Annotated in this window: 49 protein-coding genes and 4 tRNA genes (1 of these 53 only partly in view); 26 read left to right on the top strand and 27 right to left on the bottom strand. The window is 68.0% G+C overall.

What is annotated here, in order from left to right:
* A protein-coding gene (gene phoU, locus LQV16_RS04655) for a phosphate signaling complex protein PhoU (RefSeq protein WP_229992762.1) crosses the window boundary here: on the top strand, nt 1-450 show its 3' portion. The gene continues 213 nt to the left of window position 1, outside the view; the window shows 450 of its 663 coding nt (coding positions 214-663); the start codon falls outside the window, past its left edge; its stop codon occupies nt 448-450.
* 133 nt (nt 451-583) lie between these two features.
* Here phoU and LQV16_RS04650 read toward each other — a convergent pair whose 3' ends face one another.
* The gene (locus LQV16_RS04650) at nt 584-1,330 is read right to left on the bottom strand and encodes a phosphoglyceromutase (protein ID WP_229992761.1); all 747 of its coding nucleotides are present in this window, start codon (nt 1,328-1,330) and stop codon (nt 584-586) included.
* Between the two features lie 166 nt (nt 1,331-1,496).
* Here LQV16_RS04650 and LQV16_RS04645 point away from each other — a divergent pair, with 166 nt between their 5' ends.
* On the top strand, nt 1,497-2,345 hold the full coding sequence (locus LQV16_RS04645; protein ID WP_229992760.1) for a class I SAM-dependent methyltransferase: 849 nt from the start codon (nt 1,497-1,499) through the stop codon (nt 2,343-2,345).
* Nucleotides 2,346-2,449: 104 nt separating this feature from the next.
* On the opposite strand, the gene LQV16_RS04640 is transcribed toward LQV16_RS04645, so the two are convergent.
* Nucleotides 2,450-2,809: a DUF2516 family protein gene (locus LQV16_RS04640; protein WP_229992759.1), complete on the bottom strand. Its 360-nt coding sequence runs from the start codon at nt 2,807-2,809 to the stop codon at nt 2,450-2,452.
* Between the two features lie 9 nt (nt 2,810-2,818).
* Nucleotides 2,819-4,015 (bottom strand): PLP-dependent transferase, encoded by a 1,197-nt coding sequence (locus LQV16_RS04635; RefSeq protein ID WP_229992758.1) that lies wholly within the window; start codon nt 4,013-4,015, stop codon nt 2,819-2,821.
* 87 nt (nt 4,016-4,102) lie between these two features.
* Between LQV16_RS04635 and tmk the strand changes: the two genes are divergently transcribed.
* The 4 genes from tmk (at nt 4,103) to LQV16_RS04615 (ending at nt 7,752) form a co-directional block, all read left to right on the top strand.
* Nucleotides 4,103-4,783 (top strand): dTMP kinase, encoded by a 681-nt coding sequence (gene tmk / locus LQV16_RS04630; RefSeq protein ID WP_229992757.1) that lies wholly within the window; start codon nt 4,103-4,105, stop codon nt 4,781-4,783.
* Complete coding sequence (locus tag LQV16_RS04625; protein ID WP_229992756.1) at nt 4,780-5,922, top strand: DNA polymerase III subunit delta'; 1,143 nt, start codon at nt 4,780-4,782, stop codon at nt 5,920-5,922. The genes tmk and LQV16_RS04625 overlap by 4 nt, the downstream gene beginning before the upstream one ends.
* 59 nt (nt 5,923-5,981) lie before the next feature.
* Nucleotides 5,982-7,565 carry an alpha/beta hydrolase gene (locus tag LQV16_RS04620; RefSeq protein ID WP_229992755.1) on the top strand — a complete coding sequence of 528 codons (1,584 nt, stop codon included), beginning with the start codon at nt 5,982-5,984 and terminating at the stop codon, nt 7,563-7,565.
* Nucleotides 7,566-7,679: 114 nt separating this feature from the next.
* A tRNA-Thr gene (locus LQV16_RS04615) sits at nt 7,680-7,752 on the top strand.
* 385 nt (nt 7,753-8,137) lie between these two features.
* Here LQV16_RS04615 and LQV16_RS04610 read toward each other — a convergent pair.
* The 5 genes from LQV16_RS04610 to LQV16_RS04590 form a co-directional block, all read right to left on the bottom strand.
* Nucleotides 8,138-8,419: a hypothetical protein gene (locus tag LQV16_RS04610; RefSeq protein ID WP_229992754.1), complete on the bottom strand. Its 282-nt coding sequence runs from the start codon at nt 8,417-8,419 to the stop codon at nt 8,138-8,140.
* Nucleotides 8,420-8,846: 427 nt separating this feature from the next.
* Nucleotides 8,847-9,071 (bottom strand): helix-turn-helix transcriptional regulator, encoded by a 225-nt coding sequence (locus LQV16_RS04605; protein ID WP_229992753.1) that lies wholly within the window; start codon nt 9,069-9,071, stop codon nt 8,847-8,849.
* Nucleotides 9,071-9,709 (bottom strand): hypothetical protein, encoded by a 639-nt coding sequence (locus LQV16_RS04600; RefSeq protein ID WP_229992752.1) that lies wholly within the window; start codon nt 9,707-9,709, stop codon nt 9,071-9,073. The genes LQV16_RS04605 and LQV16_RS04600 overlap by 1 nt, the downstream gene beginning before the upstream one ends.
* 110 nt (nt 9,710-9,819) lie before the next feature.
* Nucleotides 9,820-10,188, bottom strand: coding sequence for a hypothetical protein (locus LQV16_RS04595; RefSeq protein ID WP_229992751.1), 369 nt, complete (start codon nt 10,186-10,188; stop codon nt 9,820-9,822).
* A gap of 238 nt (nt 10,189-10,426) precedes the next feature.
* Complete coding sequence (locus tag LQV16_RS04590; RefSeq protein WP_229992750.1) at nt 10,427-10,723, bottom strand: hypothetical protein; 297 nt, start codon at nt 10,721-10,723, stop codon at nt 10,427-10,429.
* A 359-nt stretch (nt 10,724-11,082) separates the two neighbouring features.
* Between LQV16_RS04590 and LQV16_RS04585 the strand changes: the two genes are divergently transcribed.
* Nucleotides 11,083-12,459, top strand: coding sequence for an MFS transporter (locus LQV16_RS04585; protein ID WP_229992749.1), 1,377 nt, complete (start codon nt 11,083-11,085; stop codon nt 12,457-12,459).
* Here LQV16_RS04585 and LQV16_RS04580 read toward each other — a convergent pair.
* On the bottom strand, nt 12,456-12,929 hold the full coding sequence (locus LQV16_RS04580; protein ID WP_229992748.1) for a DUF2231 domain-containing protein: 474 nt from the start codon (nt 12,927-12,929) through the stop codon (nt 12,456-12,458). The genes LQV16_RS04585 and LQV16_RS04580 overlap by 4 nt on opposite strands.
* A 93-nt stretch (nt 12,930-13,022) precedes the next feature.
* Here LQV16_RS04580 and LQV16_RS23540 point away from each other — a divergent pair, with 93 nt between their 5' ends.
* Together LQV16_RS23540 and LQV16_RS04570 are read left to right on the top strand one after the other, a co-directional pair.
* Complete coding sequence (locus tag LQV16_RS23540; RefSeq protein WP_290369327.1) at nt 13,023-14,045, top strand: hypothetical protein; 1,023 nt, start codon at nt 13,023-13,025, stop codon at nt 14,043-14,045.
* A 36-nt stretch (nt 14,046-14,081) separates the two neighbouring features.
* Nucleotides 14,082-14,315 (top strand): hypothetical protein, encoded by a 234-nt coding sequence (locus LQV16_RS04570; RefSeq protein ID WP_229992747.1) that lies wholly within the window; start codon nt 14,082-14,084, stop codon nt 14,313-14,315.
* 184 nt (nt 14,316-14,499) lie between these two features.
* Here LQV16_RS04570 and LQV16_RS04565 read toward each other — a convergent pair whose 3' ends face one another.
* The 7 genes from LQV16_RS04565 to LQV16_RS04535 form a co-directional block, all read right to left on the bottom strand.
* Nucleotides 14,500-15,345 (bottom strand): aldo/keto reductase, encoded by an 846-nt coding sequence (locus LQV16_RS04565; RefSeq protein ID WP_229992746.1) that lies wholly within the window; start codon nt 15,343-15,345, stop codon nt 14,500-14,502.
* A gap of 151 nt (nt 15,346-15,496) precedes the next feature.
* Nucleotides 15,497-15,964 carry a hypothetical protein gene (locus tag LQV16_RS04560; RefSeq protein ID WP_229992745.1) on the bottom strand — a complete coding sequence of 156 codons (468 nt, stop codon included), beginning with the start codon at nt 15,962-15,964 and terminating at the stop codon, nt 15,497-15,499.
* A gap of 7 nt (nt 15,965-15,971) precedes the next feature.
* A complete protein-coding gene (locus LQV16_RS04555; protein WP_229992744.1) occupies nt 15,972-16,643 on the bottom strand; it encodes a bacterial proteasome activator family protein in 672 nt (223 codons plus the stop codon).
* Nucleotides 16,644-16,791: 148 nt separating this feature from the next.
* Nucleotides 16,792-16,998: a YbdD/YjiX family protein gene (locus LQV16_RS04550; RefSeq protein ID WP_229992743.1), complete on the bottom strand. Its 207-nt coding sequence runs from the start codon at nt 16,996-16,998 to the stop codon at nt 16,792-16,794.
* Nucleotides 16,998-19,277 carry a carbon starvation CstA family protein gene (locus LQV16_RS04545; RefSeq protein WP_229992777.1) on the bottom strand — a complete coding sequence of 760 codons (2,280 nt, stop codon included), beginning with the start codon at nt 19,275-19,277 and terminating at the stop codon, nt 16,998-17,000. The genes LQV16_RS04550 and LQV16_RS04545 overlap by 1 nt, the downstream gene beginning before the upstream one ends.
* Nucleotides 19,278-19,458: 181 nt before the next feature.
* Nucleotides 19,459-19,995: a PadR family transcriptional regulator gene (locus LQV16_RS04540; protein WP_229992742.1), complete on the bottom strand. Its 537-nt coding sequence runs from the start codon at nt 19,993-19,995 to the stop codon at nt 19,459-19,461.
* A gap of 168 nt (nt 19,996-20,163) precedes the next feature.
* Nucleotides 20,164-21,147, bottom strand: coding sequence for an NAD(P)H-quinone oxidoreductase (locus tag LQV16_RS04535; protein WP_229992741.1), 984 nt, complete (start codon nt 21,145-21,147; stop codon nt 20,164-20,166).
* Nucleotides 21,148-21,310: 163 nt separating this feature from the next.
* On the opposite strand from LQV16_RS04535, the gene LQV16_RS04530 reads away from it, so the two are divergent.
* Nucleotides 21,311-21,398: transfer RNA gene (locus LQV16_RS04530), tRNA-Ser, on the top strand.
* A 253-nt stretch (nt 21,399-21,651) separates the two neighbouring features.
* Here the strand turns inward: LQV16_RS04530 and LQV16_RS23660 are convergent.
* Together LQV16_RS23660 and LQV16_RS04525 are read right to left on the bottom strand one after the other, a co-directional pair.
* Complete coding sequence (locus LQV16_RS23660) at nt 21,652-21,813, bottom strand: hypothetical protein (RefSeq protein ID WP_356815681.1); 162 nt, start codon at nt 21,811-21,813, stop codon at nt 21,652-21,654.
* A 19-nt stretch (nt 21,814-21,832) separates the two neighbouring features.
* Nucleotides 21,833-22,597 carry a hypothetical protein gene (locus tag LQV16_RS04525; RefSeq protein ID WP_229992740.1) on the bottom strand — a complete coding sequence of 255 codons (765 nt, stop codon included), beginning with the start codon at nt 22,595-22,597 and terminating at the stop codon, nt 21,833-21,835.
* Between the two features lie 323 nt (nt 22,598-22,920).
* On the opposite strand from LQV16_RS04525, the gene LQV16_RS04520 reads away from it, so the two are divergent.
* Both LQV16_RS04520 and LQV16_RS04515 read left to right on the top strand, forming a co-directional pair.
* Complete coding sequence (locus LQV16_RS04520) at nt 22,921-23,724, top strand: VOC family protein (protein WP_229992739.1); 804 nt, start codon at nt 22,921-22,923, stop codon at nt 23,722-23,724.
* A gap of 376 nt (nt 23,725-24,100) precedes the next feature.
* Nucleotides 24,101-28,657 (top strand): ExeM/NucH family extracellular endonuclease, encoded by a 4,557-nt coding sequence (locus tag LQV16_RS04515; protein WP_229992738.1) that lies wholly within the window; start codon nt 24,101-24,103, stop codon nt 28,655-28,657.
* Nucleotides 28,658-28,934: 277 nt separating this feature from the next.
* Here LQV16_RS04515 and LQV16_RS04510 read toward each other — a convergent pair whose 3' ends face one another.
* Nucleotides 28,935-31,142, bottom strand: a complete 2,208-nt coding sequence (locus LQV16_RS04510) for an FAD/NAD(P)-binding protein (RefSeq protein WP_229992737.1) — start codon at nt 31,140-31,142, stop codon at nt 28,935-28,937.
* Between the two features lie 84 nt (nt 31,143-31,226).
* Here LQV16_RS04510 and LQV16_RS04505 point away from each other — a divergent pair, with 84 nt between their 5' ends.
* The 4 genes from LQV16_RS04505 to LQV16_RS04490 all read left to right on the top strand — a co-directional run bounded on the left by LQV16_RS04505 (nt 31,227) and on the right by LQV16_RS04490 (nt 37,165).
* Nucleotides 31,227-33,506 (top strand): prolyl oligopeptidase family serine peptidase, encoded by a 2,280-nt coding sequence (locus LQV16_RS04505; RefSeq protein ID WP_229992736.1) that lies wholly within the window; start codon nt 31,227-31,229, stop codon nt 33,504-33,506.
* A gap of 157 nt (nt 33,507-33,663) precedes the next feature.
* Nucleotides 33,664-33,751: transfer RNA gene (locus tag LQV16_RS04500), tRNA-Ser, on the top strand.
* A 245-nt stretch (nt 33,752-33,996) separates the two neighbouring features.
* A complete protein-coding gene (locus tag LQV16_RS04495) occupies nt 33,997-35,658 on the top strand; it encodes an NAD(P)/FAD-dependent oxidoreductase (protein WP_229992735.1) in 1,662 nt (553 codons plus the stop codon).
* Nucleotides 35,659-35,680: 22 nt separating this feature from the next.
* Nucleotides 35,681-37,165: an MFS transporter gene (locus LQV16_RS04490; RefSeq protein ID WP_229992734.1), complete on the top strand. Its 1,485-nt coding sequence runs from the start codon at nt 35,681-35,683 to the stop codon at nt 37,163-37,165.
* Here LQV16_RS04490 and LQV16_RS04485 read toward each other — a convergent pair.
* Nucleotides 37,110-39,290, bottom strand: a complete 2,181-nt coding sequence (locus LQV16_RS04485) for a RecQ family ATP-dependent DNA helicase (protein ID WP_229992733.1) — start codon at nt 39,288-39,290, stop codon at nt 37,110-37,112. The two genes, LQV16_RS04490 and LQV16_RS04485, sit on opposite strands and share 56 nt — an antisense overlap.
* Before the next feature lie 125 nt (nt 39,291-39,415).
* Between LQV16_RS04485 and LQV16_RS04480 the strand changes: the two genes are divergently transcribed.
* The 4 genes from LQV16_RS04480 to LQV16_RS04465 all read left to right on the top strand — a co-directional run bounded on the left by LQV16_RS04480 (nt 39,416) and on the right by LQV16_RS04465 (nt 43,144).
* Entirely contained in the window at nt 39,416-40,834 is a 1,419-nt protein-coding gene (locus tag LQV16_RS04480; RefSeq protein WP_229992732.1) for a phosphomannomutase/phosphoglucomutase, read from the top strand.
* 2 nt (nt 40,835-40,836) lie between these two features.
* On the top strand, nt 40,837-41,322 hold the full coding sequence (locus LQV16_RS04475; protein WP_229992731.1) for a hypothetical protein: 486 nt from the start codon (nt 40,837-40,839) through the stop codon (nt 41,320-41,322).
* Between the two features lie 20 nt (nt 41,323-41,342).
* Nucleotides 41,343-41,792 carry an Rrf2 family transcriptional regulator gene (locus LQV16_RS04470; protein ID WP_229992730.1) on the top strand — a complete coding sequence of 150 codons (450 nt, stop codon included), beginning with the start codon at nt 41,343-41,345 and terminating at the stop codon, nt 41,790-41,792.
* A gap of 191 nt (nt 41,793-41,983) precedes the next feature.
* On the top strand, nt 41,984-43,144 hold the full coding sequence (locus tag LQV16_RS04465) for a globin domain-containing protein (protein WP_229992729.1): 1,161 nt from the start codon (nt 41,984-41,986) through the stop codon (nt 43,142-43,144).
* 88 nt (nt 43,145-43,232) lie between these two features.
* On the opposite strand, the gene LQV16_RS04460 is transcribed toward LQV16_RS04465, so the two are convergent.
* Nucleotides 43,233-44,645 (bottom strand): FAD-binding oxidoreductase, encoded by a 1,413-nt coding sequence (locus LQV16_RS04460; protein ID WP_229992728.1) that lies wholly within the window; start codon nt 44,643-44,645, stop codon nt 43,233-43,235.
* A 242-nt stretch (nt 44,646-44,887) separates the two neighbouring features.
* Complete coding sequence (locus tag LQV16_RS04455; RefSeq protein WP_229992727.1) at nt 44,888-46,723, bottom strand: phosphoenolpyruvate carboxykinase (GTP); 1,836 nt, start codon at nt 46,721-46,723, stop codon at nt 44,888-44,890.
* A gap of 277 nt (nt 46,724-47,000) precedes the next feature.
* On the opposite strand from LQV16_RS04455, the gene LQV16_RS04450 reads away from it, so the two are divergent.
* A tRNA-Arg gene (locus LQV16_RS04450) sits at nt 47,001-47,074 on the top strand.
* 146 nt (nt 47,075-47,220) lie between these two features.
* On the opposite strand, the gene LQV16_RS04445 is transcribed toward LQV16_RS04450, so the two are convergent.
* A complete protein-coding gene (locus LQV16_RS04445; protein WP_229992776.1) occupies nt 47,221-47,949 on the bottom strand; it encodes a FadR/GntR family transcriptional regulator in 729 nt (242 codons plus the stop codon).
* A gap of 168 nt (nt 47,950-48,117) precedes the next feature.
* Here LQV16_RS04445 and LQV16_RS04440 point away from each other — a divergent pair, with 168 nt between their 5' ends.
* From LQV16_RS04440 to LQV16_RS04420, 5 genes are all read left to right on the top strand, one after another.
* Nucleotides 48,118-49,611, top strand: coding sequence for an NAD(P)/FAD-dependent oxidoreductase (locus LQV16_RS04440; RefSeq protein ID WP_229992726.1), 1,494 nt, complete (start codon nt 48,118-48,120; stop codon nt 49,609-49,611).
* Between the two features lie 114 nt (nt 49,612-49,725).
* Nucleotides 49,726-50,466, top strand: coding sequence for an ABC transporter ATP-binding protein (locus tag LQV16_RS04435; RefSeq protein WP_229992725.1), 741 nt, complete (start codon nt 49,726-49,728; stop codon nt 50,464-50,466).
* Nucleotides 50,463-52,535 (top strand): YhgE/Pip family protein, encoded by a 2,073-nt coding sequence (locus LQV16_RS04430; protein ID WP_229992724.1) that lies wholly within the window; start codon nt 50,463-50,465, stop codon nt 52,533-52,535. The genes LQV16_RS04435 and LQV16_RS04430 overlap by 4 nt, the downstream gene beginning before the upstream one ends.
* The gene (locus tag LQV16_RS04425) at nt 52,532-53,194 is read left to right on the top strand and encodes a TetR/AcrR family transcriptional regulator (RefSeq protein WP_229992723.1); all 663 of its coding nucleotides are present in this window, start codon (nt 52,532-52,534) and stop codon (nt 53,192-53,194) included. The genes LQV16_RS04430 and LQV16_RS04425 overlap by 4 nt, the downstream gene beginning before the upstream one ends.
* Nucleotides 53,195-53,202: 8 nt before the next feature.
* Nucleotides 53,203-53,856 carry a hypothetical protein gene (locus tag LQV16_RS04420; protein WP_229992722.1) on the top strand — a complete coding sequence of 218 codons (654 nt, stop codon included), beginning with the start codon at nt 53,203-53,205 and terminating at the stop codon, nt 53,854-53,856.
* A 58-nt stretch (nt 53,857-53,914) separates the two neighbouring features.
* Here the strand turns inward: LQV16_RS04420 and LQV16_RS04415 are convergent, their stop codons facing one another.
* The 4 genes from LQV16_RS04415 to LQV16_RS04400 form a co-directional block, all read right to left on the bottom strand.
* The gene (locus LQV16_RS04415) at nt 53,915-54,466 is read right to left on the bottom strand and encodes a hypothetical protein (protein ID WP_229992721.1); all 552 of its coding nucleotides are present in this window, start codon (nt 54,464-54,466) and stop codon (nt 53,915-53,917) included.
* Nucleotides 54,467-54,607: 141 nt separating this feature from the next.
* Nucleotides 54,608-55,135, bottom strand: coding sequence for a histidine phosphatase family protein (locus tag LQV16_RS04410; protein WP_229992720.1), 528 nt, complete (start codon nt 55,133-55,135; stop codon nt 54,608-54,610).
* Nucleotides 55,136-55,189: 54 nt separating this feature from the next.
* On the bottom strand, nt 55,190-55,393 hold the full coding sequence (locus LQV16_RS04405) for a dodecin family protein (protein ID WP_018774263.1): 204 nt from the start codon (nt 55,391-55,393) through the stop codon (nt 55,190-55,192).
* Between the two features lie 501 nt (nt 55,394-55,894).
* On the bottom strand, nt 55,895-56,536 hold the full coding sequence (locus LQV16_RS04400) for a winged helix-turn-helix domain-containing protein (protein ID WP_229992775.1): 642 nt from the start codon (nt 56,534-56,536) through the stop codon (nt 55,895-55,897).
* Between the last annotated feature and the right edge of the window lie 5 nt (nt 56,537-56,541).

The raw sequence follows: 56,541 nt of genomic DNA, 5'->3' as shown, positions 1-56,541 counted from the left end.
CCGGTGGCGAGCGATCTGCGCATGCTGGTTGGTTCGCTCCGGATGAGCGCCTCGCTGGAGCGCATGGGCGACCTCGCCCGCCACCTGGCCCAGCTGGCGCGTCTGCGCTACCCGGAGTCAGTGGTTCCGGATCAGCTGCGGGAGACTTTCAAGAGCTTCGCGGAACTGGACCTGCTGATCGCCCAGAAGCTCACGGAACTGCTGGCAACCCGCGACCTCGGCGTGGCCCGGGAAATCATGAAGGCCAACAGCGAGGTCAACGACCTTCACCTGAGCGTTTTCAAGGCGATCGCGCGCAGCGACTGGCAGGAGTCGCCGGCCACGACGGTGGACGTTGCCCTGGCCAGCCGCTACTTTGAGCGCTTCGCCGACCACGGCGTCTCGGTTGCCCAGAAGGTCACGTACCTCGTCACCGGCGCGTGGCAGCCGAACAGCATCGAACACATCTGACGCCGGCCCCGCGCTGACACAACCGCGCTGGGGCAACTGCGCTGACACAACGACGGCGTCCGGTCACCTTGGGGGTGGCCGGACGCCGTTGTTTGTATCCTTTGCGCTTGGCGCCGTTCGGGGCGGGAACCGCCTACTTCTTGCCTTGGTTGGCAACTGCCTTGATGGCCTCGGCGGCGGCCTCGGGGTCGAGGTAGGTGCCGCCCGGGTTCAGCGGCTTGAAGTCCTCATCCAGTTCGTAGACCAGCGGGATGCCGGTGGGGATGTTCAGTGCGGCGATGTCCTCGTCGCTGATCCCGTCAAGGTGCTTGACGAGGGCGCGGAGCGAGTTGCCGTGGGCAGTGACCAGGACGGTCTTCCCAGCCCTGAGGTCTTCCTTGATGTCCGATTCCCAGTACGGCATGAGCCGGATCAGGACATCCTTGAGGCATTCGGTGCGCGGGACGGCGTCGCCGAGGTCCGCGTAGCGCGGGTCCCCCACCTGGGAGAACTCGGAATCGTCGGCCAGGGGCGGCGGCGGGGTGTCGTAGGACCGGCGCCACAGCATGAACTGCTCCTCGCCGAATTCGGCGAGGGTCTGGGCCTTGTCTTTGCCCTGCAGTGCGCCGTAGTGGCGCTCGTTGAGCCGCCAGTCACGCTTGACGTCGATCCAGCCGCGGTCGGCCTTTTCCAGTGCCATGTTCGCCGTGTTGATGGCCCGCTTCAACCGTGAGGTGTAGAGGATGTCGGGGAGGATGTTGTTCTCCACGAGCAGCTCGCCGCCGCGCACGGCCTCGGCACGGCCCTGGTCGTTGAGGTCAACGTCCACCCAGCCGGTGAAGAGGTTCTTGGCATTCCAGTCGCTGTGGCCGTGGCGCAGCAGAATCAGCTTGTAAGTCATGGTTTTCATCCTAGCCGAGCGGTCGGCGGCGGTGCCGTGCGTTACACGCCGCGCGGTTGACGGCCGGGTTTCACCACGCCCTCACCGCAATGCACGGTCACCTCGCGCCCATCCCGCGGCTCACCATGGCCACAAGTGACCCCGCGTTGGAGGATAGGCTTGGGCGGTGGTGCAGAAGGCTGAACGGGTGCTGTCCCCCCGGAACCAGGGCGGAACGAGAAGCGGCGCGCGCGGCGGCAGGCCCGTGGGCAACGTGACCCGTGGCACCACGAACCCCAACCGGATGCGCCGGGTGGACCGCTGGCTGACCGGGCCGCAGGCGTGGCGGCTGCGCGCCGCGGCCCATCCCCTCGCCGTCGACCTCGGCTACGGCGCCTCGCCGGCCACCGCCGTCGAACTCTTCGAACGCCTCGCGGGGGTCCGCGCGGACATGCAGATGGTGGGGATCGAAATCGAACCGGAGCGTGTCCGGCAGGCCCAAGCTCTTGAACGGCCCGGCCTGATGTTCCAGCTGGGCGGCTTCGAGCTGCCGGTGACCGGAAATCCCGTGTTGGTCCGCGCCTTCAACGTGCTGCGGCAGTACGAGGAAGCCGACGTGGCCGGCATCTGGCAGCTGGTGCAGGACCGTCTCGCTCCGGGCGGGCTGTTCATCGACGGCACGTGCGATGAAATCGGGCGCCGAGCGGCCTGGGTGGCGCTCGACGTCGAGCGGCCGCTGAGCCTGAGCGTGTCCATGCGGTTCGGTGCTTTCGCGCTGCCCTCAGACGTCGCCGAAAGGCTGCCGAAGGCCCTGATCCACCGCAACGTGCCCGGCGAGAAGATCCACGCCTACCTGCAGGCAATGGACAAGGCCTGGCTGGAAGCGGCGCCGCTGGCGTCGTTCGGCAGCCGGCAGCGCTTCACAGCAATGTGCCGTGCACTGCTAGACGCCGGCTGGCCCATCCAGGACGGCCCGTCCCGCTGGCGGCTGGGCGAAGTAACGGTCAGCTGGGAAGCCGTGGCCCCGGGAAGCTAGCCGGTTCCGGATCTCAGCGAGCTTGCGAGCTGAGGGGGCTGGTGCTGGGCCCACGCCGGCAGGGTTCCCTCAGCGAGCCTGCGAGCTGAGGGGGCTGGTGGGGATCACCAGGGGCCGTAGGGGCCCATGTTGCTGCCGCGGCCGCGGCCGGCGTCCTTGACCGCGGGGCGGACATCGGCGAGGTACACGGACGCGGCCGTCACCGCCGCAAGGCCGAAAATGCCAAGCGAACTGGCGCCGCCACCGCTGCCCAGCTGCGAGAGCAGGGAGAACAGGCCCACGGCGAACGCGCCGCCGGTCAGGGCCAGCCAGAAGGTCTTGGTCCGCTTCGATACGGCCTCGAACGCATTGGCCTTGTGCCGGAGGCAATCGAAAAACGCCCACGCCTCCAAGGCAAAGGCCACTACGGCAAGGACCAGGTAAACCCCGGATTCGACAAAGTAAATCAGCATGCGTCCGTCCACTCCCCCAGCCTAGCCGTCCAGAGTGCCCAACGCCTGCTCCAAATCGGCCCAAAGGTCTTCCACGTTCTCAATGCCCACGCTCATCCGGACCAGGTTGTCCGGTACGCTCTCCGGCTCGGCCGTGTGCCGGCGCCGGCGTTCGATCAGGGATTCCACCCCACCCAGGGACGTGGCGGGGAGCCAGAGGTGCAGGGCGCGGATCATCCGGTCCGCGGCCTCGGCGCCGCTGATGCCACCGTCCCGCCCAACTACGGGGGCAACCTCAATGCACAGGATGGACCCGAACCCCTTCATCTGCTCCTTAGCCCGCACGTGGCCGGGGTCCGAGGCCAGTCCGGGGAACCGGATGCCGGCAATCCGCGGATGACCGTGGAGCCGTTCGGCTAGGACCTGGGCCGACGCCTGCGAACGCTCGATCCGCAGCGCCAGGGTGCGGAGCCCGCGCAGCGCCAGCCACGCCTCGAACGGTCCGGCGATCCCGCCGTGAATGGTGCGGTGGTGCAGCAGGGCGGCGCGGAGACCGGCGTCGGAGGTCACCAGCGCACCGAGCACGACGTCGGAATGGCCGGAGAGGTATTTGGTCACCGAATGCAGCACGACGTCGGAGCCCAGGCTCAGGGGCTGCTGCACCAAGGGCGTGGAAAAGGTGTTGTCCGTGACGACGATCGCACCGGCCTCATGCGCCGCGGCGGTCAGGGTCCGCATGTCCGCGACGCCGAGCATGGGGTTGGTGGGACTCTCCAGCCACAGCATGCTGGCGGCGCGGCCGCCGGCCGGGGCAATTGCGGCCACGACGGCGTCGGTGTCCGCGATGTCCACCGTCCGCAACTCGAGGAAGCCTTTGGCCGCCAGTTCGGTGGCCATGGTGACCGAGCCCGCGTAGCTGTGCGAGGGCATCACGAGCACGCCCTGGGCGGGCACCAGGGACAGTGCCGAACTCACGGCGGCGAGCCCAGAGGCGTAGAGCAGCCCCGGCAGCTCCGCACCTTCCAACTGGCCCAGCGCCTCTTCGAAGGGGTCCCACGTGGGATTGGAATACCGGCCGTAGCCGCGATCGCCGCCCCCCAGCGGTCCGGTGCCGAAGTAGGTCGAGGACAGCACAAGCGGCGGGTTGACGGGTTCGTCGCGGGTGCGCGGCGGGCGCCCTGCCGCCACAACCAAGGAATCCGGCGAAAGCGCGGCGGCCTGTTGTTCAGAAAGACTCATGGAGACAGGGTACGTGGGCGCCCCGCAGGGTACCCAAGGCGTTACGCCGGGCACTGAAGTGTCGGTGATTGTCGGTACTCTTGAACGGTGACTACCCAGAGCCCCGGAGCGGCCCGCCGACCGTTGCCCGGACTGTTTATTGCCTTCGAGGGCGGAGACGGCGCCGGCAAGTCCACGCAGGCGGCCGAACTCGCCAAAACGCTGGAATCAGGGGGCTTCACAGTGCTGCGGACCCGGGAACCGGGCGGCACCGCGATCGGCGAGAAGCTGCGTTCCCTCGTGCTGGATCACGGCCACGGCCACATCGACGCCCATACCGAGGCCCTTATTTTCGCGGCGTCCCGTGCCGCGCACGCGAGCCAGGTCATCCGGCCCGCCCTGGAACGCGGCGAGATCGTCCTCACGGACCGGTACATCGACTCTTCGGTCGCGTACCAGGGCGCCGGCCGCGGCCTCGGGACGGAGGCGGTCCGGGACATCAATGCCTGGGCGACATCGGACCTGGAGCCGGACCTGACGGTACTTCTCGACGTCGAGCCCGCCGTTGGCCGGCAACGGCGCACAGCCGGCGAAGCCCCCGAAGACCGCCTCGAGTCCGAGGCCGACGAATTCCACGCCAAGATCCGGGCGGCCTTTCTGGACCTGGCAGCGGCAAGGCCCGAAGCCTATCTGGTGCTGCCCGCCCGCCTGCCCGTCGCCGAACTCGCGGCCCGGATCTTCGAGCGCGTCGAAACCTTGCTGGCCGTCACCCAAAGCAGCATGGCATGACCGTCTGGGACGATCTCCAGGGCCAGGACGCCGTCGTGGCCCAGCTGCGCCAGGCGGCCCAGGGTGAGGGGCTGACGCACGCGTGGCTTTTCACCGGCCCGCCCGGCTCCGGCCGTTCCAACGCCGCGAAGGCCTTCGCTGCGGCCCTGAACTGTGACCAGGAGGACGTCAGCCTGCGCGGCTGCGGCGAATGCCCGGCGTGCCTGACCATCCTCGGCGAGACCCATTCCGACGTCGCGTTCGTGCGCACGGAGAAGGTCACTATCACCATCGATGAGGCACGCGAACTCGTGTCCACCGCCGGGAACCGGCCCTCGTCGGCCCGGTGGCGGATCATCGTGGTGGAGGATGCGGACCGGATGGCCGAGCGGACCACCAACGTGCTGCTCAAGGCCATCGAGGAACCCACTCCCCGCACCGTCTGGATGCTCTGCGCGCCCTCCCCCGCCGATGTCCTCGTGACGATCCGCTCCCGCTGCCGGCCGGTGGCGCTGCGGCTTCCACCGGCCGCCGCCGTCGCGGCCCTGCTGGTTAAGCGCGACGGCGTGGACCCGGCGGTTGCCGAGCGCGCGGCCCGCGCCGCGCAAAGCCACGTGGGGATCGCCCGCCGCCTGGCCCGGGACCCGGAGGCCCGGGAGCGCCGCCTTGAGACGGTGCGGTTTCCGCTGTCCCTTCGCGGCGTCACCGCGGCGGTCATGATGGCCGAAAAGCTGGTCAAGATCGCCACCGAGGAAGCCAACAGCTCCAATGACGAGCGCGACGCCGCCGAGAAGACCGCGTTGCTGGCCACCCTCGGGGCGCCCGAGAGCGGCACGTTGCCGCCGGCCATGCGGAGCCAGGTCAAGCAGCTCGAGGACGACCAGAAGCGCCGGGCCAAGCGCTCCATCACCGATTCCCTTGACCGCACCCTGACGGATTTGCTGTCCTTTTACCGGGATGTCCTGATCATCCAGATGGGGAACGCCGTGGAGCTCGTCAACGTTGAACTCAGAAGCGAACTCGAAGACTTCGCCTCCCGCTCCACCGCCGAAGTGACCCTTGCCCGCATGGACGCCGTCAACAAGGCCCGCACGCGGATCACCACCACCAACGTGGCTCCGCTGCTGACGATCGAGTCCATGGCGTCCAGCCTTATTTGACGGTCCCGGCCGCTCCAACGAACATCTTCGCTCCGTTCCTATCCTCCAAGGAGAACCGCATGAAGCCTGCTCGACCCCAGTCCGCAAGATCCCGATCCCTGGCGATCGGCATGCGGGCCGTCGGTGCCGCGGCCCTGGCCCTCTCACTGGCCTCGTGCACTCTTTTCGGCGGCGGGGGCGACGGCGGGCCGAGTGCCGCCAAATCGGGGACACCGGGGCAGGCGGACCCATCAATCGTGGCGGCGGCGCCCGAGGACCTGCGCAGCTACTACTCCCAGCAGGTCGACTGGAAGCCGTGTGAGGGCAGCTTCCAGTGCGCCAAGGTCAAGGTTCCGCTGGACTACAGCAAGCCCGACGGCGACCGCATCGAGCTTGCCGCCATCAAGCTAGCCACGAATGGCGACAAGAAGGGCACCCTGCTGGTCAATCCGGGTGGCCCGGGCGGCTCGGGCTACGACTTCGTCCGGGACGCGGCCAACACCAACATCTCGGACAAGGTCCGCTCCGCCTATGACATCGTGGGCTTCGACCCCCGCGGCGTGAAGCGCTCCGCCCCGGTCACGTGCCTGACAGACAAGGAACGCGACGCGTCCCGCGCCAAGATCTACGCTCTGGACACCGACGCCGGACTGGACGCGGCCCTCGCCGACAACAAGGCCATCGCGGCCAAGTGCGTGGAGAAGACCGGCCCGGTCCTGGCCCACATCGACACGATCAGCGCCGCGAAGGACCTCGACATCCTCCGCGGGGTGGCCAACGACGCGAAGCTGAACTACCTCGGCTACTCCTATGGGACCCTCCTGGGCTCCACCTATGCGTCGCTGTTTCCGGACAACGTGGGCCGGTTGGTCCTGGACGGCGCCATTGACCCGTCCCTGAGCTACGAGGAACTGACCAGCGGGCAGGCCGTGGCCTTCGAGAAGGCCCTCCACGCCTACGTCGCAAAATGCCAGCAGAGCAGCGGTTGCCCGCTCACGGGAAGCACCGAGGAAGGCGTCCAGCAGATCCACAACGCCATCACCGCGGCGGAGGCGAACCCGCTGCCGGCGAAGGACGGCCGGAAGGTCTCGGGTTCGACGTTTGTCAGCGGCCTCATCATCCCGCTCTACAACAATGACAACTGGCCGATCCTCACACGGGCGCTCGCAACCGCCCTGGCCGGCGACGGCACGGGCATGCTCCAGCTGGCCGACTTCGGCGCCGACAGGGACCCCAGCGGCACCTACACGTCGAACAGCACCTTCGCCTTCAACGCCATCAACTGCCTGGACTACCCGATGGTGTCCGACACCGCTTCCATGCGGGCCGAGGACCAGAAGCTGCGCCAGCTGTCGCCAACGCTGGGCTACTACTTCGCCTACGGCGGAAGCAACTGCAAGGACTGGCCGTACAAGAACGCCCGGACCCCTGCCGCGGCTGAGTACAAGGGCTCGGCCCCGATTGTTATCGTTGGGACCACAGGCGATCCGGCTACCCCCGTGGAATGGGCCAGCGCCCTGCGCAAGCAGCTCGGCAACGCCTCGCTGCTGACATGGAAGGGCGAGGGCCACACGGCCTACGGCCGCTCCAACAGCTGCATCGGCAACGCCGTCGACGACTACCTGGTGGACGGCAAAGCCCCGGCGGACAACACTGTCTGCTAGGACCGCGATGGGGCCGCAAGGCGGCTTCTGCCGCTCATTTTGACCCGGACGCCGGGACTCTATTACAGTTGTCTCTTGCATGATCCGCCCGGTTCGCCGGGCATTCATGTGGTTGCTTCCTTAGCTCAGTTGGTAGAGCGTCTCACTCGTAATGAGAAGGTCGCCAGTTCGATTCTGGCAGGAAGCTCGGGAAGAACCCCGTATCTCCGCTGATTCAGCAGGGATACGGGGTTTTTTGTTGGTTGCGGCGAGATGGCCGTATGAGACCCTGGCAAACGAATCCCCGCACTCTGTTCTGCGCGCGGGGATTCTAGGCGAGCGTCTCACCCGGCCCGGGCGCTGTGACTTCAAGGTGAGGGAATAGGGCCCCGGTGTTCCGATCGTGTAGCACCAAACTAGAGTTTGTGAGACTCAGGAACCAGTCAGAGCGGCGTACCGCAATCCCGAGTCCCGCAGTTTCCGAGACCGAGGCGACCGGGTAGCCTGCACCGGCCAGCTCTGACAGCAGTCCGCTCATTCGTTGCGAAGCCCTGCCTCCCCGCGGCGCGGACGGGTCGTCCCCGAAACCATTGTCAGCTGGCGTGGCTCGCCAGGACCCGGCGTTGAATTTGGTCCTCGATGGTCTTCAGTGACGGATGGTAGTCGCGCCTGCCCTTCAGGCGGAGATCGGTAAGTTCCGTCAGCCCCGTGAGGGCGGACAGATCGCCGTCGACCACCCGCGTAGTTCCGTAAGCATGCAGCGTCTTCAGGTGGCGGAGGTTGGCAAGCGGGGCGAATGATGCAATATCGCCGGACTCAGCGATGTTCAGGTAGGTCAGCCCGGTGAGGAGGCCGATCTCATCGAGGGTGGACACACCACGGCATGATTGCAGAGCCAGTCTCCGCAGCGTCTTAGGCGCAGAGGCAGAGCCGAGGTCTGTCACATCTTTCAGCAGGGGGGCACCAAAGATTCCGAGCTCCTCCAATGAGGCGAACGCGTCAACCCCGTTCAGGGACTCGAGGCGTGGACGGTCCTTCATTCTGATCGTGGTCAGGTTGCGGTTGCTTGCGAGTGGCAGGGGGTCCCGTGGCGTGTAGGAGCCTGCGTAGAGGTACTCCAGTGTGGTGCAAGTCGCGGTCCGGACGCCGGCGGCCCGCTGGTGGATCGGCGGGGACGTCTTGTGGTTCGTGCCGAGCAGAAGGTCGCCAGTTCGATTCTGGCAGGAAGCTCGAGACGAACCCCCTATTTCCGCTGATTCAGCGGAAATAGGGGTTCTTTGCTGTGAAGCGTAGAAGCCGGTGTCAGCGCCGCGCGGTCACCAGCAGGTCCCCCACCTGACAGTCCAGCGCTTCGCAGATTGCCGTCAGCGTGGAGAACCTGATCGCCTTCGCCCGGTCGTTTTTGAGCACCGACAGGTTCACCAGACTCACCCCGACCTGCTTACTCAGCTCCGTCAGGGTCATACCCCGAGCCCCCATAAGTTCGTCGAGGCGGCAGTGAATATCAGTGGAGTCGTCTGCCGGCATCAGACCAGGCCATCCGTGTCCTGCTGAAGACGGCGGCCGAACTGGAAGACACCGGCGACGAGCACCAGGACCAGGCCCAGCAACAACGGAGCGAGGTTGAAGTCAGCCGAGAAGCTGTAGGCCTCCCCCGGGGTGCGCGCGTTGGCACCGATCAGTTCTGCCAGCCGGCTGCGTGCAATGGAGTCAAGAATCTGCCCCACGGTCCCGAACACGGTCAGGGCGGCGCCGCAGGCACCGACGATCCATGCTGATCCGGGAGTGAAAAGAGTCTCACTCCCGAGCCGGCGGGCCAGCAGGAACACCAAAACAAGGAGAACCAGGAAGCCGATCTGGTTCAGCGAATCGGCCCATGCCAAAAGCTCTCCGGGACCTGACGGAAGAGTCGGAAGAGTGGCTTCCATGGCCGTAAAGTGTCCGGTCACCCCCGGCAGGAGGCCCGTGGCGGCATGATTCGCCGTGGCCACCGGAAGCACCAGCGTCACTGGACCGCTGGTGTAGCCGATGATGCCGGCAACAGTCGTCACTGTCGTCAGCACAGCAACGGCCGCCGATGCGATCATGAACAAGACTGCGTCCGCTCTGGATACGACCTTCTTCCCGCCGTTGTCCGGCCGGGTGTCATTTTTCGTCAGTTTCATCGTTCCGCCCAAGGCATATCGACATTCGTTAATAACGATAGTCGATAAACTACCCGCTGATCCTCCGGTGGTCCAGCCGGATTCTCCGGGCTGGCGGGCCGCTGCCCGGACTAGTCTTCGTGCGGGTCAGTGCGGTCTGGCTCGGCGTTATCCTCGGATTCTCTGTACCGGATTTCGGCGACCTTTTTCCGGGCGTCTTCCCGAACGTCGGAGAATCTGATGACTGGCCAGTCGTAGTTTGCAATCAAGTCCGTGAGGCGCGCGATGATGAGGCTCCCTTCGAGCGGGTCATCGATGTAGGCCAAGGTGACGGGAACGGCCCGCCCCATGTCGGCGATGACTTCCCCCTGACCGGGGGTGGCGAAATCCGGCCGGCCGGTTGTTGTGGTCAGAAATGTCCGCTCTTCAGCGTTGAGATAGGCGATCCTGTCGATCCGCGTGACGTTGAGGGCGTCGGTGGATGTCTGAAGAATGCGCATGGTCCATGCCTTTCTCGCTTCTGCTGTCAGGCTACTCCGGTGCCGTCCTCCTCGGGAGCCGCCGGCGCAAGGACTCATGTCTGCCACGGCGGACAACGGGCTGGCAGGTGGCTGGCGGAGAAACCGACCAGATCACCAGTTCGAGAAGAACCCCCGGAAATCAATGATTTCCGGGGGTTCCGTCGTAGTCCTCGGCGCGTACCGGATCCTGGTCCCAGTTTCCGCCCGCTCACTTCGGTCAGGCACTGGCCCCAGGGGTGAAGTAATTGTGGACGTCCAGATACTTCACCGTAGGCGGCGCGGGGATACCGACTTCAGCAGAGAACGGGCCGATCTGGTCCTTCGCAAAGGCGTCGTAGAGCTCCTTCGTCTCCCATAGGTCGGTAACGAGGATCCCGTCGTCGGTGGCGGCCACCCAGTGGCCGAGGGCGCCAACCGGCGCGGGCCCTCCGGGCGTAAGGCCCATCTTGCCGATGACTTGGTCGTATTGCTCCAGCGTGGCACCGGCAAATTCCATGATGACTGCGACGGCCATTGTCTTCTCCTCACAGGCGGCAGGCCGCAAGGCAACGGCCTGCGATTGGTTTGATACGGCACGGTCTACGCCCGAGCCGGGCAGTCGTCAATACGTCGCGGAGTGAGGTCAACGTGAGTCCCGCGGACCACCGTCAATACCGCCATAGCCCTGTTACTGGGGTGAGCTCATGGTTGTGAAGCCTTCAATCCGTCATTGTGGGTCCCCCGGCCCGCACAGTGCGGATCGGCTGTCAAAAAGTACCAAGCCGCAGGCAAGAAAAAGCCACTTTGGTCAAAATTTCCTTCCGCGCCTCGACCCGGCCACAAGGACCTGACCTGCGTATTGTCTTTTTCCAGGCCGTCCGCCAGCCTTAGTGAATGGAACGGCCCGGGCGCAGGCTGCCAGCCCGCCAGCAGGAATTCCCGCCGCCGCGGCCCGGAGGCCAACCCCACAATCGGCTGCGCCGGCTGTGGGGCCCGGTTGTCGGATTCGGCCTGGTCAGCCTCGCCACTGACATGGTGTCCGACGGCGCCCGCCCCCTGGGAGGTCCCCTGCTCGCCCAGCTCGGCGCGTCCGCGCTATTCGTCGGTCTCGTGACCGGCGCCGCGGAGGCCGCGTCCCAGGGACTCCGGCTGGTATTCGGCCCCTGGGCGGACCGCACCGGGAAGTACTGGACCTTCACGTTGGCCGGGTATGCCCTCACGGCGCTGTGCGTACCGCTGCTGGCGTTGACGCCCCTCGCCGGGACCGCCGGACTGGCCCTGGCGGCCGTGCTCATCATCGGGGACAGGGTTGGCAAGGCTGTCCGCAGCCCGGCGAAAACCGTGCTGCTCGCCGCCGCCGTCCAGCCGGTTGGCCGGGGCCGCGGCTTCGCCGTCCACAAATCACTCGACTTGGCCGGGGCGCTCCTGGGCCCGTTGCTCGTTTCGGCGGTCCTGGTTGCCACCGGCTCGCTGCCGGCAGCCTTTGCGGTGCTCGTCATTCCGGCGGCGGCGGCGCTGGCGATTCTCGTTTGGTTGCGTCGCCGCGTCCAGGAACCCGGCGCGGACACGCCAGCGCCCGACGCCGACCCCGCCGGCTTCCCGGGGCCGGAGGCCGCGCCCGCGGCGCCGCCGCGCGGTTCGCACTCCGGCACGGCGCCAGCCCAAGGGAAGGCTGCCGGCCGGCCGCCGTCGGCGATTTCCGGCCCCTTCATCCTGTTTGCCGCTGCCGCATTCCTTTGGAGCGCCGGGCTCGTGGCGTTCGGCGTTATCTCCTACCATCTGACGGCCGCCGTGGCCGTGCCCGTCCCGGTGGTCCCCTTGCTCTACGCCGGCGCCATGGGCGCCGCCGCCATCGGGGCCCTCGCCAGTGGCGTCATTTACGATCGCGCCGGGGCGGCCGTGCTCCTGGCGCTGCCCGTGCTGATTGCAGGGGTGCCAGTACTGGCCCTGGCGCCGAGCGCCGGGCTCGTTCTGGCCGGCGTCCTGGTCTGGGGCACCGCCATGGGTATCCAGGACTCCACGGTCAAGGCGTTGGTCGCAGATCTGGTGCCCCAGCCCCGGCAGGGCACGGCATACGGGGTGTTCGCGGCGTTCGAGGGGGCCGGAGCATTGGTCGGCGGGGCCTTGTACGGGTCGCTCTACAGCGCGCGGCCGGCGCTCATCATTACCGTTGCCGCCCTCCAGGCAACGGCCCTGGTCCTTCTGGTCGTAACGCTGCGCAGGGCCCGGCACCCGTCACCGGCTCACGGGCCCGCCGATGGGCGGACTTAGCGCGCCCAGACGGACGCCGCGCCCGAATGTCCCGTGATGATGCTCTGGTAGATGAAGAAGGCGCCTGTCACGACGCCGGCGATCAGGAGCGCCACTCGGACGCTCCTGATGTCTCGAAGTCCACCGAGGAACGCCAGCCTCCGGCCGAAGGGTTCATAGGTGACCACCAGCATCGCCGCGACCAGGACAAAAAAGATCACGGAAACCACCTTGAGCACATCGCCCTGCTGGGCGTGCTCGTGAATCAGGGCCGACGCCGGGCGTGCCTTCTCCAGCTGCTCGCCTGCCTGCGCCGTCAGCAGAGTCACCGGAACCAGCCCCAACGACAACACGCCCAGGGGCCACGCCAGGTAGGTCCGCCAGCGCGGTGCCGCGGCATAGACAATGGCGCCCAGACCTGCAATCGGCGCGAGCACCACCACGGCGTGGACGAGCAGGATGTGGGCCGGCAGCCCGCCAATTTCGATCAAGTGAACACTCCTCCGCAACCTGGCGCCGCCTGCTCTCATGACGGTGCCACGAGCTGGGCTTTCGTGGCGGGGCCGGACTCCTATGATTCTTGCATGGGAACGCGGGAACTCGAGGGCATTGCCGGGCCGCTGTATGCACTGCCGTACGGCGAGTTCGTGGCGGCAAGAACGGCCGCGGCCAAAGACGTCGCCGCCGTTGGCCTCACCGCGGCCGAGCAGCGCGCCCTGGCAGCCGAAGTCCGGGCCCTGCCCAAACCGTCGGTGGCGGCGTGGGCAGTGAACATGCTGGCGGCGCACAGCCCCGAAATCCTGCGGGAGCTGGCTGGGCTGGGAACCTCGATGCAGGCCGCGCAGGACGCCCTGGATGCAGCCGACCTCCGCCGCCTCGCGCAGCAGCGGCGCCAGCTTCTCGCCGGCGCGGTAAAGGCAGCACACGCCCTGGCCGCCCAGCACGGAAGGGCCATCAGCGCCGCCGTGGCGACGGAGGTGGAGCAGACCCTGCGTGCCGCCACCGCCGACCCGGGGGCCGCGGCTGCCGTGCAAAGCGGCTGTCTGCTCCGGACACTCTCGGCGGACGGGGTCGACGTCGTCGATCTCGCCGGCGCCGTTGCTGTCCCGGGGAGCCAGGTGGCGGCCGCACCGGGAACCGGAGCCGCGCGCGGAACGGCCGGCGGCGGGGCGCCCGGGGCCCGCGGGAGCGAACCGGCGGCCCGGGCCGCGCACCGCGGCGAGGCTGCCGGCGGAAAGTCAACGGAACAACCCCGCCTCCGGGCCGTCGGGAAAGCACATGTGGCGCCCACGCCGTCGGCTGTGGAACGGGCGCGGACCGGCCTGGAAGCGGCCGAAGAGGCCGCCGCTGAGGCCGACGGGGACGCACGCCGCGCGGCCGCGGAGCTGGCGGAGGCGACGGCGGAAAGCACTCGGCTGGCCGATGAGGCGCGCGATCTCAGGCGGCGTCTGGACGTAGTTGAAGCCGAGCTCAAGGGAGCACGGAAGCGTCACGAGCTGGCGGCGGCCCTTGCGCAGCAGACGGCACGGGCCGCGGACCGGCAGCGCCGCAAGGAAGTCCTGGCGCGGGAGCGGGTGCTGCGGCTCGGCAACACGCCGGAGGGGTGAAGTCTTCCTGTCGGAGGTCGGTTGCACACTGGAATCATGGAGAACAACCAGAATTTCCAACAGAGGTTCCAGCCGGGTTTCAACGGCGCACAGGATGGCGCACTGTATTTCGAGGTCACCTACCTGGACACCGACTGCGGCCGGATCCGTTCCGAGAGCTTCGATGACGCTGCCGCCGCGGACCGCTTCGCCAGCCGGTGCGTGGCGGGCGAGGACGGCTGGGCCGTCATCGATGCCATCCCGGCGAAAGAGCGCCGGGCCGCCGCCTGACTCCGGTGCGGCGCCTATTTCGGAGGCTTCACGGTCCCGGCGGGTGTCACGGCCCCGGCAGGCGGGGCCGCAGGAACGGGCGCGGCCGCGGGTATGGGCCTGAGCGCAGGAAGGGCCTCCACCCTGTGCGGGGTGGAGGCCCTGTGCGAACGTCAGCTGGCTGCCGGCGTCGTGGGACTGTTGCTTAGGCGAAGTCGGAGACAGCCGGATCCGGGCCGATCCGGCCGGCGTCTTCGGCGGAACGGTCCAGTCCGTTGATGGCCTGGAGGTCGGTCTTGTCGAGGGTGACGTCCAGGGCCGCGTAGTTCTCGCGGATCCGGGACTCAGTGACCGACTTCGGGATGACCACGTTGCCGATGGCCAGGTGCCACGCGATGACAACCTGGGCCGGGGTGGCGCCGTGCTTGGCGGCAATCTCGGAGATGACAGGGCTCTCGAGCAGCTCCCCGCCCTGGCCCAGCGGCGACCAGGCCTGGGTGAGGATGCCCTTGGACGCGTTGAATTCGCGCAGTTCGGCCTGGCTGAAGAACGGGTGCAGCTCGACCTGGTTGATGGCCGGAACCACCCCGGTCTCATCGATCAGGCGCTGCAGTCCCTCCTTGGTGAAGTTGGAGACGCCAATGGTCTTGACCCGGCCCTGCTTCTGGAGCTCGATGAGAGCCTTCCAGGTGTCAACGTATTTGTCCTGCTTGGGCTGCATCCAGTGGATCAGGTACAGGTCCAGGGTCTCCAGGCCCAGACGCTCCATGGACTCCTCGAACGCCTTCAGGGTGGATTCGTAGCCCTGGTCCGCGTTCCACAGCTTGGTGGTGATGAAAATTTCCTCGGGTTTGAGGCCGGAACGCTCAATGGCGCGGCCCACGCCTGCCTCGTTGCCGTAGATCTTTGCCGTGTCGATGTGGCGGAAGCCGGCCTCAAACGCCTGGACAACCACCTTTTCGGCCACGTCATCTTCAACCTGCCACACCCCGTAGCCAAGCTGGGGGATGGTGTTGCCGTCATTGAAAGTCAGTTCCGGTGAAAAAGTCATATAAGTATCCTGCCAACATCGGCGCCCTCCGGCCAGTGTCAGGGGCGAAGCTAAGCTAGGCGCGTAACCGGGAATACCCGGGAATACAGGGAATCAGGAACCCCGGCAAAGCGGAGCTTCGCCGTCGCCGCGCGCTCTTGCGGGGAACGACTCAGGTCGACGTGGGGGCGTTGCCGTCAGCCTCCGCAAGCCGCCGCTCTGCGTCGTGGACCTGCTCCAGCACGGAATCGGCGCGGCGCCGCACCGACGCGGCCCCCGCCGGGACCGGCCCAACGGCGAGCCGGAGCATCGCGGCCGCCTCAGCCGTCATGGCCAGGGAATTGCCTGCCGTCGACAGGGCCCGGTGAACGCCAGCCAGCGGCCCCGGGATATCCAATCCATTGCTGGGAAACCGCCGCTGGGCCTCCACGCAGACCTGCCGCACCCGGGGCGCGAGCGCGGAGAGCTGGTTGGCGATGTCGACGAGCTCGCCGTACAGCGCCTCGTCCTCGACCCCCTCGAGGACCTGGTGGTAGCGGTCAAGTCCGCGGTTGAACCGGTCATGGGCGCGCCGCCAGAGGCCTTTGCCGAGTTCGGCGTCGTCCCTGCGGCCTTGCCGGGCTGCGCTGAAGAAGCCCAAGGTCGCGCTAAAGGTACTGGCCCGGACCGTGGTCCGGGTCTGCGGGTTCGGGCGGCTCCGAGGAATCCGCGCCGCGACGCGGCGCTGCGGCCCGGACCGGCTCGCCGTTCTCGCCGATGATGACGCCCGGTGCGATCACTGTGCCGGGCGGCAGTTGGCGCAACTGCATCTGGGCGTAAGAGTGCTCCCTGGCGGCGTGCTGCGCCGCGATGGCCGTCTGGATGCCGTGGAACAGTCCCTCAAGCCAGCCGACCAGCTGTGCCTGGGCGATCCTCAGTTCCGCGTCGGAAGGGGTGGCGTTCTCCGGAAAGGGAAGGTTGATCCGTTCGAGCTCCTCAACAAGCTCCGGAGCCAGGCCGTCCTCGAGTTCTTTGATGGAGCGGTCGTGGATTTCAGCCAGCCGGACGCGTGCCGCGTCGTCCAGGGGCGCGGACTTCACCTCGTCCAGCAACTGCTTGACCATCGTGCCGATCCGCATGACCTTCGCGGGTTGGTCCACGAGGTCCTGAAGTTCGCTTCCCCGGGGCGGCCTGGGCCCGGAACCGGGTCCACCGGCGTGGCCGGCCGTGGCCGGTGGTGCCAAAGGCGTACCGGGCAGGGTGTCGTCCAGGGGCGTGCCTTCGACGGGCACGTCGTCGGCAGTTTGGGCGCCGGACTGAGTGTCGTGCTGATCGCTCATGGCTTCATACTCTCACGCGCCGGGCGACGCGGACCCGGCGTCCGCCGGAAGCGGAGGGGGCGGCGTCGGACACTCTCGTGCCCGGCACCGCCCCTCCCCCGGCCCCTGCCGGACAGCTGCTCAGCAGCGCCCGCTCAGCAACACCGGCTCAACAACACCGACCTTGCGGACTGGTGTCCTGCCGGTCGGTCCGGTCACGCCAAAACTCCCGCTCAGTCAGGGGAGGGCTGGTGTGTCCAGAGGCCTCATGGTGCTCCAGGTACTTCCTGTAGGCATCGGCGCCCAGCACTGCGCCGAGGTACCCGGCAACCCCGCGGAACCCGGCAAGTACCGCGTTCACGTCCGGGCTCCGCATCAGTGGTGCCCGGACTTTTCGAGCCGCTCTCCGGCCGGGTGCTGGTTCCACTCGGTCACGAGGTCGCGCTCCGCCGCCGTGGGAACAAACCCTGCCGGAGCGAAGACACGGGAGGCCCGGGCGGGGTCTTCGTTCTCGGCGTTGGGAAGCCCCGCGGCCGTGTTCCGCAGGGCCTTGATGGTTGCCATCACTGCGGTGACGATGACGATGATGCTCAGCACCACGAAGATGATCGACAGCCATCCCTGGATCATGGTGTTGCGGACCACGGCCTCCATGGCGGCCTGGGTCTTGGCGGTTCCGAAGGAGGTCTTGCCGTCCGCAAGAGCCTTGGCGAAGGCTGCATTGTTGGCGAAGTAGCCCACCGCCGGAACGGGCGAGAAGATCTTGTAGAAGCTCGCCGTGATGGTCACGACGGCGGCGAACGCCAGCGGCGCCGCCACGATCCACAGGTACTTCAAGGCCGTGCGCTTGGCGGCAATGGCCAGGCAGACCGAGAGGGCGATGGCGGCCAGCAACTGGTTGGCGATGCCGAACAGCGGGAACAGGGTGTTGATGCCGCCCAGCGGGTCGGTGACGCCCATCAGCAGGACCGCGCCCCAGGCGGCCACCATGATGGCAGTGCAGAGCCAGGCACCCGGGCGCCAGGAGTGTTCCTTGAACTTCGGGACGAAGTTGCCGATCGAGTCCTGCAGCATGAACCGGGCAACGCGGGTGCCGGCGTCGACCGCCGTGAGGATGAAGAGGGCCTCGAACATGATGGCGAAGTGGTACCAGAACGCCATCATCGCGGTGCCGCCGATGAACTGCTGCATGATGTGGGCAAGGCCGACGGCGAGGGTGGGGGCGCCGCCCGAGCGGGACACGATGCTTTGCTCCCCCACGTCCTTGGCCGTCTGTGCGAGATCGCCGGCCGTGATGTTGACGCCGGACAGGCCCAGGCCGTTGACCCACGCGGCCGCGGTCTCGACGGTCCCGCCGGTCAGCGCCACGGGGGCGTTCATGGCGAAGTAGATGCCGCGGTCAATGGAGATTGCCGCCACGAGGGCCATGATTGCCACGAAGGATTCCATGAGCATGCCGCCGTAGCCGATCAGGCGCGTCTGGCGTTCCTTCTCGATCAGTTTCGGTGTGGTGCCGGAGGCGATCAGGGCGTGGAACCCGGACAGCGCGCCGCAGGCGATCGTGACGAACAGGAACGGGAACACGGCGCCGGAGAAAACCGGACCGTTGTCGCGGCCGGCGTACTCGCTGAACGCCGGCACCGTGATCTCGGGGCGGACCACGATGATGGCCAGGGCCAGCATCACGATCACGCCGATCTTCATGAAGGTGGAGAGGTAGTCGCGGGGGGCCAGGAGGAGCCAGACGGGGAGGATGGCTGCGATGAAGCCGTAGATGATGAGGCCCCACGCGATGGTGACCTTGTCCAGGTGGAAGAACGCGGCACCCCATTCGGTGCCTGCCACGGCACCGCCGCCGATAATGGCGGCCATGAGCAGCACGAATCCGATCAGGGAGACCTCCATGACCTTGCCCGGCCGGATGAAGCGCAGGTACACGCCCATGAAGAGGGCGATCGGGATGGTCATGCCGACCGAGAAGACGCCCCACGGGCTTTCGCCCAGGGCGTTGACGACCACCAGGGCAAGGATGGCGACGATGATCACCATGATCAGCAGGGTCGCGACGAGGGCGGCGGTACCGCCGATCACGCCGAGTTCCTCGCGGGCCATCTGTCCCAGCGAACGGCCGCCGCGGCGCATGGAGAAGAACAGGACGAGGTAGTCCTGGACGGCGCCGGCAAGGACGACGCCGATGATGATCCAGATCGTGCCGGGCAGGTAGCCCATCTGTGCCGCGATGACCGGGCCCACCAGGGGTCCGGCGCCGGCGATGGCGGCGAAGTGGTGGCCGAACAGGACGTTGCGGTCCGTGCGGACGTAGTCCTTGCCGTCTGCCTTGTATTCGGCCGGGGTGGCGCGGCGGTCGTTGGGCTTGAGCAGGTAGCGCTCAATGACCTTGGAGTAGAAGCGGTAGCCGATCAGGTACGTGCAGACCGACGCGAACACAAACCAGATGGCGTTGACGGTCTCGCCGCGGATGATTGCGAGCATGAACCAGGCGACGCCGCCCAGCAGCGCTATGGCGGCCCACAGCGCGATCTTGGCGGGCGTCCAAGTGCGTTCCGCGGAGTCGCGGACGGACTCATCCACCGATGTCGGCGGGAGGGACGGATCTGGAACGATCCCGTCCTCGAGTTGTGCGGTGGCGTGCATGCTGCTGTTTGTGCTTTCGCGTTGTGTGCCCTCTGGCATTGTGCCCATGTCTCCTCCTCGAGAATCCCAGCTGGGCAGTCCACCGGTGCAGAACTGCCCCCCGCACCCTACCAATGCTGCCGCGCCCCGGCGGCGCTCCTGCGCCGGGCGGCGTGGTTCGCGCGACGAGCGGTCGGCCGGGCTACCCCTGGAGGCTGCTGAGCTGCATGAGGCGGGCCTCGCAGAGGTCCAGCCAGCGCACTTCGGCTTCGGTCTGGAAGATGAGGGAGTCCAGCACCAGGAGCCTGGCGGTGTCGGCCGGGCGCTGGAGCGCGGCTGTGTCGCGGCGGGACTTGGTGTACTCCTGCAGCGCCCGGATCGACACGGCCCGCTGGGCCTGGATGATGGCGCCGACGTCGGTCCCGGGAATCGTGAGGCCGAGCGCGAGCTTGATGGCCAGTTCATTCCGGGGCGGATTCGCGCGGGAAACCGGGGCCGCGAACCAGCCGCTGACTTCTGTCCGGCCGGCCGGGGTGATGGTGTACATGACGTGCCCGTCGCCGTCGCCGCCGTCGTTGCGGACCAGCCCGTCGCGATCCAGCCGGTCAAGGGTGGTGTACACCTGCCCGATGTTCAGCGGCCAGGAGGAACCGGTGCGGTCCTCGAATTCGGTCCTGAGCTGGTAGCCGTAGCGCGGGCGGTCCTGCAAAAGGGCGAGGAGACTGTGGCGGATAGACATGGTGCTCCCGGAGGTCACGAAACCACACAGCATACACGCGCCCCAAGACGCGTGTATACCGCGTATGGACCTACGCTATCGTCTTTGCCGCCCGTCCCGCAAAACAACGCATGCTCCGGGCGGAATAAGTTGCTTCCGACCTGCGGTTTTAAGCCGGCCGGCGCCCGGCTACATGACCAGCAGGACCTTGCCGACGTGGTCGCCGGAATCGAAGTAAGTGTGCGCGGCGGCGACCTGGGCCAACGGGAACGTCTTGGCCACGAGGGGCCTGATCCTGCCGTCGGTAAGCATCGGCCACACGGCGTCGCGGACGGCGTTCATGATCACGGCCTTTTCCTCGACCGGGCGGGGACGCAGCGCGGTGGCGATGATGGCGGCCCGCTTCCGCAGCAGCTGTCCAAGGTCCAGTTCCGCCCTGGCACCGCCCTGCAGCCCGATCACCACGAGGCGTCCGTAGTCGGCCAGCGCATCGATGTTCTGCTCGAGGTACCTGGCCCCGACGACGTCGAGGATGACATCCGCGCCTTTGCCGCCGTTCTGTGCGCGCAGGCTCGCCGGGAAGTCTTCCTCCGCGTAGTTGATGGCGATGTCCGCCCCGAGGAAGGCCTTGGCGGTGCCGACCTTTTCCGCGTTGCCTGCCGTCGTGGCCACCCGGGCGCCAACAGCCTTGGCCAGCTGGATGGCCATGGTGCCGATCCCGCCCGTGGCCCCATGGATGAGGACAGTTTCGCCCGGCTGCAGCTGCGCCGTCATGATCAGGTTGGAATAGACCGTCGCCGCGACCTCAGGCAACGATGCCGCCGTGACCAGATCCACGCCGTCGGGGATCCTCAGGACCTGCCCGGCAGGAACGGCCACCTGCTGGGCATAACCGCCGCCGGCGAGCAGCGCCACCACCTTGTCCCCCACGGAAAATGCCTTGGTCACGCCCGGGCCGAACCCTGCAATCCGGCCGGAGACCTCCAGCCCGGGGATCTCGGAGGCACCCGGGGGCGGCGGGTAGAACCCTTTGCGCTGTTGGACGTCGGCACGGTTAAGGCCCGCGGCGACGACGTCGATCAGCACCTCGCCGGGGCCGGCCACGGGGGCCTGCACGTCGCGGACTTCCAGGACCTCGGGACCGCCGGGCTCTGAGATATAGACAGCCTTCATGGAGTACTCCCGATTCCTAACTGGCTCCGCGCACGTTCGCCGCGATCGCCAGGTCCGATCAACATCACTCCCCAGAATATGGCGGGGAGCTGCACGCGTCCGCAAGCGCACGGTGTTTTTGGTTTTTGTGGCAGCCGACTGCCTATGAAAGACTACTCGTTAGGGAAGGTTGTCCGAGCGGCCGATGGAGCTGGTCTTGAAAACCAGTGTGCGGTGACCCCGTACCAAGAGTTCGAATCTCTTACCTTCCGCGGACAATGCCCCCGCCTCCTGCAGTTCATGCCGGAAGCGGGGGCATTTTTGCGCTGTGGCCGCGGCCGTTGCGGGGGCGGACTCGGGGTGCGGCCGTTGTGGCCGTTGCGGGGGCGGACTCGAGGCGGATGCAGCCTGGCGGGCAGATCAGGGCGGATCCATCCCCGGCATTCGCCCTGATCTGCCCTGCAGCCGTCTATCGGCTGCCCTTGGCCAGGAGCACGGAGCCAGGAGCAGGGAGCACGGAGAACGTCAGCCGGACCACCCCTGCGCCCGCAGCGCCTGGCGCACACGCACCAGCACCCACGCCTCACCGGTCGTGACATCTACGTTGTTGAGCACAAGTTGCCGCCACCCTGCGCTCATGGTGCGTTCGGCGCGAATGACGTCCGCCTGTCGCTGGGCCGGCGTCAGGTGGTGTCCGCCGTCGTACTCAACCGCCAGCCTGTACTCCGGGCACCCCCAGATCCGCCCACAGAGGCATCCCCTGCGCGTCGATCAGGACGACATCCGGCTCGAAGGGCGGCAGCCCGGAACGGCCGAAGAGGAGGCGCAGCCGGGTCTCGGGCTCCGAATCGACGCCCGCCCGCACCAGGGCGAGCGCCTTCCGAAGCAGCGGAAGACCGGCCACGCAGCGTTGGCGCGCCAGGTAGCCCCTGAGCTCCGCCAAGGGAAGCTGTGCGGTCGCCGCATGCTGCCAGCGGGGATGCTCGCACACCAGACCGTCGGCAATGACCACGAGATCCTCCAGTGTCAGGTGGCCGGTTCCGGCCAGATCGAGCAGCGTGCGGGCCTCGCTCGTCACGGGTACTCCTGCACGCTGCACGATGTCCCCCGGGTCCAGGGCCGCCCGGTGGCCGATCACTCCCTTTCGGCGGGGTGCGGAGGACCCATTGCGGGTCAAATGCAGGAGACGGGCCGACGGCGGAAGGCTGGATCCTGACGGAAGGGGCATACGGAAGGCGTGAATCTGGGCCGCGGAATAGAAACTTACGACGTCCGGCGGGCCGAGCTGCGTGTAGGGCCGCGCACGGGCAAGCAGGGACTGCCCTTGGTTTGCTGGGACCCTGATGCCGCGGCTGGGCACATGGAGGTCCTGGGCCTTGATGCGTCCCGGCGGCAGGCCGTGGAGACGCGCCTCGCCGATCGTGAACGAAGCTGTCGACAGTGCGGGAGGCAGGGGTTTGGCCGTCGCCATTGGACCATTAGGCCACACATGGAGGCAGCGTGCTCCGGGTTATCCACAGGCGCGGCCCACCACGGGCGCCCGCATGGTACACGTTCTCCTGGCGGGCAGATCAGGGCGGATCCGGGCCAGGCATTCGCCCTGATCTGCCCGCCAGAGGCAGTTCTCAGTGCCCGCCAGAGGCAGCTCCCCTAGCCGGGCCCATTGAAACTGTCGGTGCCCCGTCATAGTCTCTCTGTGTTTCCACCACCCAGTCTTACCAGCCAGTCTCCACCCCATCCGAGTCCGGCGCCCGCACAACGACGCCCGGGCCGCCACAGAGAGCAGGAGCCCTCATGCCTACACCCGACCACTCCAACGGCGCACCGTGCTGTATCGACCTCATGACATCCGATGCCGAGAAGGCAAAGTCGTTCTACGGCGCGCTGTTCGGCTGGACGTACCAGACCGGCGACGAAGAAAAATACGGCGGCTACATCACTGCCTGGAAGGACGGCAAGTCCGTGGCCGGGCTCATGCAGAAGCAGGCGGATCAGGCCGCCTGGCCGGACATGTGGTCCACGTACCTGCGCTCGGAGGATGCCGCCGCCACTGTCAAGGCCGCGACGGAGCACGGCGGCCAGGTCTACATGCCGCCCATGGACGTCCCCGAGCAGGGCAGCATGGCCATGATCGCCGACGCCACCGGCGCGTCGGTCGGCGTATGGCAGCCGGCTGAAATGAAGGGCTATGAGCTGGCGGCCGAGCCCGGCGCCCCGGCCTGGCACGAGCTCCACACCAAGGACTACGCCGCCGCCGTCAAGTTCTATCAGGACGTGTTCGGCTGGGACACGGACGTCATGTCCGACACCCCGGAATTCCGCTACACCACACTGGGCGCAGGCCGGGCGGCCAAGGCCGGGATCATGGACGCCTCGGCCTACCTCCCCGCCGAGGTCCCGTCCAACTGGCAGGTCTACTTCGCCGTTGCGGACACCGACGCCACGATCGCACAGGCCCTCTCCCTGGGCGCCACGGTAATCGACGGCCCGGACGACACCCCGTTCGGCCGGCTCGCCACGCTGGCCGACCCCACCGGTGCCATGTTCAAGATCGTGGCTGACACCGGACAGGGCGATCAGCCCGCCACGGACGCCTAGCCGAGCGGGGCCAGAGGGCCTCTCCCACCCAATTACAAAAATTGTTGTAAGAAATACCGGCCAGTCCCTTCCCCAAGGGCTACTGGCCGGTATTCTTCTGTGGAGCGTGTCCGGTGGAGGCACCCGAACACCGCTCACCTGCAACACCAGTCACCATTGCCCGGGGCTTTCGAGCCGCTCCGGGAAGGCTGCGGCACGTCTCGCTGGGGGACGTCCCGCCGAATGCACGTTTAATCCATACGTTGTTCATTCACCCCTGTTTGGATGGGCCCGGCACGACTTGACCAGGAGTTCAGGCCGGCCACTGTCCGCTGCACCCTGCGGACGCACTGCACCCTGCCCTTTACCCGGGGCACCCTAATGAGAGTTAGAGCGGATGAAACAAACACCCTGGAAAACAGTGCTTGGCACAGCCTTGTCGGCGGCGCTCATAGCGGCTCCGCTGGCGGCCGTGCCGGCCAACGCCGTGGAGGCCTCCCCCGCAGCAACCGGAACCTCACCGGTGGTTATCAACGAGGCATACCTCAGCGGCGGCAGCTCCGGCGCGGCCTTCAAAAACAAGTTCGTCGAGCTCTACAACGGCTCCGACCAGCCGGTCTCGCTGGAAGGCTGGTCCGTCCAGTACCGCTCCGCCACGGGGACCGGGGCACCGAGCTCGGTGGCCGCCCTGACCGGGAGTATCCCCGCCAAGGGCTACTACCTGCTCAAGGGCGGCAGCAACGGCACCGCCGGCGCGGACCTGCCGGCCCCGGATGCCACCGCCACCGGCTTCAACCCCGCCGGGGGCGGCGGCACGATCGTGCTGGCCAGGCAGGCCGGCGCGCTCAACCCGTTGCCGACGGGCTCGGTCATTGAACCGGCCAACGTCGCCGACCTGCTCGGCTACGGCACCTCCAACACGTTTGAGACCCAGGCGGCCGCTGCGCCGTCGGGCAACACCGACATCAAGAGCCTGAACCGCAGCAACGGCGCGGACACCAGTAACAACTTCGCTGACGCCACGCTCAACGCAGCCATCACGCCGAAGGCCGCCAACGGCGCCGCAGGGCCCGTGGATCCGCCCGTGGACCCGGGCCCAGGCACTTCCCCGGCCGCCAAGACCATCGCCGAAATCCAGGGCAACGGTGCCGCAAGCCCGCTGGCAGGATCAGCGGTCACCACGCGCGGCAGGGTCACCGCCACGTTCCCCACCGGCGGCTTCGCCGGCTACTACGTCCAGACCCCCGGCACGGGCGGCGATCTCACCCCGGCCAACCACGCGGCGTCGGACGCCGTGTTCGTCTACTCGCCGTCCACAGTCGACGCCGTCAGGATCGGCGACTACGTCGAACTCACCGGCGCAGTCAGCGAATTCTTCGGCATGACCCAGCTGAACGTCGCCGCGGCGGCCGATCTGAAGAAGCTCACCGAGGCCGCCCCCGAGGTCAAGGCCACCGGCTTCGCCCTCCCCGCCGACGAGGCCTTCCGTGAGGCACTCGAAGGCATGCTGCTGACCCCGCAGGGTCCGGTCACCGTGGCGGACAACTTCTCGCTGAACCAGTACGGCGAGATCGGCCTGGCCGGCGGCACCACCGCGCTGGAACAGCCCACCGCCGTCGCGCCCTTCGGCTCCGCCGAATACACCGCCACGGTCGCGGCGAACGCCGCCCGCGGCATCAAGCTCGACGACGGCGCCACCACGAACTTCCTCAAGGACGCCGCCACCAAGGCCCAGGAGCTCCCGTACCTGACCACGGCCGATCACGTCCGGGTCGGCGCACCGGTGACGTTCAAGACCAACGTGGTGCTCAGCTACGCGAACAGCGCCTGGAAGTTCCAGCCCCTGACCCAGTTGACGGCCGCCAACGCGGACACCGTGCAGCCGGCAAGTTTCGGCGCCACCCGCGCGGACACCCCGGCCGCTGTGGGCGGCAACCTGAAGCTCGCCTCCTTCAATGTGCTCAACTACTTCCCCACCACCGGCGACCAGGTGGCGGGCTGCACCTTCTACCCGGACCGGGACGGCAACCCCATCACCGTCAAGGGCGGCTGCGACGTTCGCGGCGCCGCGAACGCGGAGAACCTGAAACGGCAGCAGGACAAGATTGTCGCCGCCATCTCCAAGTCCGGGGCCGACGTCGTCACCCTGATGGAGGTCGAAAACTCGGCCCAGTTCGGCAAGACCCGGGACGACGCGCTCGCCAAGCTGGTGGATGCGCTGAACATCGCCACACCGGGGATCTGGGACTACGTCCGCACGCCCGCCAACGCACCCCCGCTGGCCGACGAGGACATGATCCGCACCGCGTTCATCTACAAGAAGGCTGTTGCCGAACCAATCGGCGAGTCCATCATCTACAACGACACCGTCGCTTTCGCCAGCGCCCGCAAGCCGATGGCCCAGGTCTTCAAGCCCGTGGGCGCCGCCGATGACAAGAAGTTCATCGCGATCGCCAACCACTTCAAGTCCAAGGGTTCCGCCGCCACTCCGGATGACACCGACAAGGGCCAGGGCGCCTCAAACCTCGCCCGCACCGCCCAGGCCAAGTCCCTGCTGGCGTTCTCCGACGAACTGCAGAAGTCCAAGGGCACCGACAAGGTCTTCCTGATCGGCGACTTCAACTCCTACGCCAAGGAGGACCCGATCAACGTCCTCACGGGCGCCGGGTACGTCAACCAGGATGAGAAGGCGAAGAACGCCGACGGTTCCGCCAAGCATTCCTACCTCTTTGGCGGCCTCGTGGGCTCGCTGGACCACATCCTCGCCTCGCCGGCGGCCAACGCCGCCGTCACCGGCGCGGACATCTGGAACATCAACTCGGTGGAGTCCGTGGCGCTGGAGTACAGCCGCTACAACAACAACGTCACGGACTACTACGCTCCGGACCAGTTCCGCGCCAGCGACCACGATCCGGTGGTGGTGGGGCTGGACTTGCCCGTCACCCCGGCCAGCGTTGACCTGAACTTCCTGGGCATCAACGACTTCCACGGCCGGATCGATTCCAACACCGTGTTCTTCGCGGGGACCATCGAGAAGCTGCGTGCAGCGGCTGCCCCGGGCGCCACGGCGTTCATATCGGCCGGCGACAACATCGGCGCCTCCCTGTTCGCCTCGGCGGTGGCCAAGGACCAGCCGACCATCGATGTGCTGAACGCCCTGGACCTGCGCACCTCCGCGGTGGGCAACCACGAGTTCGACGGCGGCTGGGCGGACCTGCGCGACCGCGTCACCGCCGGCGGGACCAACGCCAAGTTCCCGTACCTGGGCGCCAACGTCTATGCGAAGGGCACCACCACCCCGGTCCTGCCGGAGTACACGGTCCTGGACATGAACGGCGTCAAGGTCGCCGTGATCGGCACCGTCACGCAGGAAGTGCCCTCCCTGGTCACGCCGTCGGGCATCGCGGACCTTGAGTTCGGCGACCCCGTGGACGCCATCAACCGGGTCGCGGCGAAGATCAAGGCGGACAAACTCGCCGACATCATCATTGTGGAGAACCATGACGGCGCCGGATCAGGCGCGCCCGACGGCGCCACTTTGGAGCAGGAAGTCGCCGCGGGCGGCCCCTTCGCCAAGATGGTCCAGAAGGTCACCCCGGATGTTGCCGCCATCTTCAACGGCCACACCCACAAGCAGTACTCCTGGGACGCGCCCGTCCTGGATCCGGCGGGCCAGCCCACCGGCAAGACCCGCCCGATCGTCCAGACCGGAAACTACGGCGAGTTCATCGGCCAGATCCAGCTGACGATCGACACCAAGACCATGTCGGTGACCGGGTACAAGGCCGGCAACGTCCAGCGCACCACCAGCGCCGCGCAACCGGCAGCCGACCTTGTGGCGCAGTACCCGCGGGTCGCGGCCGTCAAGACTATCGTGGACAAGGCCCTGGCCGACGCCGCCGTGATCGGCAACCAGCCGGTCGGCAAGGTCACCGCGGATATCACGACGGCGTTCGCCGGTTCCCCCGCCGTGCGCGATGACCGGGCCAGCGAGTCAACGCTCGGCAACCTGGTGGCGGACTCCCTCGTGGATGCGCTGAAGACGCCAGAACTCGGCGCCGCCGAAATCGGCGTCGTCAACCCGGGCGGCCTGCGCAATGAGCTGTACTACGCGCCCGACGGCACCATCACGTACGCCGAGGCCAACGCCGTGCTGCCGTTCGTGAACAATCTTTGGACCACGTCCCTTACCGGTGCGCAGTTCAAGACCCTGCTTGAGCAGCAGTGGCAGACCAACACGGACGGCACGGTCCCCAGCCGAGCGTACCAGCAGCTGGGCCTGTCCAAGAACGTGAACTACACCTACGACGCCGCCCGCGCCGCCGGTGACCGGATCACCTCGATCCGGGTCAACGGTGCAGTGATTGACCCGGCGAAGTCCTACCGGATCGGGACGTTCAACTTCCTGGCCACCGGTGGCGACAACTTCCGTATCTTCAAGGAAGGCGCAGGCGCCAAGGACTCCGGGCTCGTGGACCGCGATGCGTGGATCACGTACCTGCAGACCCACAACCCGGTCTCGCCCGACTTCGCCCGCCGCTCCGTGGCCGTGGTGAACACGACGGCGGCCGAGGTCAAGGGCGGGGAGGCCATCACCCTGGCGGTTTCGAAGCTGGACCTGACCTCGCTGGGCAGCCCGGTGAATGCCTCGCTGCGCGCCGAGTTCACGGATGCTGCCGGCACCGTGACACCCCTTGGCACGGCACCGGTAACCGCCGGCGCCGCCACAGTGGACGTGCAGGTTCCGACCGGCGCCGCCGCCGGCGCGGGCACCCTGGTGCTCACCGCCGTCGAATCCGGCACCGTGGTGAAGGTGGACGTGAAGGTCGCAGCCAGCGTCCCCGTGCCGCCGAAGTGCATTCCTCCGGTCAAGCCGACGGGGCCCGCGGACGTGGTGGGCCAGGTGAACTACGGGACAGCCATGGCCGCCTACCAAAAGTGCCTCAAGGGCTGATGCCTTAGCCCGGGCTTCCTGGTCCCACACCACGGCACATGCCCTCCCCTGGCCCGCAGCACTGGACACAAGCACCAAGAGTCCATTGCCCGGCCCCAGGGGAGGGCATGTCCATTCTTGAGAGGCCTGCGAATCAATGGGCATGCCCATCCCTGGCCCGCAGCACTGGACACAAGCACCAAGAGTCCACTGCCCGGCCCCACTGGAGGGCATGCCCAATTTTCGGAAGCGGGCGCGCCAGAGGGCATGCCCATTATTGAGGGCGGGCGAGGACGGGCTAGGGGGCCAGGATGTCGCGGGCGATCTCGTCGGCGTCGCGCAGTGTGCGTTGGCCGCTGCGGTAGACCGGGCCCGACTTCGGCCGGGCCTCAGCGGCGATGGCCGTGCCCCATTGCGTGGCGGAGAGCTGAAGCCCCAGCACGTAGAGTCCCGGTGTCATGGACCCGTTGGCACCCAGCGGCCGATACGGATGCGGGACGACGTCCATCCCGGAGGTCTCCACCGGGGTCCCCTCCACGGTCATCATGAGGCGCGGCCGCACCAACCCCTCGGCGAGCAGCTGTTCCAGCAGAGGCGAGGAATTGACGGCCACCCGGTTCGCCGGTGCCAGCGCCTCGATCATCGCCGTCGCAGACACCGCGCCCGCCACGGCGTTCCCGGCCCGCGCCCTCACCGTGCCCGCGCTCCGCACAGCGGCGCTCGGCACGCCAGCGCTGCCAGCGCCAACAGCGCCCACGCCAACCGGGCCAACCGAGCCAGCGCCCACGCCAACCGGGCCAACCGAGCCAGCGCCCACGCCGACACGGTCCAGTCCGGCACCAAACGTGCCGACATCCTCCGATTCATCGCCAAGGCCTTCATCGGTTCCGCCGCCCACCCAGGGCGATGCCGCAGTGAACGTCCGGGCCCGGCGGTCCACGCCGAATTTGGGGTCCGGGCCCACGAAGCGTACGACTCCTGCCCGCGCCAGTGCCGCGAGCTGCGCAGCGCGCAGCGCCGGCGGTCCGCTCGCCAGGCCTTCCACGAAGGATTCGAACCAGCCGCGGAGGCCGGCGACCCAGGATTCGTCCGTGATGCCGCTGTCGGCCACAGCGGTCTTGAGCACCGCCCGGCCGTGGTGCAGCGCGCCGATCGCCATCTTCACGGGGTCGTCCTCGCCGAGCGCAGAGCGTCGGGCGTCGTCGAGCAGGTAGTCGACGACGGCGGCGTCCAGTTCAGCCCGGGAGTCAAACGAGCGCCCGGCCAGGGGCGCCGCGAGACCGAGCAGGTTCAGGCGGTGGGTTGCCCGGACATGGACGGCAATCACCGATTCCGTGGCGTGCTCCCACTTCGCGGTCGAATGCGCATGCGGCCGCAGGGATTCGTCCAGGGCGCGCAGGAACTCCCCGGGGCCGGTCAGGATGGCATCGGGCTGCGAGCGCGCGAGCGTCGAGTAGTAGGCCCAGATCGCGTCCCGGTGCAGGAGCGGCCAGAGGTCGAAGTCGAATGAGGGCCGGATTCCGGAGTCGGCGAACTTCGCGATCGCGTGCTCGGTGCAGTACCGCAGCTGGACCGCGTCCGGGTAGTAGCCGGTGAGTGTCGCCTTCGCCCGGTAGGGGGTCCCGCGGCGCGAGGCGGCGATGATGAGCGGTTCGCGGCCGGAGGGCAGATACGCCAGTTCACCGTTGCTCTCCCCGGCAACGAACCGGCCGCCGCGACCTTCGGTCAGCTGTCCCATCACGTCGAAGAAGTTCAGGCCCATGCCGCGCACCAGGACAGGTTTTCCGGCCGGCACCACGGCCCAGTCGACGTCGGCGGGCGCCGCCGGCGGGACGTACAGGAGTCCGAGTTCCTCCGCCGCGGAGAGCAGCTCCCGCTGTTCGGCGTTCAGCCGCGCGTCGAGATGGCCCATGGCCAGCACCACAGAGTCGACGGTAAGCACCGTGCCGCCGTCGAGCACGACGTCGAACCGCACCGACGGTCCCTCCGGGGCTTCCGGGGCCGCCGGATCGACCGGTTCGGCGGCGGCGTGGCGGACGGACGTTGCCGTCGCCGGGTGGAAGTCCACGCTGACGCCGGCGGGCAGGACGGTGAGCAGTTCCTCGAGGGTGGACCGCAGATAACGGCCGTACAAGGCCCGGCTGGGGAAGTCCGCCTCGCCGAGCCCGGACACCTCGGTGCGTTCCTCGTCAGTAAGTGCTGGATGCGGGTGGCCCTGCTGGAGTTCCCGCCACTGGTCGAACGTGCGCCCGGCCAGTGGAGGCGCGAGCTCCGGGTCCTCAGGGACCACCGTGGGATAGAAGGATTGCGTGTTCATCAGGTACAGCCGCGACTGTCCGGGCTGCCAGACATGCCCGGGCCCCGCCGGGTAAGGGTCGATCACGTCGATGTGCAGGGTTCCCGCGGAGCCGGCGGAGGCCCAGTTGGCGAGGAGCCGTTCCAGCACGCTCGTGCCCCGGGGACCGGCGCCAATCACTGCCGTCCGGATTCTTCGCGATATGCCCACGGCATCCAGCGTATCGGCAACCCGGGCGCCGGTTGGACGCCCGCGTGACTTGCCACTGCCGCACCGATGTTCTTGGATGGAAAAATGACCACCACAGAAGCTGACCACCCGTCCGCGTCCGGCCAAGCCAGCGGCGCCCTCCCGGTTGCAGGGACGTCCCCCGAACCCGTCGACGAGAACATCTGGCTGGAGGACATCTACGGCCAGGAGCAGCTGGCGTGGGTCCGTGAACAGAACGCCCGCACCGAGGAACTCCTCGAGGACGCCGACTACGACGACCTGGAAGGCAAGATCCTGGAGGTCCTCGACTCCACCGACCGGATCCCCATGGTGGGCAAGCACGGCGAGTGGTACTACAACTTCTGGAAGGACCGGGACAACCCCAAGGGCCTGTGGCGGCGAACCAGCTGGGACAGCTACCGGGCCGGGACTCCCGCGTGGGATGTCCTGCTGGATGTCGACGCCCTCGCCGCCGCCGAGGGCCAGGACTGGGTCTTCCACGGCGCCAATTTCCTCCGCCCGGCCCCGGGTGAGCCCCACCGGCGGGCCCTGCTGGCCTTCTCCCCCGACGGCGGGGACGCGAACCGCCACCGTGAGTTCGACGTCGAGGCCCGCGGCTTCGTGGACCCGGCCGACGGCGGCTTCGACCTCCCGACCGGCAAGGGCAATGCCTCCTGGCTGGACGGGGACACCTTGCTGGTCGCCACTACCGCCCAGGACCTGCCGCGGACCACCTCGTCCTATGCCCGGACCGGGGTGAAGCTGCGCCGCGGCGACTCCCTGGCGGAGGCCGAGCAGATTTTCGACATTCCCGAGGACCACATGATAGCGATCGTGGCCCACGACTCCACTCCGGGCTTCGAACGCACGTTTGCCGTCGACTGGATCAGTTTCTTCGAGAAGAACACCTCCGTGCTGCGCGATGGTCAGTGGGTGCAGATCGACGTGCCCGCAGACGTGAACCTGAGCTCGCACCGCGAATGGCTGCTGTTCCGCCCGCAGCGTGACTGGACCGTCAACGGCACCACCCACCCGGCGGGTTCCCTGCTCGCGGCCGGGTTCGAGGACTTCCTCGCCGGCTCCCGGGAGCTCGCCGTGCTCTTCACGCCCGATCCGCACACCTCCCTGCAGTCCTGGAGCTGGACGCGGGACTTCCTGCTGCTGAACCTGCTCCGGGACGTGTCCTCGGAAATCCACGTCCTGGATCCGCGACGCCCGGGGACGGACGCCGCGTGGGAGGCCACCGTGCTGGATGCCTGCCCGCCCCTGCACGACGTCAACGCCTTCGCGGTGGATGACGAAGACGACGCCGAAGGCTCGGACGACGACGGCACCGGCGGCACCGCCTCGGTGGCCGAGGGCGAGGCGCCGGGCGCAGGGAACGACTTCTGGCTCGTGGCCACCGGTTTCACGACGCCCACCACCCTGACCCGAGGGACGCTCGCACGGGGCAATAGCTCCGTGACCAGCACGCACGAGGTGATCCGGACCTCGCCGTCGTTCTTCAACGAGGCCGACTATGAAGTCCAGCAGCACTTCGCGGTCTCCAGCGACGGCACCAAGATCCCTTACTTCCAGGTGGCCGCCAAGGACCTGGTGCTGGACGGCCAGAACCCCACCCAGCTATCCGGCTATGGCGGCTTCGAGATTTCGCGGACTCCGGCGTACAGCGGAGCGATCGGCCGGGCATGGCTGGAGCGGCGTACCGCGGAGTCCGGCGGGGCCGAGGGTGGGGCCACGCACCGCCGCGGCGGTGTCTACGTGGTGGCGAACATCCGCGGCGGCGGCGAGTACGGGCCGGCCTGGCACCGCGCGGCGTTGCAGGGCAACCGCCACCGCGCCTATGAAGACTTCGCTGCCGTGGCGAAGGACCTGATCTCCCGCGGTGTCACTTCCCGGGAGCGGCTCGGCTGCGTGGGCGGCTCCAACGGCGGGCTGCTGGTGGGCAACATGCTCACGCAGTACCCGGAGCTGTTCGGTGCCGTGTCCTGCGGGGTTCCGCTCCTGGACATGCGCCGGTACACCAAACTTTCCGCGGGCTATTCCTGGATTGGCGAATACGGCGACCCTGACGTGCCGGAGCAGTGGGAGTTCCTGAAGACGTTCTCCCCGTACCACCAGCTCAAGGACGGCGTGGACTACCCGGAGACGTTTATCTGGACGGCGACCTCCGATGACCGGGTGGGGCCGGTCCAGGCCCGGAAGATGGCGGCCCGCATGCAGGCCATGGGCATCCCCAATGTCTGGTTCCACGAAGCCCTCGAGGGCGGCCACGCGGGGGCCTCGGACAACCGGCAGGCTGCGGCCCTGCAGAGCCGCAGCCAGCATTTCCTGTGGCGGGCCCTGGCCGGCCAGGAGGCCTGATGCCGCACCCCCGAAAGCGGTAAGCCACGCGGGGCCACTTCGCGCCCATCCGGTGCCCCAATTATTGGCCGGAAGTGACCCCGCGATGTCCCCGGCGGGCCGTTTTGCACTGCGTGGCACCTTCTGCGTATCCTTGGTTGGCTAGTTAATAGCAATTGGAGACGTGCCAGAGCGGCCGAATGGGCTTCACTGCTAATGAAGTGTGGGGCACAACTCCACCGGGGGTTCAAATCCCCCCGTCTCCGCGTTTGGCCCCGGTCCTCGGACCGGGGCCTTTTGCGTACCCGGCACATGGCGGCCCGGGGCCTGGTCCTGCCCGCGCCGGGCCTGCTCCCGGGCAGATCAGGGCGGATCGGCGTCGTTCATCCGCCCTGATCTGCACCCGTGACGCCGGGGCAGCGCTGCGACGGCACCGTCTGCAGCAACCCGCTCCCGTCCGGTGGCCGGACGCCTCGCGCCCAGCGGCGGATCCGGATGGCAGGATAGGCCCATGTCGAGCAACAAGGAATTTGACGCCATCATCGTCGGCGGCGGCCACAACGGCCTGGCCGCGGCCGCGTACCTGGCCAAGGCCGGGCGGGAGGTCCTGGTCCTGGAAAAGCTGGAGCACCCCGGCGGCGCCGCGGTGTCCGCGCACGCGTTCGACGGCGTCGACGCCCGCCTCTCGCGCTACTCGTACCTCGTCAGCCTCCTGCCCCAGCAGATCATCGATGACCTCGGCCTGCGCGTCACGCTGGCGCGGCGGCGCTATTCCTCCTACACCCCGGACCCTGCGGACGGCAGCCGGGCCCTGCTGGTGGACAACGGGGACGAGGCCGCCACTGCGGCGTCCTTCGCCGCCGTCGGCGCGCCCGACGGCGAGTTCCGCGCCTTCACCGCGTTCTACGCCGCCTGCCGGCAGCTCACTGAAGCCCTCTGGCCCACCATGACCTCGCCGCTGCTGCCCCGATCCGTTGCGCGTTCCCTCGCCGCCCGGGCCGGCGTCGCCGAGGCATGGGAGGCCATGATCGAACATCCCATCGGGCACGCCATCAGCAAGAATTTGGGCAGCGACCTGGTCCGCGGCGTGGTCCTGACGGATGCGCTGATCGGGACGTTCGCCCAGGCCGACGACGAGGACCTGCAGCAAAACATCTGCTTCCTCTACCACCTGATAGGCGGTGGAACGGGCGACTGGGACGTGCCGGTCGGCGGCATGGGCGCGGTGTCCGGCGAGCTGGAGCGGGCCGCCCGCGACGCCGGCGCGACCATCCTGACTTCCGCGGACGTCACGGCGGTCCGGCCCGGCGGCGTCGTGGACTACCGCCACGGCGGCCAGGACCACACGGTAACCGCCGCGTGGGTCCTGTCCAATGTGGCGCCGGCCGTCCTGAACCGGCTGCGCAGCCGGCCTGCCGAGGGCGCCGCTGCCGGCGCCGCTGCCGCTGGCATTTCAGCGGGCGCCGCGGCCGCTGCCGGCAACCCGAACCATCGCCGCGAGGGCGCCCAGGTCAAGGTCAACCTGCTGCTCAAACGGCTCCCGGAGCTCCTGGACGGATCCGTCAGCCCGGAGGCCGCCTTCGGCGGGACGTTCCACATCAACGAGACGTGGTCCCAGCTCGACGCCGCCTACCGCACCGCCGCCGCCGGGTCCGTGCCCTCGCCGCTGCCGTGCGAAATCTACTGCCATTCGCTGACCGACCCCAGCATCCTGTCCCCGGAACTGCAGGCCGCCGGCGCCCAGACGCTGACCGTCTTTGGCCTGCACGTCCCGCACCGGCTGGTCACGGCCGAGAACAACGAGGACCGCCGCGCCGAGCTGCAGGCGGCCGTCCTGGCCTCCCTGAACTCCGTCCTGGCCGAGCCGATTGAGGATCTGCTCCTGACAGATCCGGACGGGAGGCCCTGCATCGAAACCAAGACCACCTTGGACATTGAACGCGCCGTCGGCATGCCCCAGGGCAACATCTTCCACGGCGGCCTCGACTGGCCGTTCGTGGAGGACGGCGAACCGCTGGACACCCCGGCGCGCCGCTGGGGCGTGGCGACGGACGATCCGCAGATCCTGCTCTGCGGTTCCGGCGCCCGCCGCGGCGGCGCCGTCAGTGCCATCGGCGGCCACAACGCCGCCATGGCCGTGTTGGAATCGGAACCGCCCCTCCGCAATGGGTGAACCGGAACTCGGAGAACCGCGCATGAAAGCCTCGTCGCGTGGCGTCCCGGCCGGGGGCAGCTGGAGCCCGCGGCTGGCGCTCTTAGTGGCTGCGACGTTCTTCATGGAATTCCTCGACGGGACCGTCCTGACCACGGCCATACCCAGTATCGCCGCGGATTTCGACGTGCCCGCCGCCGACGTCAACATCACCATGACGGCCTACCTGATGACGGTGGCGATGGGCATCCCGCTCAGCGGCTGGCTCGCGGAGCGGCTCGGTGCCCGCCGGGTGTTCTGTCTCGCCATTGCAATCTTCACGGCGGCGTCGCTGCTCTGCGCGCTCAGCCAGGACCTGACAATGCTGACCATGAGCCGTGTCCTGCAGGGTGCTGGCGGCGCCATGATGGTCCCTGTGGGCACGCTGGTGGTGCTCCGCGGAACGCCGAAGAAGGAGTTGCTGCGGGCCACCGCCTTCCTGGTGTGGCCCGGGCTGCTGGCCCCGGTCCTTGCCCCGCTCGTGGGCGGAGCGCTCACCACGTACCTGTCCTGGCACTGGATCTTCCTGGTCAACCTCCCCCTGGGCCTGGCGGCGTTCCTGGCCGCGCTGCGCCTGGTTCCCGCAGTGGGCGGCGACAGCACGCGGCGCCTCGACTGGCTCGGCCTGGTCCTCACCACGCTCGGGGTGGGGTCCCTGCTCATTGGTCTGGAACTGATCGGCGGCCGCGACGCCGGACTGCTGGCGGCCGCGGGGATCGTAGTGGGCCTGCTGTTTCTGACCGCAGCCGCGGCCTCGATGCGACGGACCAGCACGCCACTGTTCAATCTGTCCGTCTTCGGCGCACGGACGTTCCGCGCAACAGCGACGGGAGGCTTTGTGTACCGCCTGACCATCAGCGCCGTGCCGTTCCTGCTGCCGCTGATGTTCCAGGCCGGCTTCGGCTGGGACCCGCTGCGCGCCGGGGCGATGGTGTCCGCCGTGTTCGTGGGGAACATCGGAATTAAGCCCGCTACGACGCCCCTGATCCGGCGCTTCGGTTTCAAACCCGTTCTGGCGTTCGCATCGCTGGCCTCGGCCGCCACTTTTGCGCTGTGCGCACTGCTCGAGGCCGGCACGCCGGAGCCGCTGATTGTCGCCGTGCTGGTGGCCAGCGGAGCGTTCCGCTCGATCGGGTTCTCGGCCTACGCTTCCGTCCAGTACGCCGACGTCGCCCCGGGCCAACTGCCGTCCGCCAATGCCGTCTCCGCCACGCTCGTGCAGCTCTCCACAGCGGCCGGGATCGCTGTCGGGGCGCTCCTGCTGCGGGTCTTCGAGGCAAGCAGCCACGCCGCAGGAACCATCGGTGTCGCCGGGGGTCTTGCCGCCGGCGATCCGGCGGCGCCGTACCGGGCAGCATTCGTGGCCATCGCGGTCCTGATGCTCCTGAGCACGCTGGACAGCCTGGCCCTCCCCCGCCACGCCGGCGCGGAGGTCAGCCGGCCTGGCCCAGCACCAGCGGCAGAACGGCGCCGGCGCCGGCGAGCCTGAGGGCCCGCCCGGAGATGGTCAGGGTCCAGCGGCTGTCCACGAGGTCGTCCACCAGCATGACGCTCTGGCCACGGATTCCAGCCAGGGCGTCCTCCAGCTCCGGTCCCACCACCAGGCGGTCCCAGACGCCGGCGAGCCGGTAGGCACTGTTCCCGCCGCGGCCGCCGGTGGGTCCGCCGTGATTGAGCTGCAGCTGGCCGAGATACGGGATGCGGCCGATCTCGGAGATCCCGCGGGCCAGGGAGTCCACCAGCAGCGGCTTCCCGCGGGAGGGCAGGCTGATGATCGCGGCCGGCCGGCCGGCCCCGCTCCAGCCCGGGGACCGGGCATCTCCCGCGCCCCATTCCCGGAGCACCTGAACGCAGGCCTGCAGCATGCCGGGGTCTACGGCCCGGTCGGGTGCACCGGCGGCGAAGGCCTCGCGCAGGGCCCCGCCCCAGCCGAGGTCCGTCAGGCGCGCCAGCACCCGGCCGTCGGCGAGCGCTTCATCGGGCTTGATCTTGCCCTTGACGGGCACACCCAGGCGGTCCATTCCGCTGGGCCACTGCAGCCGCGGTTCAAGGACGACGCCGGCCCGGCGAAGGGTCTGCCCTGCGGTCTCCGTGGCGTCCTCGGCGATGTCGGCCCGGAACCAGCGGCCAGCGCAGTTGTCGCAGCGGCCGCAGGCGCGGGCTGTTTCGTCGTCCAGTACCGAGGTGATGTATTCCATTCGGCAGCCCGCGGTGTCCTGGTAGATGACCATCGAGTCCTGTTCATCCACCCGGGCCTCGGCGATCCGGCTGTACCGCTCGGCGTCGTAGTTCCACGGCTGTCCCGTGGAGCGCCAGCCGCCGCCGACGCGTTCGACGGCGCCGTCCACGGCCAGGACCTTCAACAGCAGCTCCAGCGGGGTGCGGCGCAGGTCCACCCGGGCCTCGAGCGCCACTGTGGACACTGCCGTTCCGGCCTCGGCGAGGGCTGTCAGGACGGCGGCAGCCTTTTCCTCGGACGGCATAGACGCGGTGGCAAAGTACTGCCAGATGTCGCGGTCCTCCGAACCGGGCAGCAGCAGGACATCGGCGTTCGCCGCGCCACGCCCGGCGCGGCCCACCTGCTGGTAATACGCCACCGGCGAGGACGGCGCGCCAAGGTGCACCACGAAGCCGAGGTCCGGCTTGTCGAAGCCCATGCCGAGCGCGGACGTGGCCACGAGGGCCTTGACCTGGTTGTCCTTAAGGAGATGCTCGGCGCGTTCCCGGTCCGCGGGGTCCGTGCGGCCGGTGTAGGCGAGCACCTCATGCCCCGCTTCGGCCAAGAGGCGGGCAGTGTCCTCGGCCGCCGACACCGTGAGCGTGTAAATGATGCCGCTGCCCTGCAAATCCTGCAGGTGGGTCAACAGCCAGCCCAGCCGTTCGCGGGAATCGGGCAGTGTCAGGACACCCAGCCGGAGCGAATCCCGGCCCAGGGCGCCCCGTATGGTGAGCACGTCCTTGCCGAGCTGCTCCTCGATGTCATGCACCACCCGGGAATTGGCCGTGGCGGTGGTGGCGAGCACCGGGACGGTGTCCGGCAGCTGTGTGATGAGGTCCGCGATGCGCCGGTAGTCGGGGCGGAAGTCGTGGCCCCAGTCCGAGATGCAGTGGGCCTCGTCAACCACCAGCAGCCCGGTCCGGCGCACGAGCTCGGGGAGCTGGTTTTCCCGGAAGGACGGGTTGGTGAGGCGCTCTGGCGAGACCAGCAGGACGTCCACTTCATCGGCGGCGAGCTGCTCGCGGACGGTGTCCCACTCCAACTGGTTCGCGGAGTTGATAGCGACCGCCCGCACCCCGGCCCGCGCCGCGGCCGCGACCTGGTCACGCATGAGCGCCAGGAGCGGGGAGACGATCAGGGTGGGGCCGGCGCCACGGCGGCGCAGCAGCAGGGAGGCGACGAAATACACGGCCGACTTCCCCCAGCCGGTGCGCTGCACCACCAGCGCCCGCCTGCCGCCGTCGACCAGGGCCTCAATGGCCTCGAACTGGCCGTCATGGAACTCCGCCCCAGGGTGGCCCACGAGCTCCCGCAGCACAGTCTGGGCCTGTTCCCGGGTCGAGGCCGTGGTGTCGGCGAGGGCGGTGCTGGAAAGGGCGTTCTGGTTACTGGCCATTGCTTCAGTATCCCAGCCCCCTCCGACAGCCATGAAGCCGGGGCCCGCTATGTGCACATCCCAGCCTGTGGACAAGCGTGCGGACACAGGTCACGGCGTCAGCGCCGCAACGTAAGATAAGACGCGTGACTACGGACAAGACAAAGACTTTTGACCTCTCGACCTCGTTCAAGGCCTATGACGTGCGCGGAATCGTGGGGCAATCCATTACCGCGGAAATCGTCGAAGCCGTCGGTGCTGCCTTCGTCGACGTCCTGGAACTCTCGGGGCAGACCGTGCTGGTGGGCGGGGACATGCGCCCCTCCTCCCCCGAGTTCGCCAAAGCCTTCGCCAACGGCGCAGCCACCCGCGGCGCCAACGTCCAGCTGCTGGACCTGATCTCCACCGACGAGCTCTACTACGCCTGCGGCGCCCTCAACGCCGCCGGCGCCACGTTCACCGCGAGCCACAACCCGGCCGAATACAACGGCATCAAGATGGCCAAGGCCGGCGCCGTGCCGATCTCCTCCGAAACCGGGCTCATGGAAATCCAAGCCCGCGCCGAGGAATACCTCAACGCCGGCACCATCCCCGCGGCCGGCAGCATTGGCCTCATTGGCGTGCAGGACGTCCTCAAGGGCTATTCGGAGTACCTGCGCGGCCTGGTGGACCTGCGCGGTTCACGGCCGCTGAAGGTTGTGGTCGATGCCGGCAACGGCATGGCCGGCCTCACCACCCCGGCCGTGCTTGGCGATGCCCTGCTGCCCAAGCTCCCCCTGGAGATCGTGCCGCTGTACTTCGAGCTCGACGGATCTTTCCCGAACCACCCGGCCAACCCTCTGGAACCGGAAAACCTGCGCGACCTGCAGGCCGCCGTCCTAGAGCATGGCGCGGACATCGGCCTGGCGTTCGACGGCGACGCCGACCGCTGCTTCGTCATCGACGAAAAGGGCGAGCCCGTCTCGCCGTCGGCCATCACGGGCATGGTGGCCCGCCGCGAAATCGCCCGCGCGCAGGGCATCGGCGAAGACACGCCCACCGTCATCCACAACCTGCTGACCTCCCGCGCGGTTCCGGAACTCGTGGAGCGCCTCGGCGGCCGCCCCGTCCGTACCCGCGTGGGGCACTCCTTCATCAAGGCCGTCATGGCCGCGGAAGGAGCCATCTTCGGCGGGGAACACTCGGCCCACTTCTACTTCCGCGACTTCTGGAACGCGGACACCGGCATGTTGGCCGCCATGCACGTCCTGGCCGCCCTGGGCGAGCAGGACGGACCGCTCTCCGAGCTCGGCCGCGAATACGAGCCGTACCAGTCATCCGGCGAGATCAATTCGGAAATCGAGGACAAGGCCGCCGCGGTCGAGCGGGTCCGCAAGGATTTCCACGACGACGACGTCGAGGTCGACTATCTCGACGGCAGCACCTTTATCGCCGCCGACGGCAGCTACTGGTTCAACCTGCGCCCGTCCAACACCGAGCCGTTCCTGCGCCTCAACGTCGAAGCCGCGGACACCGCCACTATGGAACGCGTCCGCGACCGCGTCCTGGCGCTGGTCCGGGGCTAGCCGTGGCCGCACACCCCGAAGAGTCCTCGAACACCGGTTCCTGGCGCGAGTCCGTGCCGGACGCCAGCGCCACGGACCTGGAGAACCTGCTGGGGACCGGCGTCGGCGCCGCGCAGGAGCAGCTGGAACGCAACGGCGGCTTCCTGCCGTTCGCCCTGGTGGTGCAGAACGACGGCGAGGTCCGGCTGGTTGCTGTGACCCCCGCGGACGCGAGCGACGGATCGCAAGGCGACTTCGACGCGGACGCCATGATCCGGGACCTCCATGAGCTGCTCCGGCAGCACCGGGAGGAGTTCCGGGCCGCCGCCGTCGTCTGTGACATCACGCTGCTCGAGGAAGACTCGGACGCCATTCACGTTGCGGCAGAGCACCAGGACGGCTCCTTGTTCGCCGCGGTCCTGCCCTACGCCGCGAACGCCGGGACGCACGAACTCGAATTTGGCCAGCTGGCCGCCGATACCAACGAGCCCGCCGTCTGGGTGGACTAGACCTCCCTTAGGCTGGGGATATGAAGATCAATGCGTTCGCCGATGTGAGCCTGCGCGCTTTGCTGGTGCTCGCGGCCGCTCCTGACGGCGGGCTCCTGACCACCCAGAGCATTGCCGACGCCGTCGGCACCCCGTACAACCACGTCAGCAAGGCGATGGCAAAGCTGCGCGCACTGGGCCTGATCGACGTCGAACGCGGCCGCAACGGCGGTTCCCGGCTGAGCAGCGCCGGCCGGACCGCTACGGTGGGCCAGCTGCTGAGGCAACTCGACACCCGTCTGGACCCGGCCGACTGCATTGCCTCGGGCGGCACGTGCCCGCTCATCACCGAATGCCGCCTCCGGGCCGCGCTTGCCCGGGCCCGCGAAGCCTTTTATAGCGAACTCGACGGGATTGTGATCGCCTCGCTGCCGACCTCACGGCAGATGACACCGGTGTTCGAGGCGATCGGGCTGCGGCCCGGGCTGTAGGATGCACTCAGGTCCTCGGCCGCCCGGCCTGCCCAGCAGCAGCACCGACTGCCCGACACGCCCGAAAACACCCGATTTGCGTCGTTCTTCTACGGCATGTAGAAATAAGGCATAAATACACGCATTTCAAATGACAGTATTTACATCGCGGTCCGGTTGAAGACCCCCGGGCCACTATCTCAGGAGTCAACATGCTCTCGGACAAGTCCTTCCCCGTCATCGAGGCCACCCTGCCGCTCGTCGGTTCCCGGATCGGGGAGATCACCCCCAAGTTTTATGCACGCCTCTTCGCCGCCCACCCGGAACTGCTGGACGGGCTCTTCAGCCGCTCGAACCAGGGCAACGGCAACCAGCAGCAGGCCCTGGCCGGAAGCATCGCCGCTTTCGCGAGCCACCTGGTCAGCAACCCGGGGACCCTGCCGGAGACGGTGCTGTCCCGCATCGCGCACCGCCACGCTTCCCTCGGCATCACGGAACCGCAGTACCAGGTGGTCTACGAGCACCTCTTCGCGGCCATCGCCGACGACCTGGCACTGGTTATCACCCCGGAAATCGCCGAGGCCTGGACCGAGGTCTACTGGCTCATGGCGGACGCGCTGATCAAGCTCGAGAAGGGCCTCTACGCCGCCCAGGCCAACGGCAAGATGTGGACCCCCTGGAAGGTCGCCGCCAAGACCCCCGCCGGCACCGGCTCCATCACCTTCACCCTGGAACCGGCCGACGACACCCCCATCACCGCTGCCCTCCCCGGCCAGTACGTCAGCGTCAAGGTCACCGTTGCGGACGGGCTCCGCCAGGTCCGCCAGTATTCCCTCTCCGGCGACGCCGGCACCAGCCGCAGCTTCACCACCAAGCTCGACGACGGCGGCGAGGTCTCCCCCGTGCTGCACAACAGCGTCGAGGTCGGCGACATCATCGAAATCTCCAACCCCTACGGCGAAATCACGCTCAAGGAGGGCGACGGCCCCGTGGTCCTGGCCTCGGCCGGCATCGGCTGCACGCCCACGGCGTCCATTCTGCGCTCCCTGGCCGAGTCCGGCTCGGACCGCCAGGTCCTGGTCCTGCACGCCGAAAGCACCCTGGACAGCTGGGCGCTGCGCTCCCAGATGACGGACGACGTCGCACGCCTCGACGGCGCCGACCTGCAGCTCTGGCTGGAGGAACCGCAGGCCGGCTCGAACGCAGGTTTCATGTCCCTGCGCGAGGTGGACCTCCCGGCCAACGCCTCGCTGTACCTGTGCGGTCCGCTGCCGTTCATGAAGAACATCCGCAACGAGGCCATCAACGCCGGCATCCCGGCCACGAAGATCCACTACGAGGTCTTCGGCCCGGACATCTGGCTCGCCAGCTAAACTACTCATCGACGGCGGCCCCGCACCTTTCGCAACAAAGGTGCGGGGCCGCCGTCGTGGTTCACCTGACAAAGCAGCCAGGCCGGGCTCACCCCGCGGCAGGCGCGCCGGTGATCGCATGGCCGAAGCGCAGGAGATTGCCGGGGTCATACGTGGCCTTCGCGGACCGCATCCGCTCGTAGACCGCAGGAGACCACGCCCTGGCCCGGTCGGCCTCGTCGCCCGGCTCGCCATGGAAATTGACCAGCGTGTATCCGGTTGAGTGGGGAGCCATCGCGGCAAGGATCCCGCGGATGGATGCCGCCACCGCCTCCGCAATGGGCGGCACCTTGAAGCCGACGAGGAACAGCAGGAAGGCCGCGTCCCGCCCCGACACCGCATCCGGCACTGCATCTGGCATAACCCCCGGCCGGGACAGTGCAGGCCGGGACAGTGCCCCACCGAGCGGCCGGATCTCCACCAGCAGCAGCGGGCAGTCCGAACCGTCCCCGGTGAGCTCGAGCAGGTCCGCAACAGTCTCGTCGCCGAAATCCTTCAGGAGCGCTCCGCCTTCAGTGAAGGGCAGCGGGTCCGCGGGGTCCATGTGGATCTGGTCGACGTCGAGGTAGCTCATGGGCCCGGCCGTGTCCATCAATGGAGTCGAGACTGCGCGCATCGGGGCAAGCAGCGCGTCGCCGTCCTCGCGGTTGCCCAGGAAGGCAAAGCGCAGGTGCACGACGAACTGGTTCCGCAGCGGTTCGGGTACGAAGTCCATGTCCGGGAGACGCAGCAGGGAGACCGATGGCGAGGCGTCGTCGGGCAGGGTGGGCAGCCATTGACGGAAGGCGGCCAGGATCGTGGCCGCATCTGCCCCGGGATAGATGATGCCGCCTCCGTAGAACTCACTGACGGGAAAGAGGCTGAACTCGAGTGCGGTCACGATCCCGAAGTTGCCTTTGCCCCCGCGCATCAGTGAAAACAGCTCGGCCTCGGCGTCGGCGTCGTTCCGCCGCAGCGCGCCGTCGGCGGTGACGATGTCCATGCTGCGGACGTGGTCCGCCGCGAAGCCGTGGGCGCGGCCGAGGACGGGCAGCCCGCCACCCACTGTGTACCCGACGACGCCCACATCGGTACTCGAGCCGTGCAATCCGACTAATCCGTGCGGCACGCTCGCCTCCAGGAGGGTGCGCCACTTCACTCCGGCGCCGACGCGTGCGGTGCGTTCAACCGGATCGATCTGCAGGTCCTGCAGGCGCCGCGTGTTGATGAGCAGGCCGCCATCGATCGCTGAATCGGCGCCGTGCCCGGTGGACTGGACGGACACGGGAATCCGGTGTTCTGCCGCCCATTTCACCGCGGCTGCGACGTCCTGGGCATCTGCGGCGCCAAGAACGACGTCGGGCCGGTGCACCGTTGCGACGTTGAAGGCGAAGGTCTCCTCCGCGAATTCGGGGCTGCCCGGCAACACGACCGGGCCGCCGACCGCCCTGGACAAGGCATGGATGTCGTCGCTGACAAGCATGTTGCACTCCTGAAATCTCGCTGGCCGCGAGCATGTCGGGGGCGCGGCTGCACCCGCCCGGAATGCCTCCCAGCGCCCTCTCCAGTCGGCGGCCGGCCCGGCTGATGGAATGCGGACAAGCCTAGGGGCGTGCTCGGATGCGGCCTAGGGACCTAAGTCCCGGCGGGACCCGCAACAGGAAACGGCGGCCCCGCACCTTTGAAAGGTGCGGGGCCGCCGTCGTTGTCGCTGAGTGCCGGCTGCTACTGCTGAACGGCCATGCGGGCCTTCAGGCCGTCCAGCTCGGCCTGCAGTGCCTCGGGCAGCGAGCTGCCGAAGTTCGCGAACCAATCCTCGATGGAGGCCAGCTCAGTGGCCCACTCGGCCGGATCAACCCGGACGGCTTCTTCAACCTGGGCGGGCGTCATGTCCAGGCCGGTGAGGTCGATTGCGTCAGCGGTGGGGACGAACCCGATGGGGGTCTCCACGGCGTCGGCCTTGCCCTCGAGGCGTTCGATGGCCCACTTCAGGACACGGGAGTTGTCCCCGAAGCCGGGCCAGGCGAAGCCGCCCTCGGAATTGCGGCGGAACCAGTTGACCAGGAAGATCTTGGGCAGGCGCTCCGGGTTGGCCTTGGCGGACAGGTTGACCCAGTGGTTCAGGTAATCGCCTGCGTCGTAGCCGATGAAGGGCAGCATCGCCATCGGATCCCGGCGGACAACGCCGACGGCACCGGCAGCCGCGGCTGTGGTCTCGGAGGACAGCGTGGAGCCCATGAAGATGCCGTTGGACCAACTGCGCGCCTCGGTGACCAGCGGGATGGTGGTCTTGCGGCGCCCGCCGAACAGGATCGCGGAAAGCTCCACACCGTCCGGGTTGTAGTACTCCTCGGCCAGCATGTCGATCTGGTCGATCGGCGTGCAGAAGCGGGAGTTCGGGTGGGCAGCGGGCTTGTCCGAATCGGGCGTCCAGGAGTTACCCTGCCAGTCGGTCAGGTGTGCGGGCACTTCCTCGGTCATGCCCTCCCACCACACGCCGCCGTCGTCCGTGAGGGCGACGTTGGTGAAGATGCTGTGGCCCTTGGCGATGGCGCGCATCGCGTTGGGGTTGGTGCCCCAGCCGGTGCCCGGGGCCACGCCGAACAGGCCGGCCTCAGGGTTGACGGCGCGGAGCTCGCCTTCCTTGCCGAACCGCATCCAGGTGATGTCGTCACCGAGGGTTTCGACCTTCCAGCCCTCGATGGTCGGATCCAGCAGGGCGAGGTTGGTCTTGCCGCAGGCCGACGGGAAGGCCGCGGAGACGTAGTAGTTCTTCTTCTCCGGCGAGGTCAGCTTGAGAATGAGCATGTGCTCGGCCAGCCAGCCTTCGTCCCGTGCCATCACCGAGGCGATGCGCAGCGCGTAGCACTTCTTGCCGAGCAGGGCGTTGCCGCCGTAGCCGGAGCCGAAGGACCAGATGGAGCGCTCCTCCGGGAAGTGGACAATCCACTTGTCCGGGTTGCACGGCCACGGGACATCAACCTGGCCGGGGGCCAGCGGGGCGCCCAGGGAGTGCAGGGCGGGGACGAAGAACGCGTTGGTAGCGGTGATCTTGTCCAGAACCTTGGTGCCGATAGTGGCCATGATGCGCATGGAGGCGACAACGTAGGCACTGTCGGTGATTTCGACGCCGAATTTGGGGTCCTCGGCGTCGAGGTGGCCCATCACGAAGGGGATCACGTACATGGTGCGGCCGCGCATGGAGCCGGCGAACAGGCCGCGCAGCTTTTCCTTCATCTGCGCCGGGGCCATCCAGTTGTTGGTGAAGCCTGCGTCGTGTTCCTTCTCGGAGCAGATGAAGGTCTGCTCTTCGACGCGGGCCACGTCGGCGGGGTCAGAGAACGCCGCGAAGGACTTGGGGAAGAGGTCCTCGTTCAGCCGGGTCAGGGTGCCTGCGGCCACGAGCTCGTCAGTGAGCCGCGTGTTCTCCGCTTCCGACCCGTCAACCCAGTAGATCCGGTCCGGCTGAGTCAGTTCAGCCACCTCTTCTACCCATGCCAGCAGACCGGCATGTGTGGTGGGTGCTTTTTCAAGCAACGGCAGTCGCGCCAGATCTCCCATTACGGTTCCCTTCCTCGGGTTCAGTGGTGTGTCCTAAATGCTAGGGCTCGGCAGGGTGCCCATTTCGGGCCCGGACATGGGATGACCAAGCCGGCTCAAATCAAAAACCGCGGAAATTCAAGGAAGTAGCCAGCCGCCATGCACCCGTTTAGTGACTAAGGTCACATAGACCGGTCTAGTCGGCTAAATTACACCCGCTTCGATTTGTAACTGGGCGCGGCCTCGCGTAAAGTAATTCGAGGTTCGGGGAGCGAGAAGTTCTCCAAGAGCCGAGAATGCGCCCATAGCTCAGCTGGATAGAGCGTCTGTCTACGGAACAGAAGGTCAGGGGTTCGAATCCCTTTGGGCGCACAGAAGAAGAAGATCCGCCCCGGTTCGCCGGGGCGGATCTTATGTTTTAAGCGCCCGCGGTACGCGCAAAGTACAGATGCCAAGCACACCCGCAAAGTACACAGGCACGGTACACAGCCAGGGGCTAGCGGCCCACGCAGCAGGGATCAGCCCGTGGCCTGGGCGATGATGTCCCGAATTGCGTCGAAATGGGTGCTGAGCCGTTCGGCTGCCAGGGCCTTATCCGCCGAGGCGACAGCCTCATAGATCCCCCTGTGCTGCGCCGCCGTCGCCGGGAGGTCGACGGCGTACGGACCGCCGAGTTCGAGGTGGATGGTGCGGTACACCTTCCAGAAGACATCCATCAGGCTGATCAATAAATCGTTGTTCAGCGGCTCGAAAAGCCGGCGGTGGAACTCCGCGTCGGCCTCGATGAAGGGCTCCCCGGCAGCAGCCAGCGCTTCCATCCGATGCACAGATTCCTCCACGGCGGCCAGCTGCTCTGCGCTGATCCGGTCCATGGCAGCGCCTACCAAGCCGGATTCGAGCGCTTGCCGGACCTCCACGAGCTGCAGGGCTTCCTCACCGTGATGGCGCAGCGACAGCCGGGCCCGGAACGTGAGCCCGTCAGTCAGGGCTTCGAAATTGCTCGGCGCCACAAACATGCCGAAGCCGTGGCGGATCTCGATGACACCCAGCGCCTGGAGCGCCTTCAGGGACTCCCTCAGCGTGTTGCGGCCGACGCCGAGGGCCGCAGTGAGCTCGCTCTCCGTCGGCAACGGGTCCCCGGGAACAAGGTCGCGCTCAAGGATCAGCTCCAGGATGTCCGACTGAAGTGCCCGGAGCCGGGTCTGGGCACTGAACCTCGCCAGCGGTATGGCCGTGCCTGTTGTCATGTTGCGTGCGGCCATGGCCGCCTCCTCCCCCAAGTATGGTCCCAACAGTAGCGACCGTCCCCCCCGCCTGCAAAGGGCCCGGCCCGGCATATTACGCCGGAACCCAGCACCGCCGGCGCCCGGGGCGCCCGCCCGGATCCGGCCAGGGCCCCGGCGTAGGCTGGTGCCATGACAGCACAGCTTCTGCGGGAATTCGATGTCATTGTGATCGGCGCGGGCGCCGTGGGCGAAAACGTGGCGGACCGCGTGGTCCGCGGCGGCCTGACGGCGGTGCTCATCGAGGCGGAGCTGGTAGGCGGCGAGTGCTCGTACTGGGCCTGCATGCCCTCGAAAGCGCTCCTGCGCCCGGGAACCGCACTGCACGGGGCCCAGACTGTCCCGGGAGCCCAGGAAGCCGTCACGCGCACCCTGGATCCGGCAGCCGTCCTGAAGCGCCGGGACTACTTCACCTCGAACTGGCAGGACGACAGCCAGGTCAAGTGGGTGGAGGACACCGGGATCGAGCTGATCCGCGGCCATGGCTGGATCACCGCCCCGCGGCAGGTCGAAGTGGCAGGGCTGGACGGCAACAGCTACGCGCTGACGGCCCGGCACGCCGTGGTGGTCGCCACGGGATCCACCCCCAACCAGCCGCCGGTCGAAGGGCTTCACGACGTCGAGTACTGGACCACCAGGGAGGCGACCTCCGCCCGCGCCGTCCCGGCGCGGCTGGCGGTCCTAGGCGGCGGGGTTGCCGGCGTCGAACTCGCCCAGGCCTATGCCCGCCTTGGCGCGTCCGTGACTCTCGTGGCCCGCGGCAGCCTGTTGGGCGTTTTCCCGGAGCAGGCCGCCGACCTGGTCGCGGCCGGGTTGCGCGCCGACGGCGTCGACCTCCGCCTGCATACAGGGACCCGGAGCGTGCACGAGAACGACGACGGCTCCCTCACGGTCGTGCTCGACGGCGGCCCCAAGGACAACCCGGGCCCGGCCCATGGCGCCACGGTGACGGCGGACAAGCTGCTCGTCACCACCGGCCGGCACCCCGCCCTTGAGGGACTCGGCCTGGACAGCGTCGGCCTCCCGGCGCCCGAGGGCGGGACCCTGCGGCTCACTACCGATTCCACCGGACTAGTCCACCAAGCCACCGACAACGAAGTGTCCGGCAACCCGTGGCTCTATGCTGCCGGCGACGCCGCCGGACGGGCCATGCTGACCCACCAGGGCAAGTACGGTGCCCGGGCCACGGGAGACGCCATTGCCGCCCGGGCCAAGGGCGAACTCACCGGCGAGCCGGCACCGTGGAGCCGTTTTGCCCAGACGGCATATGAGCACGCTGTGCCGAATGTGGTGTTCACCGACCCGGAGCTGGCGAATGTCGGCCGGACCATGGCGCAGGCGGAGAAAGACGGTTTCCGGGCCTCTGCCGTGGAGCTTCCCATCCAGGTGGCCGGCTCGTCCCTGCACGCCGAACACTATGAAGGGTGGGCGCAGCTGGTCATCGACGAGGACCGCAGGGTGCTGCTGGGCGCCACGTTCGCCGGCCCGGATGTGGCCGAACTCCTGCATGCCGCCACGATTGCGGTGGTGGGGGAAGTTCCGCTGGAGCGTCTGTGGCACGCCGTGCCCTCCTATCCGACCATCAGCGAAGTCTGGCTCCGCCTGCTGGAGGAATACGGCCTCTGAACCGGCCGGAGCGGCTGCGGCACGTCTGGTTCATCACACCCAACCCATTCTATTTGAACTGACTGGTCAGTTTAGTTAGCCTTGAGTGGACATCGTTCCTGCGAAAGGCCCGCTTTGCTCTGCGTACAACAGCTCTCCGTGACCGGCCGGCGGGATGACCTGCTGCCGCCCACCTCGCTGGAGGCCGCGCGCGGAGACCTCCTGCTGGTCGAAGGTGTCCGCCAGGACCAGCGGACCGCCCTGGCCCTGGCCCTGAGCGGACGTATGAAGCCCTCCGCCGGGATCGTGAGCTGGGACGGAAATACCCGGATCAAAGTGCTCCGGCAGGCGAGCAGCGTGGTCGACTCCCCCGGCGTCAACGAGCCCGAACAGCACCTGAGCGTCCGCGACCTCGTCACCGAGGATCTGGCCCTGGTGCCGCGCCGCCACCGCGGCGCCGCGCGCAGCACGCCCTGGCTAAGGCTCAACAATTTCGAAGACATCGCCGGGCTTTGGACCGAGCAGCTGCCGGCGGGCCGGCGGACCGGGCTCCTCACGGCGCTCGCCCTCGCCAATCCGGACACCGATCTCCTCGTGGTGGACTCCCCCGACCGGCACAGCGGCGATGCCGCCGACTGGCTGCCGCGGCTGCAGGAACTGGCGCACGACGCCGGGCGGCCGCTGGCCGTCGTCGCCACCGTCACCCGCATTCCGGACGGCTGGACGGGGCCCGCCGCCGTGATCGGCAATGCCGTCCCGCAAGCTGAACCCGATGCTGACGACGCCGATGCTGATGCAGCCCAGACTCGCGTAGGTCGCCGTCCCGAAACTTTCTTGCCCGAATCCCTCTCACCCGAAACCGAGGACGCAAAGTGACAGTGCTGCGGCTGGCCCGCTCCGAGCTCAAACGAATGACCGGCGGGCTGCTTCCCAAGCTGACCATTCTGGCCCTGGCCCTCGTTCCATTGCTCTACGGCGCCGTGTACCTCTACGCCAACTGGGATCCGTACGGCAAGTTGAACCAGATCGATGCGGCCCTGGTGGTCCAGGACTCCGGTGCCTCGTCCGCCGACGGCACGCGGCTGGAGGCCGGCCGGAAGGTGGCCGAGAGCCTGGTGGACCGCCATGTTTTCAACTGGAAGACGGTCGCCAGCACGGAGGAGGCAGACCAGGGCGTCAGCAACGGCACCTACGCCTTCGCCCTGAAAATCCCGCAGGACTTTTCCGCGAACCTGGTCTCCCCCGGCAGCTTCGACGCCGCCAACCAGGCCATGCTGAACGTCACCACCAACGATGCCAACAACTATCTGCTGAGCACCATCGTGGACAAGCTGACCACCGCGGTGCACACGACGGTCGCCAAGGAGGTGGGCGAGGAGACCGCCAACCAGCTCCTCACCGGATTCGGCACCATACACACGCAGATGCTCAAGGCCTCCGACGGCGCCGGCCAGCTCGCCGACGGCGTCGCCCGGCTTCACGACGGCACCGTGACCCTGCACCAGGGCACCGGCGAACTCACATCCGGCGCCACCGAGCTGTACAACGGCGAAGTCAAGCTCCGGGACGGCGCCACTGCGCTCAGCGCCGGGGCCGGACAGCTCAGCAGCGGCCTCACCCAGCTCAAGGACAAGACGGCAGCCCTGCCCGCCGACGCACAGCGGCTGGCTGACGGCGCCGCCCAGGTGGCCGCGGGCAACGCCGCGCTCAACGCCCAGGTGCAGGCCATTCCCGGACAACTCGCGGCCGCGGAACAAACCGCGCAGCAGGCCGCCGCGCAGGCCCAGCGGAGCAGGGTCGTGGCGTCCACGGCCCGCCTGGTCGCCGCCGGCGTCCTCAGCCAGGAGCAGGCCGACAAGGTGGTTGCCGACGTCGACGCCACTCCGGCCCCGCCGGCGGCTTCTGCCGTGGCTTCTCCCTCCGGCGCCAAGCTGCAGGCTGCCGCCGCCCAGGTCCAGAAGCTGGCCGACGGTTCCGCCGCCGTCAGCGCCGGCGCCTCACAACTGGCCGGCGCCGCGCCCGCCCTCAGCGACGCCGTCGCCAAGGCCTCCGCCGGGGCGGACCAGCTCGCCGGCGGTTCGGCGGCCCTCGCTGCCGGCCAGCAGAACGCCGTCGACGGTGCCGGCAAGCTCGTGCAGGGAGCCCAGAAACTCGACGACGGCGCGGCGCAGCTGGAGAGCGGCGCGGCGACGGCCTCCGACGGCGCGGGAACGCTCGCCGCGGAACTCGCCCAGGGCGCCGGGAAGGTCCCCAACCCCGACGACGCCCAGAAGGACAGCCTCTCCAAGGTCATGGCGGATCCAGTCGCCGTCAGCAATGTTTCGCAGGCCAAGGCTGGGTCCTACGGCGCCGGACTTGCGCCGTTCTTCCTGACGCTGTCCCTGTGGATCGGCATCTTCATGCTGGTGCAGGCGATGCGCCCGGTCACCCAGCGCGCGCTGGCCTCCAATGCACCGGCCTGGAAGATCGCTGCCGGCGGCTGGCTTCCGTTCCTGGCGGTGTCCGCCGTGCAGGCCAGCCTGCTGACCCTGGTGGTGGACGTGGGGCTCGGACTGAACCCCGCCCACCCGGTGCTCATGTGGTTCCTCATGCTGGCGGCCGCGATGGCGTTCAGCGCAATCATCCAGGGCGTGGTTGCGCTGCTTGGTTCGCCCGGCAAGCTCGTGGTGCTGATCCTGCTGGTGCTGCAGCTGGTCTCCTCCGGCGGCACGTTCCCGTGGCAGACCACGCCCGAGCCGCTGCACGTGGTGCACCAGATCCTGCCGATGGGCTACGTGGTCAGCGGCATGCGGCACCTGATCTACGGCGCTGACCTGGCCATCATCCTGCCCACCATGCTGGGGCTGGTTGGCTACACTTTGCTGGGACTGGCAATGTCAACCGTTGCCGCCCGGAAGAACAAATACTGGACCCCCAAGACGCTGAAACCGGAGATCGCCGTATGACCACCAGCCAAAGCGGCGGCAGCGCGGCAGGTCCCGGGGACGCGGAGAAAAAGCTCCGGCCCGCCCGCACCAACGCCACGAAGCAGAAACTGTTCGAGGCGTCCATGGAACTGATCGGAGAGCGCGGCGCGGCGGGCGTGACGGTGGACGAGATCGCCACGGCGGCCGGGGTGTCCAAGGGCACGGTGTATTACAACTTTGGCAGCAAGTCGGACCTGATTGCCCAGCTGCTGCGCCACGGCGTGGACATCCTCATGGCACGGCTCCTGAGCGTCCGGGACGACTCCGCCGATCCCCTCGCCGCCATGGAGGAGATGATCGGCCAGGCCATGGACTTCATGGCCGAGTACCCGTCCTTCGCCCGGCTTTGGGTCAGCGAAAACTGGCGCACTCCCAGTGAATGGCAGGACACCTTCGCAGAGCTCCGCGCGCGCCTGCTCGCGGTGATCGGCTCTGCCATCGATGGTGTCGCCGCCGCCTATCCCGTGGATCCCGGTGTATCCCGGGGCAGCCTCGAAACGGCAATCTTTGGGGCCTGTTTCGTGGTGGGCCTGGACCGCCAGACGTACAACCCGGAGCGGACCAGGGAGCAGAGTGTGGCCGCAATTATGGCCTCCATGCGCGGCTACGTCGTGAAGCAGCCGCCCACTCAGGCATGATTGTTCACATGCGTCACATGGGTACCAACGGGAAGATCGCCATCGGAGCGTTCCTCGCCGCCCTGGGACTTTTGGTCCTGACCGGAATCACCCTGCACGAGTGGGTGCTGGTGTGGTTCGTCGGGGCTGCCGCCACGGCCTATGTGGCCTGTGTGGCGGAGGTGGTGGTCCGGCGCCGGCACAAGACCCTGGCCGCGAGCGGGGTCGGCAGCATCCTCTTCATCGCGTTCGGGATCGCATTCCTGCGCCAGTGGGGACTGGCCTTCAACCCCGATCCCGACGCCCTGTCCACGCACGTCGATTCCGAGCATCCGGATCTGTACTTCTATCTGGCCGCGGCCGCCGGAGCCGTCACGTTGCTGTTGCTGTTTGCCGGCACTGTCCTGCCCGGCAAGAGCCGCGGCCGGCGTTCCCCGGGCCGGGCTCCGCGACGCCGCCCGGCGCCTGCCGCACGAGGCGCGGCGACGAGGTCCGCGAGCCCGAGGCCGTCCGCGCCGCGTCCGACGCCGAGGGGAACCGCCGCACGCCCGGCGGCTCCGCGGGCGGCGGCCCGGCCCGCAGCAAAGTCACCCGTAAAGGCGCCCGTAAAGGCGCCCGCAAAGGCGCCCGCTGCCAAGTCACCTGCTACCAAGTCACCTGCCCGGACCTCCGCCCGCCGCTGACTCCGGAGCGCGGCCCTTGGCGGCTCAGTGGATTCGGGTTAGAGGTTCGAGGTCTCGGTCAGAGGTTTCGCGGCTTGTCTTCCCGGGGGGCGGTATCCGGGCCCTGTGCGGTGTCGGCCCGGGTCACGTCTTCCCGGCTGCGCTGGTCGTCGGGCACTTGGTTGCCGGAGGCGGGGTTGCCGGGGACGGTGTTGCCGCTCGCTGGCTCGCCGGTGGCCCTCTCGGAGCGCAAATCCGCGCGGGTCGGCATTTCCCTGGTTTCGCCTTCGCGTTCGGAGGTGACCACATCAGGGTCCACTTCGTCGGCTTTGCGCAGTTGCTCCTGCGCGCCGGAGCGGACGCTTTCCGCCTCTTCCTGGCGGCTGCGGGCAACCTGGCGCAGGCGCTCGGCTTCGAGGTCGGCCTCCTGCGCGTCGGCCTCGGCACGCGCCGCCTTGGCCTCACGTTCCCGCGCAGCGAATTCGTCGGCCTTGGCCTGTTCCCGCATCTCGGCGGCGCGGTTCCGGTCCGCGGCCACTTTGCGCTTGCGGCTGATCATGACTGCCACTGCCACGATCGCGAGCACCACAACGATGCCGACGACAATTCCTATGAGCTGCCCTGAATCCACGTTGATCCACCTTTTCTCTCGGGTTGCCTAACCTGCCCCAAAAAACCACTGGAAAAACCACATCAGCGAACAGCAACAGTAAACCGCAGAACGGGGCCGGTAGCTATGGTCTCGGGAACCGCTGTCCGGGCTGGCCTGCGGCTATTTGGCGCGGGGGACCTTAAAGTGGGTCAGTTTGGCGTCCTGCCCGTCCAGTTCGGACCACGACTTTTCCGTTTCCAGGATGGTCAGAGCGCTGGTCGGAAAGCGGGTGGCGGCGTCCATATAGGCGTCGTGGTCGGAATCGCGCGACGCCAGATGCATGGCGAGGTCCTGCACACCGGGCATGTGCGAGATCACCATGAGGGTGCTCACGGTGTCCGGGACATGGTTGATCACCGCCAGCATGCGCGAGGCGGACGCGGCGTACAGGCCATCCTCGAGCTTGGGCGTCGGCGCCTTGTCCCCGAGGGCGTGGCACACCCAGGTGCAGGTCTGGCGGGTCCGCAGCGCGCTGGAGCAGAGGATGAAATCAGGGACCACGCCGTGCTTTAGCAGCCACTTTCCGGCGACCGGGGCATCTTTGTGGCCGCGCTCTTCGAGCGGCCTTTCGTGGTCGGCAACCCCACCGGGCCAGTCGGACTTGGCGTGCCGCATGATCACCAGCCGTTTGATGTGATGCGCGCTCATGCCCCAATCCTAGTGCGGTGGCTGCCGCCAGGCGCCCAGCCCGCCAGCGGCCGCTCAGTCTTCAAGGACAAAGGTCACTTCCAGCACCACGTGCCAGGCAACAACGGCGCCGTCGCTGATTTCAACCTTTTGTTCCTTCACCCACGCCCCCGTGACATTGCGCAGGGTCTTGTTAGCCCGGTCGATGCCCTCCTTGATGGCAGCATCAAACGAGGTTTTGGAGTTCGCGCTCAGGGTAGTAATCCGTGCAACAGACATGTCTTCCTCCCAATTGTCGGCTCAACGGTCCGAGACTACGCCGGAGCCAGGAAACGCAACAGAGTCCACCCCCACGCACAGCGGCTTCGCCGGATTTGGGGCCGTGCCCGTCCCCAGCCGCTCCCAACTCTCGCAAGCTCGAGTCGGGGCCCTCGCGGCAGTGGGCCCCCGCGGTGCCCGCCACGCCGCGGCCCCAAGATCCGGCCTCGCCGCCTCAGCCGCGGAGGCACATGCCCGTCAGCCAGCCCACCCAAAGCGCCCGTCGGGGAATGTGACTGCCCGGCGGAAGCGAAGTGGGTTTCCGCGTAGTGCCGCATCGCCGACTGAGGAACGAAGGAGGAAAAGAGCTGGCCGGATTCCTTGTCCGAGCTTGCGAGGTTAAGGGAGCCAGCGAACGCTAAGGCACGGCAAAGAGCCGCCTGGAGCGCGTGAAACGCGCTCTGGAGAACACGAAAGCGCCCGCCCCAATGAGAGGAACGGACGCTTTGCGTGGGCTAGAAGCTAGATCGAGTATTCCGGAGCGGCCCAGACCACTACTTCGGGGTGCTCGTAGAACCGGTACCCCTGGCCGCGCACAGTGCGCACGGTGTTGGCGAGGCGGCCGAGCTTGGAACGCAGGCGGCGGATGTGGACGTCGATGGTCCGCTCGTTCGGGACCTCTTCGGCGTTCCGCCACAGGCCTTCGAGGAGCTCGTCGCGGCCCACAGTGCGTGTGCCGTTCTCCACGAGGTAGTTCAGGAGCTCGAACTCTTTGAATGTCAGGTTCAGGGATTCGCCGTCGAGGTGCACCTCACGGCGGGCGAGGTCGATCAGCACTCCGGAAGGCCGCGGATCCTGCGGCTGCTGCAGGCGTGCGGTTTCGGTGCGCTGGCGGGCCCCTGCGGTGGGGTCACCGAAGGTCGAGCGGACGACGTCGAGCGCGGAACCCGGGGCGCTGGCCGGTGCGACGGCGACAGCGGCATAGCTTTCGGCGCCGGCAACGAGCGACTGTGCGTAGGCCCGGATTTCCTGGGCAAGCTTGGCGATGGACGTGCCGGCCGCGGCTGCGGTTTCCTCGTCGATCCCCATGTACAGCACGAAGCCGCGGGCCACGTTGTCGCTGGGGGCTGGACGGACCGGGCTGCCGGAACCCGGGGCAATCACCGGGG

The sequence above is a fragment of the Arthrobacter sp. Bi26 genome (assembly GCF_918697925.1).
In the GTDB taxonomy this organism is placed as follows: Bacteria; Actinomycetota; Actinomycetes; order Actinomycetales; family Micrococcaceae; genus Arthrobacter.
The sequence above is the reverse complement of the archived record's forward strand: the minus strand, read 5'-3'. Positions and strand labels throughout refer to the sequence as shown.

What these genes read in the sequence shown, in the direction of transcription:
- LQV16_RS04650 (WP_229992761.1), bottom strand. Translation starts at nt 1,330, where the DNA reads ATGACTTACAAGCTGATTCTGCTGCGCCACGGCCACAGCGACTGGAAT.
- LQV16_RS04635 (WP_229992758.1), bottom strand. Translation starts at nt 4,015, where the DNA reads ATGAGTCTTTCTGAACAACAGGCCGCCGCGCTTTCGCCGGATTCCTTG.
- LQV16_RS04625 (WP_229992756.1), top strand. Translation starts at nt 4,780, where the DNA reads ATGACCGTCTGGGACGATCTCCAGGGCCAGGACGCCGTCGTGGCCCAG.
- LQV16_RS04620 (WP_229992755.1), top strand. Translation starts at nt 5,982, where the DNA reads ATGAAGCCTGCTCGACCCCAGTCCGCAAGATCCCGATCCCTGGCGATC.
- LQV16_RS04605 (WP_229992753.1), bottom strand. Translation starts at nt 9,071, where the DNA reads ATGCCGGCAGACGACTCCACTGATATTCACTGCCGCCTCGACGAACTT.
- LQV16_RS04600 (WP_229992752.1), bottom strand. Translation starts at nt 9,709, where the DNA reads ATGAAACTGACGAAAAATGACACCCGGCCGGACAACGGCGGGAAGAAG.
- LQV16_RS04595 (WP_229992751.1), bottom strand. Translation starts at nt 10,188, where the DNA reads ATGCGCATTCTTCAGACATCCACCGACGCCCTCAACGTCACGCGGATC.
- LQV16_RS04590 (WP_229992750.1), bottom strand. Translation starts at nt 10,723, where the DNA reads ATGGCCGTCGCAGTCATCATGGAATTTGCCGGTGCCACGCTGGAGCAA.
- LQV16_RS04585 (WP_229992749.1), top strand. Translation starts at nt 11,083, where the DNA reads ATGGAACGGCCCGGGCGCAGGCTGCCAGCCCGCCAGCAGGAATTCCCG.
- LQV16_RS23540 (WP_290369327.1), top strand. Translation starts at nt 13,023, where the DNA reads ATGGGAACGCGGGAACTCGAGGGCATTGCCGGGCCGCTGTATGCACTG.
- LQV16_RS04570 (WP_229992747.1), top strand. Translation starts at nt 14,082, where the DNA reads ATGGAGAACAACCAGAATTTCCAACAGAGGTTCCAGCCGGGTTTCAAC.
- LQV16_RS04565 (WP_229992746.1), bottom strand. Translation starts at nt 15,345, where the DNA reads ATGACTTTTTCACCGGAACTGACTTTCAATGACGGCAACACCATCCCC.
- LQV16_RS04555 (WP_229992744.1), bottom strand. Translation starts at nt 16,643, where the DNA reads ATGAGCGATCAGCACGACACTCAGTCCGGCGCCCAAACTGCCGACGAC.
- LQV16_RS04550 (WP_229992743.1), bottom strand. Translation starts at nt 16,998, where the DNA reads ATGCGGAGCCCGGACGTGAACGCGGTACTTGCCGGGTTCCGCGGGGTT.
- LQV16_RS04545 (WP_229992777.1), bottom strand. Translation starts at nt 19,277, where the DNA reads ATGCACGCCACCGCACAACTCGAGGACGGGATCGTTCCAGATCCGTCC.
- LQV16_RS04540 (WP_229992742.1), bottom strand. Translation starts at nt 19,995, where the DNA reads ATGTCTATCCGCCACAGTCTCCTCGCCCTTTTGCAGGACCGCCCGCGC.
- LQV16_RS04535 (WP_229992741.1), bottom strand. Translation starts at nt 21,147, where the DNA reads ATGAAGGCTGTCTATATCTCAGAGCCCGGCGGTCCCGAGGTCCTGGAA.
- LQV16_RS04525 (WP_229992740.1), bottom strand. Translation starts at nt 22,597, where the DNA reads ATGGCGACGGCCAAACCCCTGCCTCCCGCACTGTCGACAGCTTCGTTC.
- LQV16_RS04520 (WP_229992739.1), top strand. Translation starts at nt 22,921, where the DNA reads ATGCCTACACCCGACCACTCCAACGGCGCACCGTGCTGTATCGACCTC.
- LQV16_RS04515 (WP_229992738.1), top strand. Translation starts at nt 24,101, where the DNA reads ATGAAACAAACACCCTGGAAAACAGTGCTTGGCACAGCCTTGTCGGCG.
- LQV16_RS04505 (WP_229992736.1), top strand. Translation starts at nt 31,227, where the DNA reads ATGACCACCACAGAAGCTGACCACCCGTCCGCGTCCGGCCAAGCCAGC.
- LQV16_RS04495 (WP_229992735.1), top strand. Translation starts at nt 33,997, where the DNA reads ATGTCGAGCAACAAGGAATTTGACGCCATCATCGTCGGCGGCGGCCAC.
- LQV16_RS04490 (WP_229992734.1), top strand. Translation starts at nt 35,681, where the DNA reads ATGAAAGCCTCGTCGCGTGGCGTCCCGGCCGGGGGCAGCTGGAGCCCG.
- LQV16_RS04485 (WP_229992733.1), bottom strand. Translation starts at nt 39,290, where the DNA reads ATGGCCAGTAACCAGAACGCCCTTTCCAGCACCGCCCTCGCCGACACC.
- LQV16_RS04470 (WP_229992730.1), top strand. Translation starts at nt 41,343, where the DNA reads ATGAAGATCAATGCGTTCGCCGATGTGAGCCTGCGCGCTTTGCTGGTG.
- LQV16_RS04465 (WP_229992729.1), top strand. Translation starts at nt 41,984, where the DNA reads ATGCTCTCGGACAAGTCCTTCCCCGTCATCGAGGCCACCCTGCCGCTC.
- LQV16_RS04460 (WP_229992728.1), bottom strand. Translation starts at nt 44,645, where the DNA reads ATGCTTGTCAGCGACGACATCCATGCCTTGTCCAGGGCGGTCGGCGGC.
- LQV16_RS04455 (WP_229992727.1), bottom strand. Translation starts at nt 46,723, where the DNA reads ATGGGAGATCTGGCGCGACTGCCGTTGCTTGAAAAAGCACCCACCACA.
- LQV16_RS04445 (WP_229992776.1), bottom strand. Translation starts at nt 47,949, where the DNA reads ATGACAACAGGCACGGCCATACCGCTGGCGAGGTTCAGTGCCCAGACC.
- LQV16_RS04440 (WP_229992726.1), top strand. Translation starts at nt 48,118, where the DNA reads ATGACAGCACAGCTTCTGCGGGAATTCGATGTCATTGTGATCGGCGCG.
- LQV16_RS04425 (WP_229992723.1), top strand. Translation starts at nt 52,532, where the DNA reads ATGACCACCAGCCAAAGCGGCGGCAGCGCGGCAGGTCCCGGGGACGCG.
- LQV16_RS04420 (WP_229992722.1), top strand. Translation starts at nt 53,203, where the DNA reads ATGCGTCACATGGGTACCAACGGGAAGATCGCCATCGGAGCGTTCCTC.
- LQV16_RS04410 (WP_229992720.1), bottom strand. Translation starts at nt 55,135, where the DNA reads ATGAGCGCGCATCACATCAAACGGCTGGTGATCATGCGGCACGCCAAG.
- LQV16_RS04405 (WP_018774263.1), bottom strand. Translation starts at nt 55,393, where the DNA reads ATGTCTGTTGCACGGATTACTACCCTGAGCGCGAACTCCAAAACCTCG.